44 protein-coding genes and 16 pseudogenes are annotated in these 56,643 nt (G+C 61.5%); 28 read left to right on the top strand and 32 right to left on the bottom strand.

The features are described 5' to 3' along the window. The first annotated feature begins 193 nt into the window (after positions 1 to 193). Together MKK75_RS30780 and MKK75_RS36500 are read left to right on the top strand one after the other, a co-directional pair. Entirely contained in the window at positions 194 to 1,711 is a 1,518-nt protein-coding gene (locus tag MKK75_RS30780) for a site-specific DNA-methyltransferase (protein ID WP_244046272.1), read from the top strand. 330 nt (positions 1,712 to 2,041) lie between these two features. Continuing rightward, positions 2,042 to 2,542, top strand: coding sequence for a DUF5681 domain-containing protein (locus MKK75_RS36500; RefSeq protein WP_409567635.1), 501 nt, complete (start codon positions 2,042 to 2,044; stop codon positions 2,540 to 2,542). Between the two features lie 31 nt (positions 2,543 to 2,573). Here the strand turns inward: MKK75_RS36500 and istB are convergent, their stop codons facing one another. Beyond that, the gene (istB, locus tag MKK75_RS30775) at positions 2,574 to 3,308 is read right to left on the bottom strand and encodes an IS21-like element helper ATPase IstB (RefSeq protein WP_279594240.1); all 735 of its coding nucleotides are present in this window, start codon (positions 3,306 to 3,308) and stop codon (positions 2,574 to 2,576) included. A 2-nt stretch (positions 3,309 to 3,310) separates the two neighbouring features. Next, positions 3,311 to 4,804, bottom strand: a pseudogene (gene istA / locus MKK75_RS30770) (IS21 family transposase); the annotation flags it as partial. 120 nt (positions 4,805 to 4,924) lie between these two features. On the opposite strand from istA, the gene terL reads away from it, so the two are divergent. Beyond that, on the top strand, positions 4,925 to 5,641 hold the full coding sequence (gene terL, locus MKK75_RS30765; RefSeq protein ID WP_244046270.1) for a phage terminase large subunit: 717 nt from the start codon (positions 4,925 to 4,927) through the stop codon (positions 5,639 to 5,641). Between the two features lie 599 nt (positions 5,642 to 6,240). Here the strand turns inward: terL and MKK75_RS30760 are convergent. After that, positions 6,241 to 6,483 (bottom strand): hypothetical protein, encoded by a 243-nt coding sequence (locus MKK75_RS30760; RefSeq protein WP_244046269.1) that lies wholly within the window; start codon positions 6,481 to 6,483, stop codon positions 6,241 to 6,243. A gap of 163 nt (positions 6,484 to 6,646) precedes the next feature. Between MKK75_RS30760 and MKK75_RS30755 the strand changes: the two genes are divergently transcribed. Further along, a complete protein-coding gene (locus MKK75_RS30755) occupies positions 6,647 to 10,105 on the top strand; it encodes a DEAD/DEAH box helicase (protein ID WP_244046268.1) in 3,459 nt (1,152 codons plus the stop codon). A 455-nt stretch (positions 10,106 to 10,560) separates the two neighbouring features. Then, positions 10,561 to 11,406 (top strand): hypothetical protein, encoded by an 846-nt coding sequence (locus tag MKK75_RS30750; protein ID WP_244046267.1) that lies wholly within the window; start codon positions 10,561 to 10,563, stop codon positions 11,404 to 11,406. Positions 11,407 to 11,442: 36 nt separating this feature from the next. Here MKK75_RS30750 and MKK75_RS30745 read toward each other — a convergent pair whose 3' ends face one another. The 3 genes from MKK75_RS30745 to MKK75_RS30735 all read right to left on the bottom strand — a co-directional run bounded on the left by MKK75_RS30745 (position 11,443) and on the right by MKK75_RS30735 (position 13,256). Next, entirely contained in the window at positions 11,443 to 11,778 is a 336-nt protein-coding gene (locus tag MKK75_RS30745; protein WP_244046266.1) for a hypothetical protein, read from the bottom strand. Positions 11,779 to 11,805: 27 nt separating this feature from the next. Next, positions 11,806 to 12,549 (bottom strand): FkbM family methyltransferase, encoded by a 744-nt coding sequence (locus MKK75_RS30740; RefSeq protein WP_244046265.1) that lies wholly within the window; start codon positions 12,547 to 12,549, stop codon positions 11,806 to 11,808. 158 nt (positions 12,550 to 12,707) lie between these two features. Continuing rightward, positions 12,708 to 13,256 carry a hypothetical protein gene (locus tag MKK75_RS30735; RefSeq protein WP_244046264.1) on the bottom strand — a complete coding sequence of 183 codons (549 nt, stop codon included), beginning with the start codon at positions 13,254 to 13,256 and terminating at the stop codon, positions 12,708 to 12,710. A 457-nt stretch (positions 13,257 to 13,713) separates the two neighbouring features. On the opposite strand from MKK75_RS30735, the gene MKK75_RS30730 reads away from it, so the two are divergent. Further along, positions 13,714 to 14,400, top strand: a complete 687-nt coding sequence (locus MKK75_RS30730) for a GDSL-type esterase/lipase family protein (RefSeq protein ID WP_244046263.1) — start codon at positions 13,714 to 13,716, stop codon at positions 14,398 to 14,400. A 528-nt stretch (positions 14,401 to 14,928) separates the two neighbouring features. After that, positions 14,929 to 15,372: an atp-dependent helicase gene (locus tag MKK75_RS30725; RefSeq protein WP_244046262.1), complete on the top strand. Its 444-nt coding sequence runs from the start codon at positions 14,929 to 14,931 to the stop codon at positions 15,370 to 15,372. A 223-nt stretch (positions 15,373 to 15,595) separates the two neighbouring features. Here MKK75_RS30725 and MKK75_RS30720 read toward each other — a convergent pair whose 3' ends face one another. From MKK75_RS30720 to MKK75_RS30690, 7 genes and pseudogenes are all read right to left on the bottom strand, one after another. Next, entirely contained in the window at positions 15,596 to 16,669 is a 1,074-nt protein-coding gene (locus MKK75_RS30720; RefSeq protein WP_244046261.1) for an FkbM family methyltransferase, read from the bottom strand. 486 nt (positions 16,670 to 17,155) lie between these two features. Continuing rightward, positions 17,156 to 18,046 (bottom strand): NAD-dependent epimerase/dehydratase family protein, encoded by an 891-nt coding sequence (locus tag MKK75_RS30715; protein WP_244046260.1) that lies wholly within the window; start codon positions 18,044 to 18,046, stop codon positions 17,156 to 17,158. Between the two features lie 8 nt (positions 18,047 to 18,054). After that, entirely contained in the window at positions 18,055 to 18,600 is a 546-nt protein-coding gene (gene rfbC, locus MKK75_RS30710; RefSeq protein WP_244046289.1) for a dTDP-4-dehydrorhamnose 3,5-epimerase, read from the bottom strand. A 5-nt stretch (positions 18,601 to 18,605) separates the two neighbouring features. After that, positions 18,606 to 19,865 carry a class I SAM-dependent methyltransferase gene (locus MKK75_RS30705; protein ID WP_244046259.1) on the bottom strand — a complete coding sequence of 420 codons (1,260 nt, stop codon included), beginning with the start codon at positions 19,863 to 19,865 and terminating at the stop codon, positions 18,606 to 18,608. Continuing rightward, on the bottom strand, positions 19,862 to 20,977 hold the full coding sequence (gene rfbG, locus MKK75_RS30700; protein ID WP_244046258.1) for a CDP-glucose 4,6-dehydratase: 1,116 nt from the start codon (positions 20,975 to 20,977) through the stop codon (positions 19,862 to 19,864). Before rfbG ends, MKK75_RS30705 begins: the two co-directional genes overlap by 4 nt. An 8-nt stretch (positions 20,978 to 20,985) precedes the next feature. Then, positions 20,986 to 21,756 carry a glucose-1-phosphate cytidylyltransferase gene (gene rfbF, locus MKK75_RS30695; protein ID WP_244046257.1) on the bottom strand — a complete coding sequence of 257 codons (771 nt, stop codon included), beginning with the start codon at positions 21,754 to 21,756 and terminating at the stop codon, positions 20,986 to 20,988. 217 nt (positions 21,757 to 21,973) lie between these two features. Then, positions 21,974 to 22,374, bottom strand: a pseudogene (locus MKK75_RS30690) (IS630 family transposase); the annotation flags it as partial. A 632-nt stretch (positions 22,375 to 23,006) separates the two neighbouring features. On the opposite strand from MKK75_RS30690, the gene MKK75_RS30685 reads away from it, so the two are divergent. Then, a complete protein-coding gene (locus tag MKK75_RS30685) occupies positions 23,007 to 24,605 on the top strand; it encodes a DegT/DnrJ/EryC1/StrS family aminotransferase (RefSeq protein ID WP_244046256.1) in 1,599 nt (532 codons plus the stop codon). Between the two features lie 559 nt (positions 24,606 to 25,164). After that, positions 25,165 to 26,301, top strand: a complete 1,137-nt coding sequence (locus MKK75_RS30680; protein WP_244046255.1) for a glycosyltransferase — start codon at positions 25,165 to 25,167, stop codon at positions 26,299 to 26,301. A gap of 65 nt (positions 26,302 to 26,366) precedes the next feature. Here MKK75_RS30680 and MKK75_RS30675 read toward each other — a convergent pair whose 3' ends face one another. After that, positions 26,367 to 27,176, bottom strand: coding sequence for an IS5 family transposase (locus MKK75_RS30675; protein ID WP_244046254.1), 810 nt, complete (start codon positions 27,174 to 27,176; stop codon positions 26,367 to 26,369). A 139-nt stretch (positions 27,177 to 27,315) separates the two neighbouring features. On the opposite strand from MKK75_RS30675, the gene MKK75_RS30670 reads away from it, so the two are divergent. Further along, a protein-coding gene (locus tag MKK75_RS30670) for an IS630 family transposase (RefSeq protein ID WP_244046253.1) occupies positions 27,316 to 28,259 on the top strand; the annotation gives its coding sequence in 2 pieces (ribosomal slippage) (positions 27,316 to 27,652 and positions 27,652 to 28,259; 945 coding nt in all). Positions 28,260 to 28,296: 37 nt separating this feature from the next. Here MKK75_RS30670 and MKK75_RS30665 read toward each other — a convergent pair. Then, on the bottom strand, positions 28,297 to 29,622 hold the full coding sequence (locus tag MKK75_RS30665) for an IS701 family transposase (protein WP_244046252.1): 1,326 nt from the start codon (positions 29,620 to 29,622) through the stop codon (positions 28,297 to 28,299). Positions 29,623 to 30,369: 747 nt separating this feature from the next. Here MKK75_RS30665 and MKK75_RS30660 point away from each other — a divergent pair. Continuing rightward, complete coding sequence (locus MKK75_RS30660; protein WP_244046251.1) at positions 30,370 to 30,729, top strand: hypothetical protein; 360 nt, start codon at positions 30,370 to 30,372, stop codon at positions 30,727 to 30,729. Positions 30,730 to 30,823: 94 nt separating this feature from the next. Continuing rightward, positions 30,824 to 31,695 (top strand): annotated as a pseudogene (locus MKK75_RS30655) (IS630 family transposase); the annotation flags it as partial. Here MKK75_RS30655 and MKK75_RS30650 read toward each other — a convergent pair. The 3 genes and pseudogenes from MKK75_RS30650 to MKK75_RS30640 form a co-directional block, all read right to left on the bottom strand. Beyond that, positions 31,696 to 32,682 (bottom strand): annotated as a pseudogene (locus MKK75_RS30650) (IS481 family transposase); the annotation flags it as partial. A 306-nt stretch (positions 32,683 to 32,988) separates the two neighbouring features. After that, entirely contained in the window at positions 32,989 to 33,504 is a 516-nt protein-coding gene (locus MKK75_RS30645) for a GNAT family N-acetyltransferase (RefSeq protein ID WP_244046250.1), read from the bottom strand. Positions 33,505 to 33,595: 91 nt separating this feature from the next. Next, positions 33,596 to 34,732 (bottom strand): DegT/DnrJ/EryC1/StrS family aminotransferase, encoded by a 1,137-nt coding sequence (locus MKK75_RS30640; protein WP_244046249.1) that lies wholly within the window; start codon positions 34,730 to 34,732, stop codon positions 33,596 to 33,598. A gap of 746 nt (positions 34,733 to 35,478) precedes the next feature. Between MKK75_RS30640 and MKK75_RS30635 the strand changes: the two are divergent. After that, positions 35,479 to 35,673: pseudogene (locus tag MKK75_RS30635) on the top strand (IS256 family transposase); the annotation flags it as partial. Positions 35,674 to 35,862: 189 nt separating this feature from the next. Here the strand turns inward: MKK75_RS30635 and MKK75_RS30630 are convergent. Then, positions 35,863 to 36,651 (bottom strand): hypothetical protein, encoded by a 789-nt coding sequence (locus MKK75_RS30630; protein ID WP_244046248.1) that lies wholly within the window; start codon positions 36,649 to 36,651, stop codon positions 35,863 to 35,865. 967 nt (positions 36,652 to 37,618) lie between these two features. Here MKK75_RS30630 and MKK75_RS30625 point away from each other — a divergent pair. Beyond that, positions 37,619 to 38,215 (top strand): NUDIX domain-containing protein, encoded by a 597-nt coding sequence (locus MKK75_RS30625; RefSeq protein ID WP_244046247.1) that lies wholly within the window; start codon positions 37,619 to 37,621, stop codon positions 38,213 to 38,215. A gap of 21 nt (positions 38,216 to 38,236) precedes the next feature. Here the strand turns inward: MKK75_RS30625 and MKK75_RS30620 are convergent, their stop codons facing one another. Continuing rightward, complete coding sequence (locus tag MKK75_RS30620; protein ID WP_244046246.1) at positions 38,237 to 38,722, bottom strand: hypothetical protein; 486 nt, start codon at positions 38,720 to 38,722, stop codon at positions 38,237 to 38,239. A gap of 512 nt (positions 38,723 to 39,234) precedes the next feature. Here MKK75_RS30620 and MKK75_RS30615 point away from each other — a divergent pair. From MKK75_RS30615 to MKK75_RS30590, 6 genes and pseudogenes are all read left to right on the top strand, one after another. Beyond that, positions 39,235 to 40,662 carry a hypothetical protein gene (locus MKK75_RS30615; protein WP_244046245.1) on the top strand — a complete coding sequence of 476 codons (1,428 nt, stop codon included), beginning with the start codon at positions 39,235 to 39,237 and terminating at the stop codon, positions 40,660 to 40,662. Positions 40,663 to 40,714: 52 nt separating this feature from the next. After that, a pseudogene (locus MKK75_RS30610) lies at positions 40,715 to 40,816 on the top strand (IS5/IS1182 family transposase); the annotation flags it as partial. A 12-nt stretch (positions 40,817 to 40,828) separates the two neighbouring features. Next, a pseudogene (locus MKK75_RS30605) lies at positions 40,829 to 40,945 on the top strand (transposase); the annotation flags it as partial. After that, positions 40,909 to 41,911, top strand: a pseudogene (tnpC, locus tag MKK75_RS30600) (IS66 family transposase); the annotation flags it as partial. The pseudogenes MKK75_RS30605 and tnpC, both read left to right, overlap by 37 nt. 334 nt (positions 41,912 to 42,245) lie before the next feature. Continuing rightward, entirely contained in the window at positions 42,246 to 43,205 is a 960-nt protein-coding gene (locus MKK75_RS30595; RefSeq protein WP_244046244.1) for an FkbM family methyltransferase, read from the top strand. A gap of 190 nt (positions 43,206 to 43,395) precedes the next feature. Next, a complete protein-coding gene (locus tag MKK75_RS30590) occupies positions 43,396 to 44,124 on the top strand; it encodes an FkbM family methyltransferase (RefSeq protein ID WP_244046243.1) in 729 nt (242 codons plus the stop codon). 119 nt (positions 44,125 to 44,243) lie between these two features. On the opposite strand, the gene MKK75_RS30585 is transcribed toward MKK75_RS30590, so the two are convergent. Then, entirely contained in the window at positions 44,244 to 44,432 is a 189-nt protein-coding gene (locus tag MKK75_RS30585) for a hypothetical protein (protein ID WP_244046242.1), read from the bottom strand. Between the two features lie 79 nt (positions 44,433 to 44,511). On the opposite strand from MKK75_RS30585, the gene MKK75_RS30580 reads away from it, so the two are divergent. Both MKK75_RS30580 and MKK75_RS30575 read left to right on the top strand, forming a co-directional pair. Further along, the gene (locus MKK75_RS30580) at positions 44,512 to 44,709 is read left to right on the top strand and encodes a hypothetical protein (RefSeq protein WP_244046241.1); all 198 of its coding nucleotides are present in this window, start codon (positions 44,512 to 44,514) and stop codon (positions 44,707 to 44,709) included. A 223-nt stretch (positions 44,710 to 44,932) separates the two neighbouring features. Further along, a pseudogene (locus tag MKK75_RS30575) lies at positions 44,933 to 45,433 on the top strand (transposase); the annotation flags it as partial. A gap of 227 nt (positions 45,434 to 45,660) precedes the next feature. On the opposite strand, the gene MKK75_RS30570 reads toward MKK75_RS30575, so the two are convergent. After that, on the bottom strand, positions 45,661 to 46,176 hold the full coding sequence (locus MKK75_RS30570) for a transposase (protein WP_244046240.1): 516 nt from the start codon (positions 46,174 to 46,176) through the stop codon (positions 45,661 to 45,663). Between the two features lie 53 nt (positions 46,177 to 46,229). Then, a pseudogene (locus MKK75_RS30565) lies at positions 46,230 to 46,703 on the bottom strand (IS5 family transposase); the annotation flags it as partial. Between the two features lie 74 nt (positions 46,704 to 46,777). Here MKK75_RS30565 and MKK75_RS30560 point away from each other — a divergent pair. After that, a pseudogene (locus MKK75_RS30560) lies at positions 46,778 to 47,401 on the top strand (IS110 family transposase); the annotation flags it as partial. Positions 47,402 to 47,499: 98 nt separating this feature from the next. On the opposite strand, the pseudogene MKK75_RS30555 reads toward MKK75_RS30560, so the two are convergent. After that, positions 47,500 to 47,841, bottom strand: a pseudogene (locus tag MKK75_RS30555) (transposase); the annotation flags it as partial. Positions 47,842 to 47,957: 116 nt separating this feature from the next. On the opposite strand from MKK75_RS30555, the gene MKK75_RS30550 reads away from it, so the two are divergent. Next, on the top strand, positions 47,958 to 48,272 hold the full coding sequence (locus MKK75_RS30550; RefSeq protein WP_244046239.1) for a hypothetical protein: 315 nt from the start codon (positions 47,958 to 47,960) through the stop codon (positions 48,270 to 48,272). Between the two features lie 218 nt (positions 48,273 to 48,490). Here MKK75_RS30550 and MKK75_RS30545 read toward each other — a convergent pair. The 3 genes and pseudogenes from MKK75_RS30545 to MKK75_RS36495 all read right to left on the bottom strand — a co-directional run. Further along, a pseudogene (locus MKK75_RS30545) lies at positions 48,491 to 49,612 on the bottom strand (ISL3 family transposase); the annotation flags it as partial. Between the two features lie 12 nt (positions 49,613 to 49,624). Beyond that, positions 49,625 to 49,786, bottom strand: a complete 162-nt coding sequence (locus MKK75_RS30540; protein ID WP_244046237.1) for a hypothetical protein — start codon at positions 49,784 to 49,786, stop codon at positions 49,625 to 49,627. 93 nt (positions 49,787 to 49,879) lie between these two features. Next, a pseudogene (locus MKK75_RS36495) lies at positions 49,880 to 49,990 on the bottom strand (transposase family protein); the annotation flags it as partial. A 38-nt stretch (positions 49,991 to 50,028) separates the two neighbouring features. Between MKK75_RS36495 and MKK75_RS36490 the strand changes: the two are divergent. Both MKK75_RS36490 and MKK75_RS30535 read left to right on the top strand, forming a co-directional pair. Next, a complete protein-coding gene (locus tag MKK75_RS36490) occupies positions 50,029 to 50,307 on the top strand; it encodes a transposase (protein ID WP_409567634.1) in 279 nt (92 codons plus the stop codon). An 18-nt stretch (positions 50,308 to 50,325) separates the two neighbouring features. After that, positions 50,326 to 50,724 (top strand): hypothetical protein, encoded by a 399-nt coding sequence (locus tag MKK75_RS30535; protein ID WP_244046236.1) that lies wholly within the window; start codon positions 50,326 to 50,328, stop codon positions 50,722 to 50,724. Positions 50,725 to 51,223: 499 nt separating this feature from the next. Here the strand turns inward: MKK75_RS30535 and MKK75_RS30530 are convergent, their stop codons facing one another. Continuing rightward, positions 51,224 to 51,379, bottom strand: a complete 156-nt coding sequence (locus tag MKK75_RS30530; protein WP_244046235.1) for a hypothetical protein — start codon at positions 51,377 to 51,379, stop codon at positions 51,224 to 51,226. 135 nt (positions 51,380 to 51,514) lie between these two features. After that, the gene (locus MKK75_RS30525; protein ID WP_244046234.1) at positions 51,515 to 51,766 is read right to left on the bottom strand and encodes a hypothetical protein; all 252 of its coding nucleotides are present in this window, start codon (positions 51,764 to 51,766) and stop codon (positions 51,515 to 51,517) included. Between the two features lie 211 nt (positions 51,767 to 51,977). On the opposite strand from MKK75_RS30525, the pseudogene MKK75_RS30520 reads away from it, so the two are divergent. Further along, a pseudogene (locus MKK75_RS30520) lies at positions 51,978 to 53,207 on the top strand (IS3 family transposase). Between the two features lie 81 nt (positions 53,208 to 53,288). On the opposite strand, the pseudogene MKK75_RS30515 reads toward MKK75_RS30520, so the two are convergent. The 3 genes and pseudogenes from MKK75_RS30515 to MKK75_RS30505 form a co-directional block, all read right to left on the bottom strand. Next, positions 53,289 to 54,046: pseudogene (locus MKK75_RS30515) on the bottom strand (IS5 family transposase). 189 nt (positions 54,047 to 54,235) lie between these two features. Continuing rightward, a complete protein-coding gene (locus MKK75_RS30510; RefSeq protein ID WP_244046233.1) occupies positions 54,236 to 55,051 on the bottom strand; it encodes a glucosyl hydrolase in 816 nt (271 codons plus the stop codon). Positions 55,052 to 55,202: 151 nt separating this feature from the next. After that, entirely contained in the window at positions 55,203 to 55,961 is a 759-nt protein-coding gene (locus MKK75_RS30505; protein ID WP_244046232.1) for a TylF/MycF/NovP-related O-methyltransferase, read from the bottom strand. Positions 55,962 to 56,189: 228 nt separating this feature from the next. Between MKK75_RS30505 and MKK75_RS30500 the strand changes: the two genes are divergently transcribed. Continuing rightward, positions 56,190 to 56,643 (top strand): transposase (locus MKK75_RS30500; RefSeq protein WP_244046231.1); only part of this gene is annotated, 454 nt, incomplete at its 3' end.

Genomic DNA, 56,643 nt, shown 5'->3' with positions numbered 1-56,643 from the left:
CACGAGGCCGGTCGACCTAGGAAGGTCGGCAGTCCGCAGGCACTATGAAGCAGCACGGGGCAATCGAGCCCTGAGCAGCATCGGTCAGGTACGCTCGATCTCGCAGGTCGAGCGCCGACTGATGGCTGCGCGCTGCCGTTTTTCCTTTCAGTCAGCCCCGGTCTCCATTGCTGCATGAGCTTTGGAGGCAATCATGACTCGAAGAGAAAACATCCCCATTCCATCCAAGACAGGGCTTCCCCCCTCGCCGGCTAACGCGATCGCGCTCGATGAGGCGCCGCGCGTTGCTGTTGGCCCAGGGTTAGAAGGGCGCTACGGGCTCGCGCCGCTCCGCATGCTCACGGAGAACCCGCACCGCGTGCAGGTTCATTCGACGCGGCAGGTGAGCAAGCTGAGTCGTGGCATCGAGGTCACGGGGCAGCTGGCGCCGGCGATCATCGACGAGCACTACGTCATCCTCGCGGGGCATGCCCGCCTCGCTGCCGCCAAATCGCTCGGGTGCGCGAGCATGCCGGTGGTTCAGGTCTTCAACCTGACCGAGGCGCAGAAGCGCACCTTCCTCCTGAGCGACAACCGCATCGGTCTGGATGCCCGTCTCGACCGCAAAGCCCTGGCCGATCAAGTCCCCGAGCTGACACTGCTCTTCGAGGAGGCTGGGCTGACGCTCAACGACACCGGCTTCGAGATCGCCGAGCTCGATGCGCTCGTGATCGACTTCGAGGACGACGGAGGCGAGGTCGATGACACCCTTGATCCAGCCCTGGCGACGTCGGAAACACAGCTTCGTCGCGGCGACATCTTCGCCCTCGGGGCACATCGCCTCGCCATCGGCGATGCCCGCGATCCTGACCTCCTCGACCGCCTGATGGCGGGCGAGAAGGCAGAGGCTGCCTTCGTAGACCCACCCTATAACTTACCGGTCCGCTCGATCGGAGGGCGGGGTCAAGCCCGTCACGCCGAGTTCGCCTTCGCCTCGGGCGAGATGAGCCGCGCGGAGTTCGTAGCTTTTCTGGAAGCGGCTCTCGGCAACGCCGCTCGGGTTTCGAAGCCCGGAGCGGTGCACTTCGTCTCGATCGACTGGAAACATATTAGAGACCTGATCGAGGCCGGTGAGCGCGTTTACGGCGCATTTCTGAACTTGGTCACGTGGGTGAAGACCAATGCTGGACAAGGAGGCTTGTATCGCAGCCAGCACGAGATGATCGGGGTATTCCGAGTCGGGCAAGAGCCTCATCGTGACAACGTACAGATGGGACGGTTCGGTCGAAATCGTACCAACGTCTGGACATATGCTGGTGCCAACGGGTTCCGGGCCGGTCGCCTCGACGATATCGCGGACCATCCGACGGTCAAGCCTCTTACGCTCGTGGCCGATGCGCTCAAGGACGTCAGCGGACGTGACGCCATCGTGCTCGACACTTTCGTGGGCTCGGGCACCACGATCTTAGCCGGCGAGCGGATCGGGCGTCGGGTCCGGGCGATAGAGTACGAACCGCGCTATGCCCACGTGGCGATCCGACGCTTCGAGGCAGCCTCCGGCCGCGATGCGGTGCATATCGAGACCGGGTTGAGCCTCGCGCAACTGATGGAGCGGCGCTCCCGCGAGGAGCAGCAGAGCGCGAAGGTGGAACGGGCGTCCGCGCGGCCATCGGGAATGACCGGGCGGACCCCTGTGCGGGCGAGGGAGCGCTCGCGCTCGCCGACCTCGTAAGCGTGCGGCCGCCAGCCAGCGGCCGCAGGTCATCATGAAATAAGATAAGCCGCAAACTTGATTCTGAGGCTATTACTCCAGATCAGGTAACGATTGTTATCGTCTTGCCGCCGAGATCGGAAATAAATGTCAGCGGGTTTTCGCGCTTGACATCCCAGATGCGACGTATAAAACCGTAATGGTCACGCAGTCCTGTGATTTGGACTGTACTATAGCTGGGAATTAGGGGCCCGACTCTGTGGGCCACTCGTCATCGCTTCGTGCGGTGCGGCATTCCAGCACAATCCTCCCTTTCCTGATGGGAAAGGCTCGAATGTGCAGGAGTGTATTATGTCCTATGATGATCAGCCGCCAGCCGACTTCGGTCAGGCGAGCCCCTCCCCCCAAGCGACGGACCATGGGGAGCGCGTCGGGTACAAGCGGCCGCCCAAACACAGCCAATTTCGTAAAGGCCAAAGCGGCAATCCGAAGGGGAGGCCGAAAGGGAGCCTTAACATCTCGACGCTCAGCGGGATGGCCGCGGACCAATGGCTCGGAGAGACCGTAAAGATCGTCGAGCACGGACGTGAGTATCACGTCCCGCGCTTTGTCGCACTCCTGAGAGTGCAGGGCGATCTCGCACTCAAAGGTAACCTCAGGGCGATGCGTGACGTCTTCAATCTCCTCATGCGCTTAGCCTCTGACGAGCCTGCGGCTCGGACCAGCGCGGAGACCGCAGTCGAGGACGCGGCGATCCTGGGTCGCCATCTCCACTGTCAAAAAGCGTTGGAACGGGACCCCGGATCGGCGTGCAATTGGGACCCCTTCGCGAGCGGGGTCCCGTGCGGCTGAGCGGATCTGCTGTCCAGGTTGGACGCCGACCTCAGGCGCGGTTCTTGAAGCGCCAGCTTTCGTTGCCGGTCTCGACGATCTCACAGTGATGGGTGAGCCGGTCGAGCAACGCCGTGGTCATCTTGGCGTCGCCTGCGAACACGCTCGGCCACTCGCCGAAGGCGAGGTTGGTGGTCACCACGATCGAGGTGGTCTCGTAGAGCTTGCTGATCAGATGGAACAGCAACTGGCCGCCTGACTGCGCAAACGGCAGGTAGCCGAGTTCGTCCAGCACCACGAAGTCGAGCCGCATAAGATGGTCGGCGATGCGGCCCTGCCGGCCGGCACGCGCCTCGGCTTCGAGCCGGTTGACGAGGTCGACCACGTTGTAGAACCGGCCTCGCTTCCCATCCCGGATACACGCTCGCACGATAGCGATGGCCAAGTGCGTCTTGCCGGTGCCGGTGCCGCCGACCAGCACGACGTTGCGCTGGTGAGCCAGGAACTCGCCGCTGGCGAGGTCGCGCACCAGACCCTCGTTGATTGGGGTGCCGTCGAAGGCGAATTCGGCGATGTCCTTGGCCAGGGGCAGTTTGGCGATCGTCATCTGGTAGCGGATCGAGCGCGCCTGCTTCTCGCTGATCTCGGCCTGGAGCAGGTCGCCGACGACCTGTTGAGGCTCGTGAGTGCGCTTGAGCGCGACCTTGATGATCTCGTCGTAGGCGGCCTTCATCCCGAACAGCTTCAGCTCGCCCATGGTGGCGAGGATGTTCTGACGTTCCATCATGGGGCTCTCCTCAGGCTGTCGTAGCGGGCACAATCGGCGACTGGCTCATGGCGCAGCCGCAGGCTCTCAGGCGTCAGGATGGTGACCGGGACGGTGGGCTCGCGCTGACGGGCGAGGATGTTGAGGACGACGTCGGCCGAGTGCACGCCCTCACGCAACGCCTCGGCGCAGGCGGCCTCGACCGCACTCAGGCCGTCGCGCAGCACGGCGGTGAGGATCTCGACCATCTGCCGGTCACCATCGGCGCTGCCGGCGAGCATGCGTCGGATCCGGTCGAGGGCGGCCGGCAGCACCCAGTCCTTGAACGGCGCGCCGTTCCTGAGCGCACCGGGCTTGCGGGCGAGCACGGGGACGTAGTGCCAGGGATCGAACACCGTCTGGTTGCGACCGAAGCCACGGGCATGCTCGCCGACGATGCGCCCGTCCTGTCGGATCTCCACGCGCTCAGCATAGGCGCGCACCTCGACCGGCCGCCCGAGGGCGGAGGCTGTGACCGAGTACCGATTGTTGTCGAAGCGAACCAAACAGGTCGAGGACACGGCCGCCGGCACAGCGTGAAAGCCGTCGAAGCGGCCGGCATAAGGGACCAAGGCTGCCCGCTCGGCCTCAAAGGCCTGCCACACGGTCCGGTCGGGCTGCTCGGGATGCGGGTGGGCCTTGGCGTAGGCGATCACCCCGTCGAGCAGCAGGGCGTTCAGCTCGTCGTAGCTCCTCACCCGGATGCGCGGCGTGAACAGGCGCTCGCGCAACAATCCGACCTGGTTCTCGACCTGCCCCTTCTCCCAGCCCGAGGCCGGTGTGCAGGCCACCGGCTCGACGAGGTAGTGCGAGCACATCTGCAGGAAGCGGCGATTGTAGGCGCGCTCACGTCCGACGAAGATCGCGTCCACGGCGGTCTTCATGTTGTCGTAGATCCCGCGCTGGCAGACGCCGCGGAAGAAGGCGAACGCCCGGTCGTGGGCGTCGAACACCATCTCCTGGCTCTCGCGTGGGTAGGCCCGCACGAACGGCATGCGCGAGTGGCAGAGCCGGACGTGGGCGACCTTGATCTCCGTGGTCGTGCCGCCGATCAGCACCGTCTCGTGGCTCCAGTCGAACTGGTAGGCCTCGCCCGGCGCGAAGGAGAGCGGCACGAACGCCTGGGCTGTGACCGCGGTACGCTCACGCTTCCAGCCCTTGGCGTAGCGGCGCACCGCGTCGTAGCCGCCCTCGTAGCCGAGCCCGCGCAGGGCCTCGTAGATACGCATCAGCGTCAGTCGCTCACGCCGCGCCGTGCTGGCGTTCGCCAGGAGCATCCGGTCGAGCTCGCCCCGCCACGATCCAAGCTTTGGGGCAGGTTGAACGGCGCGGGTGTATTGGAACGCCGTCGCCTCGGAGCGGATGACCTTGCGCACGACCTTGCGTGAGACCCTCAGCTCCCGGCAGATCTGCTTGATCGGCTTCTGCTGCACGAAGTACGCGCGCCGGATCTTTGCGACCGTCTCCACGACCAACATCCCGCGCAAGCCTCCCGTTCGAGCCGGAAGGCAGTGTGGATGACTTGTCCTGGGGGTCCCGTTTGGACGCCGATCACCCCGAAAACGGGGTCCTTATTCCACGCCTAATCACAGCCGGCGTTGCTCGACCGCATCATCGTCTCTTGGGATACAGCGTCGACGCTGGGCGAGATGAGCGATTGGTCCGTCGGACAAGTGTGGGGCGTGCGCGAGCAGGACTTCTTCTTGCTCGATGTCGTCAGGAAGCGCTTCGAGTTCCATCAGCTGCGGCGCGCCGTGCTGGAGTTGCACGCGCGCTGGGACGCCGACGTGACCTTGATCGAGAAAACGGCGCTCGGACACGCGTTGTTGCAGGATCTTCGCCGCACGAGTCCGCTGCGGCCGATCCTGCTGCCGGCCCGCCTCGACAAGGTGGCGCGTTGTGAGGCGCAGTCGGCGCGCTTTGAGGAAGGGCGGGTGCACCTGCCCGCTGAGGCACCGTGGCTCGGCGCCTATGAGAGCGAGCTGTTGGCGTTCCCGAACGGGCGCCACGACGATCAGGTCGACGCGACGAGCTACGCCCTGCACTACCTCACGGATTGGCTGCGGCGGGTCCGGCCGCCTACCCGGCGAAGCCGCGAAAGCATGCGGGGCGTAAGAGGGCGATACGACGCCGAACCAGCGACTGTCGTCGGGGAGACGATCGCATCGGTCGGTGAGGGACACCGCGTGACGATCGAGGATGGTCGCCGCGTCATCCACGTCCCGGCCTCAACGCCCTTCCCGCCGCCTGACGCTCGAGCGGAGCCGAGCGGCCGGACGACTCGTCGTCCGTCACGCCGTCGCGATCGAGCGTGAGTGTCGGTCTCAGACGCGGACCGCCGGCAGCTCGCCTGCCGGCGCGTGATCACTGCGGCGTTGAAGAGAGGAATGCCGCTTTGGTGACGGCGGGGGGCGCCTATCACACCCGCCGCGATCGGCGGGGCGACGTTCAGCGTGTCGCGATCGCAATGGGCGGCTGAGGGGGCCCCGCTGACAGGTGGGTTAATAACTGGGTTTGCCGGATGCCAGCGACGCCTCGGCCGAGAGAACCTTCGGTTCCGCGCCGATCGCGCTGTAGATTCGCGACCACGACGGCCAGCCCGTGCCTGCGTGTCAGGAAGGATGCGCGAAGCCGTATCGAGGCGATCGGCGTAGAACCACCGCTGACGCCACCTCAATGCCGACCAGCAGCGCTCCGGCGAGCTCAGGGGCCTCCGACGGCAATCGCGGGACCGAGCGCAGAACCTGTCGGACCTCCTCAGCCGCATGCGCCGAGGTCACGACGCTGCGGGCCCCGATCACCTCTGCGACTACTGGCTGCGAGCGGCGGCCGAGGACGACACGCAAGATGATGTTCGCGTCGACGACGAGGATCGAGGACGGCGTTCGCGGTCCGGTCCTCGCCTCCTGTGGCATCACTCAATGCCCCGCTCCGCCAGCAATTGCTCGACTGCCGCCTCCTGTTCGGACGAGCGCCGCGCCGCTGCGGCTTCGATGTCCGCCAACACCTTGCTCATGTACTCACGCGAGAGCGTGTGGATCGGGGACAAAACCCCCACTGTCGCGGTGCCGTTCTTGATCGGGACCGCATGGGGCAAAGCCTGGATCGCACCGACTGACAGTCTCTTCAGGTCGCGCATACTGATGGCCGATGGCATGAGAAGCTCTACGGATCCTAACTGTAGGTGAGGCTGTGGGCATCAACGGAGAGATGGCCGTGGTGGGATTCCGCACTTGGTGCGTCCCTGATTGACAACGGTCCTCTCGCTCCCGTCGAATGAATTCGAGGTCGGCGCTTCGAGGAGGCCCCGCGGTAATCCTATGGAGCGTTTCGGCGAGAAGCATATCCTCAGCGAGGTCGGGCGGAACGCCCTCGAGGCTGGGCGGCAGTATCTGCGAGATGGCCGGGTCCTCGCCTACGAGCGGGACGATGAGGTCGTGTTCGGGCGGGTTCTCGGCACGGACCCCCGGCCCTACGAGCAGACGATCGACATCGGGGACGGGCGCGGCGGTGTCAGCATCGCGGGGGAATGCACGTGCCCAGTCGGCTTCAACTGCAAGCATGTCGCGGCCGTGCTCCTCTACGGCCTCCACGCGATGCCGCGCGTTCCTGGCCTCACGTCTGAGGAGCGCGTCGCTCGGCTCCTCACCGGGCCGTCGCCGCGCGCCGTCACCCCGGCCAACCAAAGTGCGATCGCAATACCGGGCTTGGCCGCGTGGCTGGATGATCTCGCCCGCGCTCAAGCCACAGCCGAGGAGAGCTACCCCGGCAGCATCGCGCAGCGCCTCATCTACCTTCTCAGCCCGATCCCGAGGGGCCAGGGTGTTGCGCGGCTCGGCGTCCGCCTCATCTCGGCGCGGTTGTTCAAGGACGGCCGATTTTCGCAGAGCAGCCGCCCATACGACGTGAGCGCGGTGTCTGGCACTCCTGCCAAGTTCCTGCGGCCTTCAGATCTGAGGATCGTTCGTGCGGCGACGTTGATCCGACGCGACTCCGGGAGCTACGGGGCGGGAGGCGCCATCAGCCTCGCCTGCGACGCGGGGGCGGCGATCCTCGCTGAGATCCTCGCAACCGGCCGAGCCCGCTGGTCGGATCTGGCCGGACCGGTTCTCGCGTCGGGACCGCCGCGATCGGGGCGGATCGTCTGGCAACCAGCGGGCGAGGCCGCCCTGGTGCCTCGGATCGAACTCGAGGGCCGAGGCCACGCGCTCGCCGCCACGCCGCCGGTCTATGTCGACTCCGAGGAGGGTGTAATCGGGGTCGTCGAGACGGGCTATCCGCCGCGGATCGCCGCGACGCTGCTGGCCGCGCCGGAGGTGCCCGGAACCGCAGTCGCGGCGTTCAACGCCGCCTTGACCCAGCGCGCGCCCAGCCTCACCGCTGCGGCGGCACCGGAACCCCAGCGGGAGCGTGTGACCGGCATTACGCCGATCCCGGTCCTGCGCCTGTTCGCCGCCGATCTGCCGCCAGAGAGGGCGTCACCCTACAGCTACTTCGGCTATGGCACACCGCCCGCGCCCGAGCGGATCGGGCTGGGCCGCCTCTCCTTCCGCTACGGTCCCGTGATCATTCCCCTTGGCGAAGCCCATCCCGTGGTCACGCGGCTCACGGCCGGACGCTTGGTCGAGATCCACCGCGACGCGGACGCGGAGCGTCGGGCCGTCGCCGACCTCTTGGCGAACGAGTTCGTCCCGCTGCCCGAGCGGCGCGCCCGGGTTCCCGACGCGCACGCGCGCGACTTCGTCCCGGACGGCGACGATCTCGCCTGGCTCGACGCGCAGTTCCACGTCCTGCCCCGGCTTCGGGCGGAGGGGTGGGAGATCGCGGTCGCCGACGACTTTCCAGGCCGGTTGCTGCGGGCGGGCGCCGGTTTCGAGGCTGAGATCCGCGAGGGGGCGGGCATCGACTGGCTCGAACTCCATCTTGGCACCTTGGTCGACGGCGAGCGGATCGACCTGATCGGTCCGATCGTCGCGATGATCACCGCGCCCGGCTTCGATCTCGCGATGATGGACACCTTGGCGGAGGATGACGAGGCCGCCTACCTGCCTCTGCGTGACGGACGCATCCTCGCCCTCCCGGCAACGCGGCTCAAACCGATCGTCGCGGCGATCCGCGATCTCGCGCTCGGCCGTGGGGCGGGAGATGGTTGCCTGCGCCTCGGCCGTGCGGCCGCCGTGGGGCTCGCGGAGTTCGAGGCAGCGCTGCCCGATACGATCTGGCGGGGCGGCGAGCGCGTGCGCGAGATGGGGCGCAGGCTCGGTGCGGCCGGCGGGATCCCGCCGGCTGTGCTGCCGCTCGACTTCCGCGCGACCCTGCGCCCCTATCAGCACGAGGGCGTCTCGTGGCTCACCTTCCTCGGCGAGCTCGGTTTCGGCGGCGTGCTCGCGGACGACATGGGTCTCGGCAAGACGGTGCAAGCCCTGGCACTGATCGCGGTCGAGAAGGCACAGGTTCGGCTCGCCGGCCCGGCCCTGGTGGTCGCGCCCACCAGCTTGATGGCGAACTGGCGCCGGGAGGCGGAGCGCTTCGCGCCGAGCTTGCGCGTCCTGACCCTCCACGGCCACGATCGCGCCGATCGATTCGGCGCGATCCCTGACAGCGACGTGGTGTTGACGACCTACCCGCTGATCGCCCGCGATCACGCCGTGCTGGCAGCGCGCACTTGGCCGCTGCTGCTGCTCGATGAGGCGCAGACGATCAAGAACCCGGATGCCGCGACGACGAAGCTGCTGCTCGGGATCGAGGCGGCCCACCGCGTGTGCATGACCGGTACCCCGCTGGAGAACAATCTCGACGAGCTGTGGTCCCTGTTCGCCTTCGCCTGCCCCGGTCTGCTGGGTGACCGCAAGAGCTTCGCTCGAGTCTGGCGCAACCCGATCGAGAAGCACGGCGACCGCGAGCGCAGCCAGGTGCTGGCCCGCCGCGTCAAGCCGTTCCTGCTGCGTCGGACCAAGGAAGCGGTCGCCCGCGAACTGCCGCCGAAGACCGAGATCGTCGAACGCATCGACCTGCACGGCGCGCAGCGCGACGTCTACGAGGCGATCCGGCTGTCCATGCATGCGCGCGTCCGCGCCGCGATCGCCGAGCGCGGCTGGGCACGCAGTCGGATCGTCATCCTCGATGCTCTGCTGAAGCTGCGCCAAGCGTGCTGCGATCCACGCCTTCTGAAGCCGGGCAGCGCGAATAGCTCGGACAGCGAGATCCCGCCGCCGAAGCGAAACACGGCGCGTAAGCCGGCGGCGCGGTTGGCCGGTGCCGGGTCGGCCAAGCTCGACCGCCTGGAGGAGATGCTGACAGAGCTGCTCGCGGAGGGGCGGCGCATCCTTGTCTTCTCGCAATTCACCTCGATGCTACGCCTGATCGAGGAACGGCTCACCGAGCGGGCAATCCGCTACGCGCTCCTGACAGGAGCAACCCGGGATCGAGAGGCGGCCATCCGGCTGTTCGAGGGAGGCTCTGTCAGCGTCTTCCTCGTCAGCCTGAAGGCCGGGGGGACCGGTCTCAACCTGACCGCGGCCGACACCGTGATCCTCTACGACCCCTGGTGGAACCCAGCCGTGGAAGATCAGGCGGTCGATCGGGCCCACCGGATCGGACAGACCAAGCCGGTCTTCGTGCACAAGCTCTTGGCGAGCGGAACCATCGAGGAGAAAATGGAGATCCTCAAGGAGCGCAAGAGCGCGCTGGCGCAGTCGCTCTTCGACCAGGACGGCGCGTCGATCCTCGCGATGACGCAGGCCGATCTCGAGCTTTTGCTGTCGCCTGAGTTCGCATGACGCTGCCTCTGGGGCGCACTTGCACAGGTGAGAACAGCGGGCTCAGCGAAAGGCCGTAACGATGGGCGACGAACGACACGGGCGAGCCGGGCTGCTGGCTCTCCCAGACGACAGAAATCGTCTTGATAGTGAACCCGCGATGTCGGTGGCGGACGCCGCGAAAGATCCCACCCCGCCCCTGTGCGGCGGTCAGGATCGGTTAAGATAGCCTTACCGATAGGCTTGCACCGATGACTTCGTGACCTGTGCCCCCTGCTCGGTCCAAAGGGGGGAGCAGTACGACAGGCGCGGAGGTTATAACCGCGCAAGTATCTGGGCTCTCTTCGCCGCAAGAGTATTCTGGGGGAGGCAATTCGCCACCGACCCTCGCGCTGGGCAGTTCAAGCCCAGTCGGTGATGACGAACTCGCCGAGGTCAAATCCGCGTATCAGCCGGTCAGATCCCCTCCACTCGCCATGAAGGATGCGCAGGACCAGTTCTTCATCACTGCAGTCTTACATATTCGGCGCGGTGTTGTGTTTCCATCACATATTCAGCGCGCAAAATCTTTTACGAGATACCTGCCTTGTGGGTGTGGAAGCATGCGCGCGCATATCTTTGGCGATAGTCACGGCAATTATCTTTTTGCCAGGACTGAGAACGCCGATCTCCATTGCATTCCTGGACGTACTATGCATCGCGTCGGTCGCGATGGCGCCGCGGATATGCTCCGGCAGACCCAGTTCGAACCGGATGATGTTATTATTTTCGTCTTCGGCGAAGTTGATGTTCGATGCCATATGCTGCGGATCGCCGCTTCGAAAGGTTTGTCCCTTCAGACTGAAGCCGATGATCTAGCGACGCGGTACGTCACGGCTCTCACCGATGCAACAAACCAATTCCGACATCGACCGAAGATCTGTGTGATGGGAATTGTTCCGCCTATCGATCCGTTGGTGCCGAATCCTATACTGCCCAACGTCGGCACGCTGGCCGAACGACTCGTTGCCTGGTTCCTGCTCGACAAGGCCCTAGAGGCACGGACGCATCAGGCCGGCTACACTTTCGTCCCGATTCCGCGGGTCTACCATTCGCGCGACGGATCGCTCAAGCGACGCTACAGCGACGGCCATGCTCATATTGCTAAGGACTGCACCGAAGCAGCTGCGCGTGCCGTTGAGAAGTCCCTCGGCATCTCTCTAGGATTCCGCCCGCTCCCAGTCTGGCGCAACATGCTGCGCGCGGCGACGCGCCAGCTCGCGATCCTCAACCGGGACTATGCTGTTCTGTGGACGCTCGGCGAAGCTAACGTGGACGGATAGTATTTTTTTAATTTCGTCATGCTTGATCTTAATTCGTCACGGTGAATAATGATTTTGAGCGCTCTCTTGACGGAGGACATGGGCTCGGAATTCAATAAAAGCCGCTCGCAGTTTATCGAGATGAGCCTCATTATGCGCGCGGAACGCTTCGCACCCACCATCGGGGATGTATTTCATCGCGTACATCGACGACATTGCCCGCATTTTGCTAGCGGCTAAAGCAAGATCTGCGGTCCACTCAATCTCGTGTTGGACAAGATAGATGCGTCTCGCGATTTCCTTAACCTGTAATCCAAGAGCGTTGCCTGCGCCCATGAGCGCAAACAGATCGATCATCGTGTCGAGGATAGGGATCGCCTTTTTGGCAGACATGCATCACTCCTCCCGGCTATCGATCGTTCACACTGCCTCGCCATATTTAACATACCAATCGTCGAACATGGAGAAGGCTGAAAATTTCCTCCGGTATCCCCATCGGCTGAGGACATCGTAGATGTCTTGCCGCCTGTCTGAATAATTATGCTCCACATTAAGGAGTTTAATATCGTATTCTGAAAAATCAAAGCTGTTCAAGACGTCGAATTCGCCCCCTTCTATGTCGACGCTCAGATAATCTATATTCTTGGGCGCTTTGGCTGATGCTAGAAAATCACTGAGTGATATGGTTTCGACGTCATAACGTGCGCCGCCTGTCCGATGTGAAGACTGAAAATCGGCATCTGCGAAGCTATCGAGGGTCGAGAGCTCTGTGACATCTGTTTCATGAAAGCTCAACGTTAAGCCGCTCTCTTTATAAACGCACTTATTTGATATGAAGCAAGAGCGGTTGGAGTAGAGTTTCTTGTGCCAAATTCGACCCGGCTCGGCGACTGCTCCTTGCCAACCATACATCTTCTCCAAGAGAAGCGTATTGCTCAATGTTTTGCCGTCGCAGATGCCAAATTCCACAAAATAACCATCACGCTTTTCTCTAGTTTCATATAAGACCCACAGATCCTGAAGAACTTGCGAGTTCGAGTAGGGTGCATATTTCGCAGCAAAAGAGAGAAAATTTAGTTCGTCCGAGTATAGATGAGGCCTGGTTTCCAGCTTTTCTCTGATACCAAGAAGCGACATAAAAGTGGTTAGGATTTCAGTTTCCATCTCTAGCTTGATCTCCCGCGAAAAAAACTAGCTACAATGAGCAGTTATGAAGATGTCCTCTGCTTAATCGCACAGAGAATACTTCAGATGAATTGTAGCAAGCATGAGTTATGTGTTGCAGAGGGCAATATGAGATCCGTTAATTAGATGAAGATATGCTATAACTCCCGCGACAAGACTTTCCTGGCTGCGTTGAGCAGTGCAAAATGTTGCGACGCTTGAGGTCCGCCGTTTGGTATTTGGCGGCCGATATCGGCTATCGCTCGGCGAAATTTTTTCTTGTCGAGTCCGAGTGGCCGTAAGCTTTTGATGACAGCATCCAAAACTATGTCGGCTGTTTTCGCGCGTTCATCCGCTGCCTGAGCGTCAGATTGAACCTGTTCGGAAAACAGGACTGCTTGCTTGAGGCGTGTGTTGTCCGCCTTTATATTTTGCTCCCGCGTCCGCAGCTCAAAAACCTCGCCTTCCAGTTTCCGGAGGGCCGCATCCTTTAACTCACACTCTTTGACCAGGAGCTGAAGGCTGATTTGATATCTGTATGCTTTCGCGAAAAGATCTTCGGAAAATTCTTGCGCTGTCGTGCCCCCCATTGTTTGTCCCTTTTCGTTTATGTGTTTCGGCGTCGTAGAAGCACCCCCGGTATGGTCCAGGGCCTGCGCACGGTCTTGGGCTGCGACAGCTTGGTTGGCGAAGGCGGTGGGCGTCAAGCCGCTTTAGGGTCCGACGAGGCGCGATCGTACAACTCTCGCAGAAACTGCTCTGCGTCGCCGATCGGTTCGGTGCCAGATTGTCGCCGTACTGGTGCAGCATCCGACGTAGCGTCTTTTAGAAAGCTTCGCAGCAGGCTTACGACAGGTTGCCGCGGAATGGACGTCCGCCGCGAAGGCGAACGGCCGCTCGTCGAGGCTGCGCCGCCACTTCCGCGCGCCAGCCAAATTCGCGCGTTTGAGCGGGACGATGAACTCGTGTTGAGGCAGGTTCTTAGCGCCGCTCCTGGTGTTACGAGCAGATGACTGAACGCGGAGACTTGCGCGTTCGTCGCGGCGGCCCTTTGAAGCCGGTGTCGACTCGTGGATCCGGGGGAAGGTCGACGCCGTGGCGCGTTCAGACCCATCGGCGTACAATCCCGCATTCCACGAAGTCCGAGCGCCGAACACCATCCGCATGAACCTGCTCCGCCTGATCCGAGCTTCATTAAAGCGCGGATCACTCCGCGCCCAGCGCAATCTCCCGGTCATGGGCGCTGCAGAGCCGCGAGGGCCGATCCTGTTCATGGGGGACTCGATTACCGGCCTCTGGGGCATGCATCGTACGGCACAGTTCATCGAGCATGCGTTCATAAATCGTGGCATCGGCGGTGAGATGTCGGGGCAGGTGCGGGCGCGGCTCGCGCCGGCGATCGCGGAGACGCAGCCTACAGGCGTGCACATCCTGTGTGGGATCAACGACATCGCCCATCGTGCAGCGTACGGCGAGGATATGGATCCCCGGGGCAACATCGCCGCCATGCTAGCCGAGGCACGGGCACGCGGCGTGCGGACCTGGGTAGGATCACTCACCCCTGCCGACTGGCTCATCTGGGGAGGCATCGATCCTCGGGATGAGATCACAGCTATGAACGCGTGGCTTTGCGATCACGCGGAGAGCATGGGCGCGATCTATGTCGACTATCACGCGGTGCTGGCGACGCCTTCGGGTAGCCTACTTCCGGAATATAGTGAGGACGGACTCCATCTCACCCCAGCGGGTTACGCGGTCATGGAGCCGGTGTTACTGGCAGCACTTCAAAAGCAACCTCATCCGCCCCCCTGGGGTACCCGTCCACCTCGGCGATCGTCTGGCTTTGGCTGAGTGCCTTGTCTCCGATCAGGTCTTGAGCGCAGATTGGGTCCTTGAAGGCGTCGCCAACTCTGAGCGTGTCCTTCTCCCTGATTATGGGGCCCCGTGCTCAGCTTGGGCACTCCCGGTGGGCGGGAACTGCAGCAGAAACGTTCGACGAGTGTTACGCCCATCCCGATCCTGCGCTTGTGGGCTGCCGATCTGCCGCGGAGTCGGCATCGCCCTCAACGATGGCGACGAACGCGAGGTGCGAAGTCAGCTATATCCCCCTGGGGCCTTCGCGGGTGATGAGATTTGGGACAGAGGGACCTCACCGCGACGCGAGTGCGTCCGAGTAACCAAAGCTTGCCAGATCTGTGTGCAGATGAGTCCACCCGTTTATGATGAAGTGAACTTATTGTTGTTTGAGGGGACCTGGAGCAGCGGGTCCCTATGAGGTAGCTGTCTCAGGTCAGCCTCGAACGAAAACGGTAAAGACGCCAGAAAATGATCTTGATCGGAAGGGAGGCCGCGCACGCACAGGAGTTGCGCTTGCTCGCTATGATCGTGGAGCTGCAGGCGCGGTATAAGGGCACGTTCGCGCGCGAGGATGGTCTCATCGCGGAGCGCGAGGCCGCCCGAGCGGTGGCGCGCTCCATGACCCGCGCTCGGGATGAGCTCCTTCAAAATTGCCGGGCGGCGCGGGCGCAGGAGTCCGCACACAGCGAGGAGATCGCAGGCTTACGCGCGGAGCTAGCTGAGACCAAGGCCGCCCTGCTCAATGCGCGCGATGGGGCGCTAGCTGAAGCCAACGCTCGCGCGGAAGCCACCCAGATTACGCTGACGGCCCTACTGGCGAGTATCAGCTGGTGCGGGTTGCGGCGGCGCAAGTTCCGGGCGCTGATCGCCGAAGCTGCCCGAACCATCCCGGATGAGGGCCCAGCGGCCGTCCAGCACCACATCCTGCTGAGCGAAGTGCGGAAGGTGCTGACCCTGAACGAGTAAGTAAGGCCGTGAGAATCCGTTCTGGGGCTTTGTTTGCTCATCGTGTCCATGCGGTCGGCTGTGCGCTAGTGCATAGACGCCGACGAACGCAACACGCGCTTGTCCGCTAACTTGCTGCGTTTACATTGAAAACTAACCTGCCTTATGTACGTTTTGTCGGTGTCAGAGCACTAGTTGTTGGCAAGACGGCCCGCCGGGCCATCGTAGTTGCCGACGAGCACGCTTAGAACACCTGCACTTGGTCGAGATGGAAGGCCGTGTGCTCCGTAAGTTGGAGACGTACATAGCGCGCGGGAACGCCATTGAGCATCACCCGCAGCGGTTTCGTGGTCGCGCCGCCGAAAGTCTGCCCGACTTGGTCGTGCACGAGGTCCCAGGTCTCGCCGTCTCGGGAGAGCAGCACCTGTAGCGTACGCGAGCGCTCACGTCCGGAATCCATGCGGTTAAAGATCCGCACCTCGTTCAGGGGTTGGGCGGCTTCCAGGTCGACCTGCCACCACGGCTTGTCCTCGAAGTCGGTGTGGAACCCGAACTGTCCCGTGAGCGCGCCGTTGACGGCCCCCCCGGGACCCTGGGCGGTATGGAAATACGACCACTCGCCGAAACTGCTCTGCGTCGCCGGCTTATTCAATGCCAGGTTGTCACTGTACGCCGGCAAAGGCGCCACCTCCCGTCGCGGCCGGGAGTAGAATGCTTCTCCATGACCCCAGCGATCCATCGACAGCCATCGGGGGGACAGATCGAAGGTCGCCAGGAAGTCGGTGATCTCCTGGTACGTACAGCCTCCCTCGTAGAGAGGCTGTTCGCTCACCTCGATGTAGACGCCGTCCACGGCCGGCAAGCTCTGGCGCGCACCCTGCAGAACCCGAAGATCCGCCCCTTGCGCGTCGATCACCAGAAGGTTCGGCACCCGCCCCCGGTTGTGCTCGGCGATGATCTGGTCGACCGTGGTCGTAACCATGCGCTGCGCACCCGTGTAGACGATGTCCGGGTGGTGCTCGGCATGCGCGCCCAAGGCGAACAGGCTCGAGGACTGTCCGCCGTTGCTGGCGACGTTGAACAGCACCGCCTCGCCCGCCCGCTCCGCGCAGACCGCCCGGATGGCCTTGTGGAACGGCATGTCGGCGAGGTTGGCTTGCAGGATCGCGAAGGCGCTGTCGACCGGCTCGACGTACAGGACCGGGCTGGCGCCGCTCGCCGCGTAGTCGTTGCGCTCCTGCCCCTCGTTCGCCCCGACGTGGAGGACGCTCTCGACCGGATGGCCAGCATGGCCCATCTGCACCAAAGCTTCCAGCATCTCGAAATCCAATCCTCGCTCGCGCGCAAGCCTGACAAATCCGGCTCGATCAGCAATTCTCGTGCGGGCGTAGGCGAGAACCGACTAATGCTTGCAATCACCGATTGTGCTCGGTGAGTGCTATTTGTTCCGAATAGGCCAAATTGGGCGAATCTGTCCAGGTTCCCCCTGGGTAGGTGCTCAGTAATCAACCGGTGAGGGGCCGAACGGTCAGGCGGCTTGTGCCGGAATTAACCCGTATGGTGGATACCGAGATCGCTCTCGTGTGAAGTCTTAACCCAATACCGAAAAGCCGCCCCCCATACCCTGCCGAGTTCTATAGGGAGGCGATCGATCGGGTCTGTGCGCCGAGACCTGATTGATCTGACCCGCCGTCTAAGGTCTCCGCGCAGGCGAAGCGTAAATGGGTAGCCGAGGCTGACTGCAGCGAAGGTCTGCAGGCAATTTTGTTTGGCGCCGCCGGGTCTGCAGGCTGCCTTCATCGAGTTACTGCGTTGACGTGAGGGCGGCATGGGTGTGTGTAAGACCGCTGTCAAGATCATAGCTGGGGTGAAAGCCGACCTCATCGCGCAGGCGAGCGACATCCGCTTCAATGCATGTCGGTTCGCTCTCCGAGAGTTGGCGAGCACCAAAATCGATTGAACCAGGTCGGCCGGTCAGCTGGCCGATTCGTTCCAGGATCGAACGAACCGGCACAGCTTTGCCCGAGCCGATATTGACCGAACCTGTGACCTTCGTGTCGATCAAAGCTGCGAAGGCCGCGGCTACGTCCATGACGTGGCTGAAGTCACGACGCTGGTGGCCTTGGCTGGTAGCAAAACGCTCGCCCGATGCGAGAAGACGAAATGCATCGCTTACCAGCCGTCCCGATTTCTCCCCTGGTCCGTACAGGAAGAACAGCCTTCCCCACGCGAAGGACAATCCGGTCTCTCTCGCGTAGGCCGCCAGAATGCGCTGGGTTCCATCCTTTGCGGCGCCGTACAGGGTGGCCGGGGCGCAACGGCCATCCTCGTGCAACCGCTCGGGACCCCAGGCATATTCAGCGCAGGTCCCCGCGACCACCGCGCGTGTACCGCCGGCCTCCCGAAAGGCGCGGATCAGCGCGAGCGTGCCGGCCACCCAGTCGAGGTTGGCCGGGGCGCGCCAGTACTGGCCTGGCTCGGCGTACCAAGCCAGGTGCAGCAGGTGGCTCGCCCCGATCGCCCTCATGGCGCTTCGCACCGCCTTCGCATCGAGCAGGTCGACCTGGTGGAAGGCTATGGCTCTGGACGGCGCTTGGCGACCGAGCGCATGCACCTCGTAGCCGCGCGCCTGGAGCGCCGGGATCGCGTGGGTGCCGACGAAGCCGGTCGCACCTGTGAGAACGATACGCCGCATGTTCGAACTCACGCGAGCGTGTCCCTGCCGGTCCAAGCTGGGTATGCGAGGTCGCGCTCGGTGATCACCGTCACCGGCTCTGGCCAGACCACGTCGAGAGCTGGGTCGTTCCACCGAATGCCGCGGGCCGCTTCGGCAACGTAGAGCCGGTCGATCATGTAGAGCACTTCCGTCTCGTCCTGGAGCGTCTGGAAGCCGTGCGCGAAGCCCGCCGGGATGTAGAGCGCCATCCGATTGTCGGCGGACAGCTCAACTCCGACGGATCGCAGATAGGTCGGCGAGCTCCAGCGCAGGTCGACGACCACGTCGTGTATCGCCCCCATCGTGCAGCGCACAAGCTTGGTCTCGGCGTGCGGCGCGATCGCGTAGTGCATACCCCGAACCGTGCCGCGCCTCAGGTTGAACGACACGCTTGACTGCTTGAAGCGACTCACCAACCCCTGCTCGGCTAGCGTGTCTTCGCACACCGTCCGGGCGAAGAAGCCGCGCTCGTCCGTGTGCGGGCGGAGGCCGATCCGGTAGGCCCCCGCGAGCAGCAACTCCTCGAAGATCACGTGATTCACTCTAGCGTGAGGCTTGGGATGGCGGTGACGAACCGCCCGCCCCAGGCGCGGATCCCGGCCATCTCCTGCGTGATCTCAGTCTTTAGGTTCCAGGGCAGGATCAGTACGAAGTCCGGTCGCAACTCCAACAGCGCCTCCGGCGAGATCACCGGGATCCGGCTGCCGGGCAGGAGCGTGCCCTGCTTGTGCGGCGAGCGGTCGGCCACTGCCTGGACGAGTTCCGGGCCGATTCCGCAATAGTTCAGGAAGGTATTGCCCTTAGCCGCCGCTCCATAGCCGCAGACCCGCTTGCCCGCCCGGCGCTGCCCGATCAAGAACTCCAGGCTTGCGCACTTGATCTCAATTACATCCTCGGCGAACCGCCCGTAGCCTCCGGCCGAGAATAGACCGCCGTCCCGCTCGTCAGCGAGCACCCGCGCCACCTCCGGTGTCTGCGCGTGCGGCCCCTCGGCGTGGCAGAAGAACACGCGCAGAGACCCGCCATGCGTCGGCAACTCCTCGACGTCGAACACACGCAATCCTGACCGCTCCAGGATGCCGGAGACCACACCCAGGGATAGGTAGGAGAAGTGCTCGTGGTAGATCGTGTCGAACTGCTTGTGCTCGATCATTCGCAGGAGGTGCGGGAACTCGAAGGTGCCAGCGCCGTCACGCTTCAGAAGCACCCGGAAACCGGCCACGAAATCAAGAATGTCGGGCACGTGTGCGAGCACGTTGTTGGCCGCCATCAAGTCGGCGCCGTGCCCCTCGGCGAGTAGCCGTTCGGCTGTGGTCTTGCCGAAGAATGCGACCTCGCTCGGTACACCTTTCTCCCGCGCCACGGCCGCGACGTTGGCCGCCGGCTCGACCCCCAGCACCGGCACGCCCCGGGCGGCAAAGTACTGCAACAGGTAGCCGTCGTTGCTGGCGACCTCCACCACCTTGCTGTGCGGCCCCAGGCCGAAGCGCTCGGTCATGGCGGCGACGTAGTGTTCCGCGTGGCGCAGCCAGCCAGCCGAGAAGCCCGAGAAGTAGGCATAATCAGAGAAGATGTGCTCCGGGCTTTCAAACGCCTCGAGCTGCACCAGCCAGCAACGCTCACAGACGTAGGCGTGGAGCGGGTAGACCATTTCTCCCTGCCCTGCCCTGTCGGGAGGCACGTAGGAATTGGCTAACGGCGACAGGCCGAGATCTGCCACGGTGCGCGCGAGGGGGGCGCTGCAGGCTCGGCAGCAGCGCCGGTTCACGGAGACCGGAGGGGTGCCCGTTTCGCTCATGCCAGATGGCCTCCCTGCGCCAGCGCCTCGTAGCGCGCGATCTGTTCGAGCGTCAGCGTGGCCGCGTCCGCTCCCTTCGCCTGCGCGCGGTACCACGCTCCAGTCCAGTCCAGCGCCTCCGCGAGCCGCAGCCGCCGATCCCAGCCGAGATGCGCGCGCGCCTTCGAGGCGTCGACCTTGAGGAAGGTCGCCTCGTGCGGGTGCGTGCCGCCGGCGAGCTGCCAAGTCGCCCCCTCACCCCAGCCCCCGGCAAGGCCCGCGACCACCTCGGAGACGGGCCAGCAATCCGCATCAGCTGGCCCGAAGTTCCATCCTTCCGCGTAGCGCGAGCCGGCTTCGCCACACAATGCCTCGGCCAAGCGCAGGTACCCCGAAAGCGGCTCCAAGACGTGCTGCCAGGGCCGTACGGCACTGGGCGCGCGGATCTCGACCGGCTCGCCTCGGTCGAAGGCGCGCACCACGTCAGGAACCAGGCGATCCAGCGACCAGTCACCGCCGCCGATGACGTTACCGGCCCGGGCACTCGCGATCTTCGCGGGGTGACCATTCTCGCCGAAGAACGAAGCGCGGTAGGCGCTGGTGACGAGCTCGGCGCAGCCCTTCGAGTTGGAATAGGGGTCGCGCCCGCCCATCGGCTCGTCCTCGCGATAGGCCCAGACCCACTCGCGGTTCTCGTAGGCCTTGTCGCTGGTGACGATTACCACTGCCCGCACCGAGGGGCAGCCGCGTACCGCCTCCAGCAAGTGGACCGTGCCCATGACGTTGCTGGCGTAGGTGCCCACCGGATCGATATACGAAGGTCGCACTAGCGCCTGGGCAGCGAGATGCAGGACGATTTCGGGCTGCGCCGCTGCCACGCACGCGGAAAGCCCGGCGAAATCCCGCACGTCGCCGATCTGGCTATCGATCCGGCCCGGCAAATCGGCCAGCGTGTACAGGCTCGGCTGGGTTTCGGGCGCCAGCGCGAAGCCGGTGACCCGGGCGCCGAGGCGAGCGAGCCACAGGCTCAACCAGGTGCCTTTGAAGCCGGTATGGCCGGTGATCAGCACCGCCCGACCGGCCCAGAAGCCAGGATCGGGATTCAGTGCGCGCGATGCGGTTGCGCCGGGCATGGGAGCCTTCACGCCCAGATTTTCCAGGGAGCAGCCTTGGCCGCCCAAAGCGCCTCGAGCTGGTTTTTGTCGCGGAGCGTATCCATCGCCTGCCAAAAGCCGTCATGCCGGTAAGCCTGGAGCTGGTCCTCGCGGGCCAGTCGCTCCAGAGGCTCGTTCTCCCATACTGTGGCATCGCCAGTGATGGTGTCGAGCACCCGTGGATCGAGAACGAAGAAGCCGCCGTTTATCACAGCGCCATCGCCAGCCGGCTTCTCGCGGAAGCTGCGGATCGCATCCCCTGAGAGCTCTAAGGCCCCAAACCGGCCGGGGGGGGCCACCGCAGTCAAAGTAGCCAACCGGCCATGGCCCTTGTGGAAGGCAGCGAGCGCGGTCAAGTCGACGTCGGAGACGCCGTCGCCATAAGTCATGAAGAATGGCTCGGTGCCAAGATACGGTCGAACGCGCTTGAGCCGGCCGCCGGTCATAGTCTCGGCTCCAGTCTCGATCAGCGAGACACTCCAGTCCTCGGCACCGCTGCGGTGGAACTCTACCGCGCCGGTGCCAGTCTCGACGGTGACATCGGAAAGATGCAGACGGTAATTGAGGAAGAATTCCTTGATCATGTAGCCGCGGTAGCCGAGGCAGATCACGAACTCGCGCACCCCATGGGCGGCGAACCCTTTCATGATGTGCCACAAAATCGGTTGACCGCCGATCTCAACCATCGGCTTCGGTCGCGCACCCGTCTCCTCAGACAGGCGCGTCCCAAGCCCGCCCGCCAAGATCACTGCCTTCATAAGCAACCTCACTTCGAACGACGAGCGCAGTGTTCACCCCACGCTACCGAACATCGGCACTGTCGCTCCTCGTCGATGAGCCCTATCCCCGATCCTGCTAGAGGCAAAGTCGTGGCTGCGATACCGGCTTCCAGGGCGGCTCGCCATTGCTATATCAATGATGGCAGGGGCTCCAAGAATTTGCTAATGGAACAGGCCTCACGGAGGAGTCCGGCTAGGATAGCCGGGCCGCCTTCAGGCCCTCGCGCTCCTGCTCTACGGCGTGGCCGATGTTCCTTTGCGCGTAATGCCGTGGCGTTTGAAGTGGCGAGACAGATTGCTCACCCTTACCTGCAGACCACGCTTGGCCGACCGGGCGCGCAACTCTCTCAGGAACAGCCCAGGCTGCGTCTTGTAGGTGTGGCGGACGAGATCGGCCTGTGCCTCGGTGGCGTGCGAGCGCTGGTCGCCGCGCCTCGGCTTGGCCTGCGTGCGCCCCTCCTGCAAAAGAGTTTCATGCCAGCTCACCGTGCTAGCCAGGCTGACCGCGAAGCACCGCGCTGCCTCCCGGCGTGAGGCTTCATCGTCGATCGTGGCCACCATACGTTCACGCAGGACGGCAGACAGAGCAGACGGCATCGGCTCTCCTCCTCGGAAAGCCACGCATCAATTCACATCCAGGTCGCCCCAAAATCCCAGCCGCCTCAGCGCGATCGGACAGCGCTCTAGCAACAGCTTCCACGAGCGCCTAATGAAATTCGCACGACATGAGTCCGACAGCGTTGCGTCCATATGGCCCATCTACCTCTGACACATGGCCTTTCGAACAGGAGCGAATTTGCCCACGCCGAAATGGGAGGTCTCACGCCCAATCGAATTCCAATTGCTGCATTAAGGCGAAGCTGGTGTGCCATCTCGTCGTCCGCGCGCTACTTACTTTCCCCCATGAGCGCCGATGACGGGCAGATACCGCGGCGCTGACCTTGCGTAGACGTCAGGCCGAGCAGCCGCGTCGCTGGCCCGCCAGATTGTACGCCGCGAAGGTACATCTATCTGAGGTTCAGCGCAAACCGCGCCGGGCACGCAGACCCGTAGCCCGGGTTGCGCGGCTTCCTGTTCGAGGTAATCAGCAGTTCAGCAGACGCTGGTGGATGGTAAAGCGACACGAGCTGTATTCAATCGCATCACCTGATCGTCAGCTGAATAGCACAGAAATCTACTCGGTTACACCAGTCGATTGATGCGAGATATCCACCAAGAACGAGGCAAAAATGACGACGACGCTGACGCAGGCCAATAATACGCCGGAAAGCAATGAGCAATCGAGGCCCGGTGAATGCACTGACAAGGAGAGCTTTGACATTATCAAGATTGTAGACGCCCAAATGATAGTCAGTACACAGGGGAACCTCGGCGTTCTTGAGGCATCGAAGCAAATCGGCTTCGCTGTGAAGCGGATTTATTTTTTAACCGATCTTCCGAAAGACGCGCAGAGAGGCGGGCACGCTCATAAAAGCCTCGTCCAATGCTTTGTTTGCCTTAAAGGAGAGGTCACATTAGAAATCTCGAAGAGTTCGAAAAAAGACTCGATCAAGCTTAAGGATTACAGAAAAGCTGTTATCGTACCCCCAGGATGCTGGCGTGATTTAAAGGACTTTACAGACGACTGTGTATTGCTCGTTTTGGCCAGCGAAGAATATGACGAGCACGATTACATTAGAAATTATGATCAATTTATTTTATGGCAAGCCAATAATGAGGGAAACAAGCCAATCGAATTTATCTCTCTGGACGGGAGCCGTGAAACTAACTATAAGACCAAAGAAGCTATTTCACGGGTAATTGAATCGGGTTTGTACGTCGGCGGACCAATCCTTGCGGATTTTGAGGCTCAGTTCGCAAGCTACTGCGAGTCTCCGTTCGCTGTTGGGGTAGCCAACGGTTTCGACGCATTGTCGCTCACACTGCGGGCGTGGGGGATCGGAAAGGGGGATGAAGTGATTGTGCCTGCGCATAGCTTCATCGCTTCCGCTTTTGCCGTCGAGTCAGTTGGCGCCACTCCGGTCCTCGTCGATGTAGACCCCGAAACTGCCTTGCTTGATACGAAGCTTGTGCATAAAGCAATAACCCCTAATACAAAGGCAGTGATGCCGGTTCATCTATATGGTCATCCGGTTGATATGGACGCAATTCAAGAAATCGCTGAGGAGTTCGGAGTATTTATTCTTGAAGATGCCGCCCAGGCCCATGGCGCATCGTACAAGAATAAGAAATGCGGATCGCTTGGTCATGCGGCAGCTTTCAGTTTCTATCCTACAAAAAATTTGGGATGTGTCGGCGATGGTGGTGCTGTCGTACTGCGAGACGAAAGCGTCGCCAACAGAATTAGATCCCTCGGAAACTATGGCGCATTCCGCAAGTACGATCATAGGTTGATCGGCCAGAACAGCAGACTTGATACGGTTCAAGCAGCTGTATTGTCAATGAAGCTGCGCAAGCTTGATGAAGAAAATAAAAAGCGGAGCCAGCTCGCTCAAATGTATCAAGAAGGTCTCTGCCGGCTAAGTCAGATCGTTCTTCCCACTCCGAAACCGTATGCTGAGCCCGTATGGCATGTATATGGAATCCGTATTGTGGAAGGCGACAGAGATGACTTGAGGGATTTTTTGGCCGCAAAAGGTATTGGTACAAATCAACATTATCCGGTGCCAATCCATTTGCAGCCAGCTTACGCGGGACGGTGGGTAAGGGGGGCGTTTCCAGTCGCAGAAGAAATATGCGCCCAAACTCTTAGCCTGCCTTTATCGATTAATCATTCGCATCATGAGATACAGCGCGTCATATCGTGCATCGTCGGCTATTTCGAATAACTGCTAACTAAGGAACAGTGCGAGATGTTCTGTAAAAGGCCGCGGAGACGCGCCTCAAATCCTAGAATTGATCAACGTAGCATTTTGCTGCTTCGAACGAGAGGCGGCCGGATCGACTGCCCATTCAACGTTGTTAGGAGAGATCCATTGCCCAGCAGATGGCGCCACCCCCGGGCGAGCTGTGCCTGCTCCGCACCGTTTCTGTCCAAGCGCGGCTTGCCGAGCGGGGCAATCCAGAGCCGCAGGTTGAACGATCAGGGAGCACTCCAGTGAACAGCCGTACTTGCACGCAAATGGGGCCGGCAGGTCGATCGACGATTTTAGCCGCTTGTGCAATCCCAAAGGGGAGCCTCGCTTGATATTACCAATTCGATCCCGAATCTCGGCGTGGTTAAGCAGAGAGCTTACCCTAATATTCGGGGCGGATGGACGCCAGACACTAGCGATACATTTGCGGTAATTGCATCTAGGACCTCCTCAGGGATTTGCTTTTTCAATTTGAGCCCGTCATGAATGGGGATCTTAGGTGTCTATAAAAGCATGTTAGAAGGTGCGGTCAATGTTTCCGACATTTAAGAAATATGTACCTATTAGGGTGCTCGCGATCTCTGATGGAGAAAACACGCCTTCTGCCGAGATTTGTTTAGAATTGCCGCTCAACTATCTTTCTTCGCAAGGCAAGATAAGTTACGAGATACGCGGTGAATTCAATCTCCCAGAAGGTGATTTTTGGCGCTGGTCCGATGTTGTGATGATACTCAGAGGCGCTACAGACCGAGTGGCCGATTTAGCTTTGCAGGCCTCCAATGCCGGGAAAACCGTCATCTATATTACCGACGATGATATACAAGGATTATTAGACGATTTGCCGGCTAATGACGAAATTAGACGGCATTATGAGTCAATCAATGCTCTTGAAAACATACGAAAGATGGTCGCGATATCGTCCAGGGTTCTAGTATATTCGGATCTTGTCAAAGATAGATTTTCTAAAATATCACGAAATGTCGAGATTGTATCGGCGGCCGCCGATTTCGAGCGCATTAAGTCGTTAAAATATTCTGCAGTGATCGATAAGAGCGACGACGAATTGCGCATAGGATATGCGGCAAGTGGTGCTCGTCAAGATGACCTCGATTTACTTGGCGACGCGCTTCCTTCCCTTTTAGAAAAATTTCCTAATCTGTATCTCGAGACGATCGATCATAGGATCGACCACATCGCCCATCATCCGCGCTATCGGACATTCGAAAAAGTCGACGGTCTCGAAAATTTCTACAAATTGCTACTTTCCAGGGACTGGGATGTTGGGATAGCGCCGCTCGCGGAGTCGAGATTCAGGAGGTCAAAGACTAATAATAAATACCGTACTTATGCTTCCGCCGGCATACCTGGTATTTATTCGAATCGTGTTCCGTATAGCAATACTGTCGTAAATGGCAAGTGTGGCCTGCTTGCTGGAGATGGTCGAGAAGAGTGGCAACAATGCCTCGAGCGTTTGCTATTGGATAGACACTTGAGCCGCAGGATAGCTCAAAATGCCGCGATGGACGTTGAGTCTCGCTACGGATTAAAAAATGTTGCAAGCTACTACTTTGACGTTTTTAAAGGCAGGCCACGACACTTCTTGTCACTTTATATCCATCGTGTCTCTAACGTATTTTTGCATCGGAGTCGGGCAAAGCTGACAAATTAATTCTTAAGTTTTGTGGTCTGACCGACGTCGCGAGTTAGCTTCTTGGGAGTAACTCTTAGAGGCTGTTATGGACCTGTTGCGAGTTGAGCGGCCTGTTTGATCATGAGGCAGACGAAGGCGACGAGGTGGAGGTCTGCCAGGGTGCTGGCATAGCGCTCGTAATCTTTGACGAGCCTGCGGAAGCGCGTGGCCCAGGCAAAGGAGCGCTCGACGACCCAGCGGCGTGGGAGCAGCACGAAGCCGCGCTTAGCCTCGGGCAGCTTCACCACCTCCAGTTCGATGCCGTGCGCGCGGGCTGCCGCGGCTGGCTTCTCGCCCGTGTAGCCCTGATCGACGAAGGCGACTTCGACGTTCTCGCCGGTGGCCGCCTGCACGGCCTTGGCCAGCCGACCGACCTGAGCCCGATCATCGGCATCGGCGGGCGTAACGTGCAGCGCCAGGAGGTGACCGAGCGTATCCACCGCGATGTGCAGCTTCGAGCCCTTCTTGCGCTTGGCCCCATCGTAGCCGGCTCGTTCGCCGCTCTCGGGCGAGGAGCGCAAGGTCCGGCTGTCGAACACGGCCGCGCTCGGCTCCGGCGCCCGACCCGCGGCCATGCGCAGCACCGCCCGCAGATCCTCGGCCAGTTGCTCTAAACAGCCGGCAGCCAGCCAACGCTGGGCCTGCTGATACACGGCAAACCAGGGCGGCAGGTCGTGGGGCATCAGCCGCCACGGGCAGCCGCTCCTGACGACGTAGCGCAGCCCGTTGAACACCGCGCGCAACGCGTGCTCGCGCTGACCGGCATCCTCACGCAGCAGCGTCAGGTAGGGCGCGACCAGCGCCCACTCCTCATCGGAAACATCGGACGGATACGGCTTGCGGGTCGGGCTCATCCATGCTCATCTGAGCATCAGCCCGACCCAGGTCCATAACAGCCTCTAGAGCGTTTTCGGTTTGGGCTGAGTCGGCGTGGCGGGGTTCACGCGGCAGGCGGTGGGTGATTCACTGCCCGCTTTGGACGCGGAGCGAAGCATGGGCCGCCCCTACAGCCTGGATCTGCGCGAGCGGGTCGTGACCTCGGCTGCGGCGACCTCGCGCCGTCAGGCGGCCGCCCGCTTCGGGGTCGGCAAGGCGACCGCGATCCGCTGGATGGCGGCGCTCGCGACGACGGGCAGCGTGGCCGCCCGCCCCCAGGGGCGTGCCCGCCGTTCCAAGCTCGACCCGCACGAGGCCTTCCTGCGCGCCCTGATCGACGAGCAGGACGACATCACTCTGGCGGAGATGCGTGCCCGATTGCGAGACGAGCACGGCCTCAGGGTTGGGGTGGGCACGCTGTGGGCCTTCCTCGACGCGCGCGACCTCACATACAAAAAAAGACGGCCCACGCCAGCGAGCAGGACCGCCCGGACGTGAAGGCTGCCCGGGAAGCGTGGTTCGAGAGCCAGCCCGACCTCGACCCCGCCCGGCTGGTGTTCCTCGACGAGACGTGGACGGCCACCAACATGGCCCGCACGCGCGGGCGCTGTGCCAGGGGCGAGCGTCTACGTTCGCCGATCCCGCACGGGCATTGGAAGACCACGACCCTGGTGGCGGGCCTGCGCCTGTCGGGCATCGCCGCGCCCTTCGTGCTCGACGGGCCGATCAACCGCGACGCCTTCCAGGCCTACGTCGATCGGGTCTTGGTGCCCGAGCTTACCCCCGGCGACGTCGTGGTCATGGACAACCTCGGCAGCCACAAGGGCCCGGCGGTGCGCGCAGCCATCGAGGCCGCGGGCGCGCGGCTGCTGTTCCTGCCGCCCTACAGCCCGGACTTCAACCCGATCGAGATGGCGTTCTCCAAGCTCAAAGCGGGGCTGCGCAAGGCCGCCGAGCGCACGCGCGAAGGGCTCTGGACTGCGATCGGGCGGCTCGTCGAAGCCGTCACGCCCGACGAGTGCGCTAACTTCTTCGCCGCCGCAGGGTACGACCCCGATTAAACCGAAAATGCTCTAGCACTACCTGGGCACTTTGAGGTCAGATGGCAGCCGGAAGTGGCGCCGGCAGTGCGGGCATCGTACGGGCGGGATGAGCACCACGAACAGTCGGCCGATGATGGCCTGACGCACGGCCCGCAAGCTCGGAGACGGCGGCGGTCCTCGGAAGCCAGCCACCTTTTTCCCCCCGACCCGCTCGTTCGGGCCGAGCAAGGCGCAGATGCTGCAGGTAGGCGCAGGCGATGCACGTCATCAGCGCGTGCCGGTGCAGGCCGGTCCAGGAGCGGCCCTCGAAGTGGTCGAGGCCGAGTTCCTCCTTGAGCTGCTGGTGGGCCTGCTCGCAGACCCAGCGCGCCTTGATCGTGCCGGCCAGGGCGCGCCGGGTCGTGCGGGGCGGCAGGTTGGATAGGTAGAACTTGCGCTCGCCCGAGGCGCGCCACTCGCCCACCAGCCAGACCTCGTCGCCTGGCAGATGGCGGTTGTTGGCCCAGACCAGGCCCTCGCCCACCCGCACGCGGACCATGGCGAACCGGGCCGAGAGCGCGCCCTTCGTGCCTTGCCCCCACGTCACGCGCCGCCAGGGCAGCGCGGCCAGAACCGCCTCGGCCTCCCGCGGCTCCTGATCCGGCACGAGTTTGCGCGCCCGCCCGCCCGGCTCCACCAGCCGCACGCCGGGATCGTAGACTTTCTGATTCTTGGCGATCCCTACCGCCCAGGCCAGTCCGCGCGCGTTGAGGCCATGCCGGAACACGGCGCTACAGCCATAGCCGGCATCGGCCAGCACCACACCGAAGCGGACGCCCTCGGCGCGCAGGCGGTCGAGTTCGCTCAGCGCGATCTCGCCTTTGCTCTGCGGCACGAGCGCCGCTTCGGGTACGCCCGACCTCTCACACCGCGTCGGGTCAGCGAGCCACTCCTCCGGCAGGAACAGGCGCAGGGCGACCGGCACGGGCACCTCGCCCCGCGCCACGGTGAGCGAGACGAGCGACTGGCAATTGGCCTTCTTGCCGAGCGCGCCACAGTACTGGCGCGCCACGCCCACCGAGTGCGTGCCCTTCTTCGGCAGGGCCGTGTCGTCGATCACCAGGCAGGCATCGGATCCGCCGACCAGCCGGTCCGCGGAGCGGGCCAGTTCTGTCCAAAGCGGGCTGTCGTCCCAGGCCGGGCTGGCGATGAAGTGTTGCAGTTGGTCGTGGCCCGGCAATCCGAGGCGAGCCGCCATCGGCTGCAGGCTCTTGCGATCACCGGGACCGAGCAGGCCGCGCAGGTACAGCGGCGCCCAGGTGCGCCGCGTCTTGCGCCCCATCGTAGCCAGAAACGGGGCCAGCCATACATCGAGGTCCGGCCCCGACGATCTCTCACCCATATCCGTCTCCCGCAGTGCTACCGCAGGATCAAAACGCCCACCGCCCCTCAAAGTGCCCAGGTAGTGCTAGGCTAAAGACGACGCCGGTCTGAGCTCAGCGCTCCGACTCCGACGGCCCAACATGAAATTCCCGGCGCTACCGGACGCCACAGTCTAGCGCTGCCCTTACGGCACGAATGAACAGCTCCGCGCGTACCTACCTTCGTTCGTGAAAACCTCAGCCTTACCCGTTGTCTAAAGACCTTTCGCAGCCTCACGGCCCTATGAACGTGTCTTCCAAGCCTAGACGAGTGAGTCGAAATGCCCCAGGCTCTACCCGTCACACTATATACCGCGACCATAAACCTAGAGCTGTGGGCGATCTCGGTGCGCTCAGCCGGGATGGTGCCGGCATCTGAGCGGGGTGCGAGCATCATAGCGCTTTCCCGAGCTGAGAACAATTGCTTTGGCTCGGCCTTCAATCTTGGTCCTCAATCGATCAAGGCACCCAGTGTCAGCAAAGTATAGATACCTTACCTTGACGAGCTTGCCATCTTTGTTCTCGATGCGTCTGTTTCACCCTGAAGACCTGCAGAGCCCGATCAATTTGCCTCGCTTGTGTGGTTCTCCGAGCCGGCATATCGCAAGTTGGCTTGGACGTCGAACGACTCTGATCTAAGAGTTGTGCCTTCTTCGATCGGTCCGATCAAAGGTAAGCACAGAGATCTGTTGCTATTAGAACTATACCGCCAAAAAGGGAGCCGTCGCATGGGAATGGCTGAAGGATATAAGATTGACCTGTGGATGTTTCATACCTACAAACGGCAACTATGTGGATTTGCGGAACAACTTGAGGAAATATCTGGTTTATTGCAGGGCAGTACCGACCGCCTGGTTATAATAAATGAAGATATAACGTCACAAATTTTAAGAAGCAAGATCAGCAAGCCCGAGTATTATGCAGCGTCGTCGATTCCTACCGCCTCCGAGATCGAGCGGGTGCTGGTGGCATACAAGACACATTACAAGGCGCTCGTGGATACTTGGAACGCACTCGATTCAGACGTAAGGACAGGACTGGAGTCCCCACCGGCTAACCTACCCAATCTCAAGTTTCCTAAAAAATGAGGCTCATCGCTGGGTTGAATTGTGCTTAGAGCGGTGCCCGTTCGGTTTGCAACGGGGATGAGGCTGAGCGGTTGGTTGGCTGAGGAGCTCGCCGATGCCATCAGCCCTGTCGATCGATCTGCGGGAGCGCGTTGTCGCGGCTTTGGCTGACGGCGCCTCCTGCCATGGAGCGGCGGCCCGTTTCGGGGTGAGCGTATCGAGCGCCAGCCGCTGGGCGGCGCGGGTCCGGCAGGAGGGGCAGATCGCCCCGCGTGCCCGGGGTGGCGATCAGCGCTCGCAGGCGATCGAGGCGCAGGCCGATCTGATCCTGTCGATCTACGAGGAAGGGCCGCAGCTCTTCCTTCACGAGTTGCGCGACGTCTTGGCTGCGTGGGGCGTGACCACCAGCACGAGCGGGCTGTCGCGGTTCTTCGCCCGCCACGGCATCACCCGGAAAAAGGGGCTCTCTACGCGGCTGAGCAGGAGCGGGCGGACGTGAAGGCGGCCCGCCAAGCCTGGTTCGACGCCATGCCCGACCTCGACCCCGACACGCTCGTCTTCCTCGACGAGACCGCGGCTGCCACCAACATGGCCCGCCGCTACGGCCGGGCGCCCCGCGGTGAGCGCTGCCGGCTCCTCGTGCCCCAGGGCCACTACAAGACCACCACCGTCACCGCCGCCCTGCGCACAACCGGACCGTGCGCGCTCAGCCTCATCGACGGCGCCACCAACGGCGCCCGCTTCCGCAGCTACGTCGCCGACCACCTCGTCCCGGTGCTGCGGCCCGGCGACACCGTGATCCTAGACAACCTGCAAGCCCACAAGGTCGCCGGCGTGCGCGAGGCCATCGAGGCGGTGGGCGCGCGGGTCCTGTACCTTCCGGCCTACAGCCCGGACCTCAACCCCATCGAGCAGATCTTTTCCAAGCTGAAGCACCTGCTGCAGAGCGCAGCCGCCCGCACCGTGTCCGACCTCTGGGCCACCATTGTTTGGTCCCGGCATTTCGTGGAGCGGGTTTGACCTGAAGCGGCTGGGCTCGGCGGACCATGCTTTGCAGATGGCCTCGTAGGGCGTGAGACCACGCAGGGTCTTCAGACGGCGGCCAAAGTTGTAGGCCTTGACGAAGTCGGCCAGGTGAGCGCGAAGTTGCTCGTGGCTGTCGTAGTGGTAGCGTTTGACCGTCGCGTCCTTAATCGTGCGGTTCATCCGCTCGACCTGACCGTTGGTCCAGGGGTGACGCGGCTTGGTCAGACGATGGTCGATATCGTTGCGGGCGCAGGCGGCCTCGAAGCTGTGGGCTCGAAAGGTCTCGCCGGCTGCAATCGCTTCCTTGATGATGGAGGCGGCTGAGGCGACGTTGCCGGGCGTGGTGAAGTGGGTGCCGTTGTCGGTGAGCACGGTGTGCACCTTGTATGGCACGGCCTCGATAAGATGGCGAAGGAAGTCGCCTGCAACCCGTCGCGTGGCTTTCTCATGGAGCTCAACGAAGGCGAACTTGGTCGTGCGGTCGATGGCCACGAGCAGGTAGAGCCGTCCTTCGGCCGTGTGGACTTCAGCCAGATCGATGTGGAAGTAGCCGAGCGGATAGGCCTTGAAGCGGGACCGCCTGGGCTTGTCGCCATCGACCTCCGGCAATCGGCTTATGCCGTGGCGCTGCAGGCAACGATGCAGCGATGAGCGGGTCAGGTGCGGGATCGTGGCCTGGAGCGCGTAGAGGCAGTCATCGAGCGGCAGGAGCGTGTGACGGCGAAAAGCAACCACGACCGCCTCGTCCTCGGGTGACAGCACCGTCGAACGCGGATCCTTCGGCCCCGTGCGCCGATCGGCGACAGAGTTCCGCTGCCGCCACTTGGCGACCGTCTTCGGGTTGATGCCGTAGCGCTTTGAGAGCGCCCTCAGGCTCGCTTGACTATGCTGGATCGCTCGACGGACTGCCTCCGTCGTTGTGGCGCTGCCGTGAAGAACCTGGCCCATAGCGCGTCCCTCCACTCCGGCGTGAAGAGTGCACCATCAAACCCTGGGATCAAACATCTAGACAGCGCTGAGCTAGGTGGCGCAGCTAAGTGTGAAGTGCAACACCCAGCGCGACTGGTGCGAAAACCAACGCCCGCCCCTCTAGATAGGTGAATATCGGTTCATGCGGGACGCCGGAGGCGAGCCGCCATCTGCACCGCCGTCCACACCGGGCCCTGCCGGCGCCTCTGAGTTGAGCACAACCTCTAAGGCCGTCGACGCCTAAACTCAGTCAATAAATGCCTGAGGAATTGCCGCAAAAAGCTTTTAAGCAGACGGCGTCATCTTAACCATCGTTATAATTTCCTCGTCAGTATCTGCTACTATAAAGCCCAGTCTCTTATACAACCTTATAGCTGAGCAATTCGACGGCTTAACTACTAAGTCGATCCTAGTTATTCCCGCGGACGCGGCACGATCAATCACCAATCTGGAGGCAGAAAATGCTACTCCTCGCCCTCGCCACGGCTCGGCAATTAAGAGACGCCCCAGTTCAGCCGCTCCAGCGCTCCAATCGATGTTATACAGACTAATCGTGCCCACGGGCTCGCCATCCGAGAGCTCTATTATCCAATTGAAGTCGTTCCCTTTGGCTCGTGCATTTGCCAGCCACGCAAGATGGGTTGCCTGACTTAAAATACTTTGATTTATGAACCAGCGTCGGTTTTCGGGCTTGTTCCTCAAAGCCACCACGAATTCGGCTTGAGATTCGTCGGAAGGTATTAATCTGCATCCAAATCCGGTAATCGTATCGTCAAAGATCTTAAAATCTCCGCTTTCCATAATAGATTCCTCAATTTTCATCGGATTTGGAATGAGAGACCCAAGTTCTCTGTAGGCACGTGACTATCTGCCTCAATTTCAACAGCCACGCTTAACCGCATATAGTCTTGATATGGTGGCATATATACTCCACATCATCTCTTGACATGCGAAGATGCAACGGTAGTGAAATTACTTGATTTGAGTATTCGGATGCATTGGGGCAATGCGCGACGGACTGGTCATACATTGAAAATTCTCGGTTGTCCCTATAATGGACGCCCGGAAAAATATTAGCGTTGTTCAGCGCCAATAAAACTTCATCCCGTCGTTCAACTCTCACTTGATACAAATGCCTGGAAGATTCGCATCCTGCTGTGATGGGGACTCGGCGAATGTTCGAGTAACTGCCGAGCAACTCATCGTACCATTGAGCTATTTGGCGTCTATACGCGTTATCATGGTCTAGGTACCTTAATTGAACTAAACCTATAGCTGCCATAATTGAATTTCCATGATCTTTATATCCCAGATCTGGAACGTCATAGTACCACTTATACGCTCCGGCTGAATTCGTTCGGGTGAAGGTGTCTTTATCAATGCCGAGCCATGACATTTGCCTCGCCGCCTTGTCATGCTCGGCGTCGTTAAAGCAGATCATGCCGGAGTCAGCCGTCGGCAGATTCTTAACTGCCTGAAAAGAATAAACTACAGCATCAGCATCTCTGCCAGGAACTACACCGCGAAAACGTGTCCCGGCCATGTGTGCGGCATCTAATATGAGGCGCAGCCGATGCTCAGCACAAATTTCCCGTATTTGTTCAAGCTCTCCGACATTCCCGCCCAAACCAACAAATACTATCGCTCGTGTTCTACAATTGATCGCCTTTCGAACAGACAGCGGGCAGAGACAGCCGTACTCGTCAACGTCAGCGAAACTTACCTTCAACCCTTCGTATAAGATCGCATGATTTGTGGATACGAAAGTGATTGGTGTGCTGATTATTTCGTCGCCTTCTTCCCAACCATAATGCTTTTTTAAAATTCTAACGGCGAGATGAAGTCCTGCTGTTGCGGAGTTTACGAAGTGAGCATGCGGTAATCCGGTATATTGCTTCCATGCCTCTTCAAATTTTACAGTCTTATACCCGAGTCCTGTCCAACCGACTTCGAGGCACTCGCGGATTTCGTTAAGGCATTCGTCGATGCGATAGGTCGGCACAAAAAGTTGAATCGCATTTCGTTCCATGTCGTCACGGCCTTTTTGTTTATCGGCTCTACATTCTTGCAGAACCGCTTCTGCTTAGGTGTGTTCACCGCATAAAAACTTCAGATACTGCCCGGCTTATGCTGGTTAACACCTCAAGTCGAGACAATTACCAGTCATTGACAAGCCAAGGCGGGCGTACCTCCTATGCGATACGGAACTTAAGATTCTTCAGGACCTTCTAGCACCGGGGACACAGCGTTTCAACGGACGTATACGTCAGCTGATTTTCGCCGAGAACGCGCGCTTTTCTTGCCGTGCAAAAAATCTTTCAGGGTGATCCTAAATTTCCTGTGTCATAATTTACGCTGCTATTTCGCCAATTTTCGGCGCATTTGCGCGACTCGATGTTGCAATCTTGAGCAGTGCCTACGTAAGAAAGTTATTCCTGGTTAGGCTCGGCAGTCATCGTGAGGTTACACATTCGCACCGACGTTCGATGAAAATTTCGGGGGTGCTATCAGTTTTATGTCAAGGTTGCGTCGAAACAGAAACCCTGAAGTGCAAGGGACTCTAATTTGTCTGAAGATGCTCAATTCCGCCTTCGCCGGGAAAATGGAGAACGGGCACATCGAACCCGTTCGATGGAACCTTCGCATGGTCGAGCCGCACACGCCCTCTCCGATCTGGGGGCGTCGTGGTCCACAACTTGAGGAACGGGTGTCGGCCGCCGATGTGGATCTCCGACCGCTACATGGCCCGACAGAGTCGGTCCGCGGAGCGCCAGAATGGCTCGACGCAAAATGTCCCGCATACCTGACGCGATCCTGGACCAGCTGCTGGCCGGTGCTGATCCGAAATCGGCGTTCGAGGCCGATGGCCTGCTGGACGATCCGAAAAAGACTCTGGACGAGTGGGCGCTCAACGCTGAAATGGACCATCTTCTGGCGGGCGAGGACGCCGACAACAGCCGCAACGGCTACAGAAATGGTCTGGCGGTTCAACGGGCGGGTACAGCGTGAGGCGCTGGGCATCACGCTCTACAATCACGAAGACCTTGGACGCTGCTCTGCGGCTTCGATGTCGCCTACAACGGTCGCCGTCAGCGTGTCCCGACGGGCCGCTCACCTGAGTAGGTCCAGCGCGAGCGGCTGAAGGCGAAACACGAGCACCTACACCTCAACCACTCTCGGCGCGTATGCCGCCCCCCAGGTCCGAACGGCCATAAACATCCGCTCAACTGGTCCCGCCTCCATGTAGGCGCGGGTCTGATTGTCACGAATGAGCAAGTTGGCCTGGTCGCCTTGCCGAAACGAATCACTCTCCGTCCATTGCTGGGGTGTGTAGCCTCGGCCATCGGCTCCCACGATTAAGCAGGTCAGGCCCATCTGCAGCATCCGCCGTGTTAGCCCATTCGGACCACTTTCGGCGAAGAAGGCGTCAAGTTTGTCTTTGAAATTGTACGATCCAAGAATCTCAGAGGCATGAATGCGGCGAAGTGCGAACGCATTTGAGCGCAGATGCGGGTTGGGAAATGCAGGGAACAACCTGTTGATGTGACTCAGACTCTCATATGATCCCGTGGCTCCAACCATGCCGACTCCAGGCTGACAGAGATTGCTGACAAGTTTGCGCACCCAGTTCGGTGAGGCAATCTCGGTGTTAGTGTTAAGAAAGCATACAACTTCCTCAGTAATAGTATGTAGCGCATCCGCATAGGCGCCTAGATCGAAGCTCGTATCGTCGGTATCGATCGCCTTAAAACTCAAACCGTCGAAGGTCATTTCAGCGGAAGTCCGGGTGGACTCATCGGAAAAGCCTTTAAAAATAACATAGAGCGTATGTTCCATGCCCGCTGAGTGAGCGCGGTAGGACTGAGCGAACTGCTGGAATCGCTCGATGTAATCACTATTGACGCCGCGAGCTAGGTAGGCAACGGCAACACTGCAAGTATTCGTCATCGTCGCACCCTAAGCTTTAATTTGGTTCATCATCTAGGTGGATTCTCTTTTTTTGTAAAAATCTACTCGGCTTTTTAGTTATTTTCTGATCCTTACAGCTTGGCACGGCTCTTTGGCTTTACGGAGCGACCAACAACTCGGAGAAACGGAAAATATCAGGCGGAAAGGCGGCCACCTCGCTCCTAGCAGCGAGGTGGCCGCCATCGGCGGTGCAGCTGTCGGTAGGTGCTGAAGGTACGTGATTGCCAGACCAAAATAACAACTACGACAGAGGCACAGCCGCCGCAACTCGCTTGGTAGCCTGACCTCCTGTACATCGACGTCGGCACCGGCGCCTCGCCCGCCCCCGCCTTCGGATCGGGCACGCTCGCGCCGAAATACCAGTTTGACGGCGCGGTCGACGCGGCGAACGGCCAGTACACCTTCGACGCGCAGGGGATGGTCGGCTGTCTGAGCAACGGCTCGGCGGCCGTGCGCTGCAACTGCGTCTATGTCGGCTAGGCGGTATCCCTTCGATGAAAACCGCCTTGCGGAGGTGATGCACGGCCGTTGAGAACAGTGCGTATGGACAGCCATACGTACAGTGCACGGCGGTTTCAGCGCCTCGAAGTCGTCGAGACCGATCGGCGTCGGCGTTGGTCGGCGCCGACGCCGACCAGTCACCGCGGGCAGCCTTCGGCACGCTGATGGTCAGCGCGTTGGTCAGACCAGTGACCGGATCCGCGGTCCAGGTGATCGAACCGTCTGCGCTGTCGATCTCGGCGGCGGGCGCCCCGCCGAACTGGTCCGTCATCGTCACGGAGCCGGGAGCCGGTCAGGTTCAGTGCGGGCTTGAGCGGGACGACAAGCGACCAGTCTGCCGTGTCGATGAGGGTGACGGCCATGGATCAGACCTCGTGAAGCGCGAGCGTGCGGACGGGGGAGCGCGACGGCGCCCGGTGAGCTACTGACGAGTTCGGAGGTGCCGATGACCGACGAGACGAACCCTTGGACGACGCTGGGAACGCGCCGCCTCGTGGAGGACCGCTACTTCGCCTACGACACTGATACAGTCCGCCACCGCTCGGGACACGAGCACACGCACGTGGCGCTCCGCTCGCAGGTGGCCGGGATCGCGGTGCTGCCCATCGACGCCGAAGGCCGGACCCGCCTCGTGGGGCAGTACCGGTACGTGCTCAACCGCTTCACCTGGGAGCTGGTGCGCGGCTCGGGACCGCGAGGCTCGGACATGCTCGAGGCGGCGCAGCGTGAACTGTCCGAGGAGACTGGCCTTGGGGCTGAGCGCTGGCTCGAACTCTTCAGGCTGGACGCCTCGCCGGGCATCAGCAACGAAGTCGCAGCGTGCTTCGTCGCCTGGGGACTGACGAGCGTCGCATCGACCCCTGACCCGCAGGAGAGCCTGTCCTGCCGCTCAGTCCCCTTCGCTGAGGCGGTCGCGGCCGCACTGTCGGGCGCAATCACGGACTCACCGAGCGTGGCGCTCATACTGGCGCTGGCCGCCCGCGCGAGCGCGGGCACGGTGCCGGACGATCTCGCCCAGTTGCTTCGCGGTCCGGGCGGCTGAGATCAGGAAGCGGTGCCCTCCTCAGCGGTGCTGCCGCTCGACCACGGCGCGCCAGCGCCAGTTGGCGTTGGTCAACTTGTTGTTCGCCGCCGACTGCAGCGCGGCAATCAGGATGAGACCACGTATTGCCTCACTCAGGAATGCTCCCGGGCTGATCGGTCGTTGCCTCACACCGATGCTCCCGATGGCCGGGTCGTGGACGCCGGCATCCCTGGAGGGCCGAGCACCAAGCTGGTGGCGAGCTCGGTCCGCCAGAACTGCGGCGCCGCCCGCATTGCCCCGCACGCGACGGGGTCGAGCATCCAAAGGGATCTCCTGCAGGCGTGCGGGTGACACGTCCACGGGCGTGCAGCGCACGGCCGTACCTGCTGCGCGCCCGATCACCTCGTGAAGGCGAACCGCACGCCCGGCCCACGGATGCCACCCGTAGACGACGACACCGTCGTCGCCAGACCCGGTACTATGGGTCTTGTGCTTGAGAGGTTGTACGATCGGCAACGCATTCATTCGGCACTCGGCTATCTCACGCCCGAGCAAGCCGAGGGGACCACGAACTGATCTCCCTGTGTCCGCGAAATCAGGGGAGGATCACTTTGACGGCTGCCGTCGTCGTGGCTGTCGCCGGAGGGCCGCTGATGCTAGCCATCCACCTTATCGCCGCTCAAAGACACGCCTATGGCGGCCGGAGTGACCGGGAAAGTCGCAAAGCCGACGGTCGGGTCTCGGCCGACAGTCCCATGGCGGCTCACCACTTTGAGCCGAAGTTGCCACACGGCCGACGAACGGCCGCCTCGGAGAGGTACCGACCGCGATTCAGGCGCCCGGGTTGGCTGGTAGGCGGCCGGTCAGCTTTCCGGGTCGGCCGTCTTCAAATCAGATAAGCCGCTTCCGGCCAGGATCGGTTTTAAGCCTAGCGTTGGGCGCTTCAACATGGCAGGTCCCGCAGGGACGCCCCGAAAGGGTGTAGATACGGAACACCGATTGGGAGCCTCGAGGGCTCGACTCAGCGTCAAATCTTGTTGGACACCACACCGACTTATCCATCAGAAAACGGCTTAGTGATGCGCAAAATACAAGTTTTCACTGGAGGTCCTAATAATAGTTTCTTTTTGACTCCTGCGGCTTTCCAGGGGTTGAAGAGAGACTTGATAGATTACGTTTATTCTATTGACAAGGTGGACCCTTCTCGTACCTGCCTATTACCTATACCTGCCATCCATCCCAGCCGCTTGCGACCCGAGGGAAACGAAGCCGGCCTGGTTTTCAGGCTTATTGAGGAGGGTGCGCTGACTTACATGGCTGCACCAAACATGAAGCTCTGCCTGGATGCCGCAGGCGAAGGTTTCCCACTCGATCCAGTCGCCTTAAATCACAGCGCTGAGCGCATCGCATCGTATGGGCTAACAGCTGATCGCGTTTTATACCTGACGAGCGATCTTACAGCGGCGCAACGATACGCAACTTGGTGCAATAGCAACAAACAGAAACCCGCGTTTACACCTATTTCATTCGACGTCCAATTATATTATTACGCGGCCGAATTGTCCAAAGACCAGACTGCAATTCAAAGATTGTATTACCGCAGCCTTTTGCTTGCAAACAGTAAGGCGACCAGGCCCAAAAAATATTTATCGCTTAACCGTTTGTCCAGGCACACCCGGCTGGCGATCCCCCTGGCATTACTTTCGATGGGCGCCCTGAAGGACGGGCATCTCTCGTTTCATGGTAGAGTTGCCAAGGAAACCGAGCACAACACAACGGATTGGTCTGACGACGACGTGATCAAGGATTGGTTTCGATATCTCCGCTTCGACGACGCAACGATATCCCGCTTCCAGGAACTTGAGAGTTTGGCTCCAATCGTGCTCGATGGAGAAACGGATCAGCCGAAGATGGCGTACGGCGGATTCGATACTAGATATTACACCGAGTCATATTTCAGTATTGTTACAGAATCAACATTTGACAACGCTATGTCAGAACTAAGGATGACAGAGAAATCCTGGAAGCCAATTGCGCACTGTCACCCTTTTTTGATGGTCGCGAATGCTGGGACACTGCAGCAAATTCGCGCCAAGGGATTTATGACATTCCACCCATTTATTGATGAGAGTTACGACCTGATAGATGACCCAAGTGAAAGATTTCAACTCATTCGCAGCGAATTATCAAAATTATGCTCGCTCAGCCACGAACGACTAGCCGAGCTATATGCAGAATTATGGCCCCGGATATTACATAATTTTAGCCTGTTCCATTTTGGGGCCGGTGAATTGCTCTGCAATGAGAAGCTATTCGACATTGATGCGGCCCTGACTGCGATGAGATCTTTGAACCAGACGCCGAAAGTCGGCACACCCTCGCTGCGGCGGGGGGCGGACCAAGAACATTCGCTAATCGGGCTGGTCGAGCACGTCTGGCGAAGCGCGCGTCGCATTTTGGGCTGAAGCGAGATGTCATCGTACCTTAGCGTGTATTATAAATTTCTGCGCGAGCGCGTTCGGCCGTCTCAAGAACTCGCAGTCCGTCGCGACCCGCTTTGATCGCTTGTCCTGCAACCATCTCGCAGCCGTCGCACTCGCCGCATGTGTCCTTGCATAGACCTGAATGAGCATCGTCGCGTTCAATGCGACCGCGCTGGTCGCGGCCGTCGGCGACGTGAGGACCTTCGTCCGCGGGCGCGATCTGATGGCCTGGCTCGGCCTCGTGTGCAGATCGAGAAGCTGCGGCGCGAGCTGTACGGCACGCGCTCGGAGCGCACGGTGCGGCTCATCGACCAGATGAAACTCGAACTGGAAAAGCTGGAGGCGACCGCCACGGAACAGGCGGCCGCCGCCGAGGCTGCCCTGGCGCGCATGCTGGGAGCGGCCTACCGCCCCCAGCATGCGCGCGCAAACCGTTCCCGGCCCATCTCCCGCGCGGGCGGATCCTCATCTCAGTGCCGGAGCTCTGCCCCGGCTGCGGATCGGCGAAGCTGTCGAAGCTCGGTGAGGATATCACCGAGACGCTGGAGGTGATCTCGCCGACCTGGAAGGTGATCCAGACCGTGCGCGAGCGCTTCTCGTGCCGGGCCTGCGAGACGATCACGCAGCCGCCCGCACCCTTCCATGTCACGCCGAGCGGCTTTGCCTGGCCTCACCTCCTGGCGACGATCCTGTTCGAGAAGTTCGGCCAGCATCAACCGCTGAACCGCCAGAGCGAGCGCTTCGCTCGCGAAGGGATCGCGCTGTCGGTCTCGACGCTGGCCGATTAGGTCAGTGCCTGCGCGGCGGCGCTCGCGCCCCTGCATGCGCTGATCGCGGCGCATGTTCTGGCGGCCGGGCGGCTCCACGACGACGATACCACGGTGCCGATCCTGGCCAGGGGCCGGACGGTCACCGGCCGGATCCGGACCTATGTCCATGACGACCACTCCTTCGGCGGCCGGACCCGCCGGCAGCGCTGTTCTACGCCTCACGCGACCGGGCCGGAGAGCACCCTGAGGCTCATCTGCGCGGTTGCAGCGGGATCCTGCAGGCGGATGCCTACAGCAGCTACAACCGCCTCTACGATCCCACGCGCCCGCAAGGAATGATCCGCCCGGCATTCTGCTGGGCGCATGCCTGCCGCGGGTTCTTCGTGCCCGCTGACGTCGCGGCCAAGGCACGGCGGGGCAAGACAGCTGCGGCGATCTCACCGATCGCGCTGGAGGCGATCCTGCCGAGCGAAGAAAACCTGCTCTTCCAGCTGATTAACGGTTAGCCTGAGAGTGGGCCCGATGATCCTGACCAACAGCGCGCGAAGCCCTGTTGCGCCTGCGCACCAGATCGGATGTATGAGCACTTGTCAGATTGCTCCGGCGGCGAGCCGGCGCAGTTACCGAAGGCTCTTTCGTTGCCCGCGCTACGCCTGCCCAACGTACTAGAACCCTGTCGTTCAGGCACACACAACTGCCTGCTAATCGCTTACTCGTGCTGGTATCAGAAGCAAAGTACGTAGGCCAATCTTATGGAAAATTTTCCGCAAAGCTATTGTTCGTAAGGAGAAAAAGATGCTTTTTTGGAAATCGAAACGACCGTCAAGCAATAAAGAACACGGAGTTGGCAGGCCTTCAATCCTGACAAAGGCCGACGACAATTTAGCATCGAAGAATAGCGATGCCGATATGGAGCTGCCGCTGAAGGCGGCCGATTCGGATTTCGATGGGAGGTTTCGTGAGATTATCTCCGATCCAATAAATATTCTCATAGATCGAGTGCCAAAAGCCGGCTGTGTTTCCGGTGAATTGGTAATGTTACACAATGGCTTGCAAGTTCCAATAGGCAATTCGCATGCTTACGCCGGGGATTTCAGTCGTATCTTAATTTATAACAGGGGTGTGCATGAGCCGCTGGAGGAGTTTGTTTTTCAGGAAGTTCTAAAGCTTATGCCAAACGCACCAATTATGCTGGAATTAGGATCTTACTGGGCGCATTACTCAATGTGGCTAAAAATACGGAGGCAAAGCGCATGTTTGATCATGGTAGAGCCCGAAACAATTTACCTAGAGGTTGGACGTAGTAACTTTGCGCGGAATGACCTAGCTGGCGAATTTATCCAAGACTTCGTTGATGTTGGCCGATTCGAGGTCGACAAGTTTTTCCGCTCAAGGGCTTTCAAGTACCTAGATATACTGCACGTCGACATCCAGGGATTTGAAGAAGAAATGCTTGTGGGCGCAGAAGATACCTTAAAGAGACATTTGGTAGACCATATATTTATATCGACACACAGTCAGAAAAAACATCTGCATGTAGCCGATCAACTAAAGCGCTTAGGCTACAGATTGGAGATTTCCAGTGATTTTGACTCTCATTCAACATCGAATGACGGCTTTATATATGCGAGCAATCCCGCAAATCGGCCAACTTTTCCGAATTTCAGGCCACTTGGCCGCACCGAAATAGTGGCGAGCAGCTCAAAGGAAATCTTGAGGAACATGATCGCTGTCAATCAATATACTAATTCGTGAGCAATGGAAGCCGCATGAGGAATATAACAGGTTGCCTCGGACGCTCCGTATCCTACGCTCAACCAGTGGGCCGAAAGGTGCCGCTCAGGCAACTCTCACGTTCTGGACATAACCAGACCGTATGAATATGGATTGGGCGAACTCCGAGCGCTCACCCGTCAACGAAGCTACAGGTCGACTAAGGCACCTCATGTCGCTGCAACCCATCCTAGAAGCCGCCAGACTGATCAGAGAAGAAGCTGGACGATTGTCGGTTTTCGATCAGGATGAGCAGGAATTCATGGCCTGTGTAATGCGGAACCTTAATCGGTCCAATGCGCAGCTGTTCCAAGACGTTTGGGTACTCTTTGAGACGGGGTTCAAATCAGGCGGATATTTTGTAGAGTTCGGGGCATGCGATGGCGTCAGTCATAGCAATACACTCATGCTAGAAAAACTCTACGGATGGTCAGGGATACTTGCAGAGCCAGCACATGTTTGGATAAATGACTTGGTTTTTAATAGATCATGCCACATAGATAGGAGATGTGTGTTTAAGGAATCCGGCAAAAAGTTGATTTTCAATCAGGTTCCCGGTACTTATGCCACGCTTTCGACAATTGATGAATTCTCGGACCGTGATACTTGGGCCGAGGACCGGAAGTTGGGTAAGAGGTATGAGGTTGAGACGATATCTCTAGCAGATCTACTTCGTGCACATAACGCCCCTTATGACATCGATTATCTTAGCGTTGATACCGAAGGCAGCGAACTTGACATACTAAGCGTTTTTGATTTTACGATGTATAATATTAAATGCATTAGTGTAGAGCACAACAGGACTATTTATAGAGATGAAATATTCAAGTTTCTCGGCTCGAAGGGTTATAGACGCAAGTTCACCCGTTTGAGCAATTGGGACGACTGGTATATCAAATAGCGGTTTTCGTGATACGGGACTGATCTAAAGTCAAAATGTATCGGCTTCCGGTCCGGCCTCTCAAGATGACAGTAAGGTGCCCGTGGTGATCCAGTGTGCTTATTGCTGACCCGGTTCCCCTAATTGCGGATGGGCACCCCGCCGAGGCTGTAATCGCCGTCCGGCATACCGGCAGCCGCCACCGCATCCGGGACGCAGAAGAGGCCGGGAAGCGTCCGCGAGGCAGTGCGCAGCGCGCCCGGGTGCACGTGGATGAAATCGGCGATGATCTGCGCGCTCGGCGCATGCGCCAGAGCGACCCCGACCATCCCGGCTCCAGGCCCTGCAGCGGGCTCATCGCGTTGTAGACTAACCGATCGGCTGGCACCGCGGCCGGTCTGCACCCGGATGCCGGCCTCCCTCGCCAGAGTGGTCAGGAGAACTGCGCCTGGAAGCTATCAGGGCCAGTTCGACGCCAGTTGGACTGCGACCCTGCCGGGTATCGGCACGACCATGGTGACCCACAACCTCGATGTGCAGCCGGCCCGGCGCGTAGTCATCGCCGAGTGCACGACGGCGGATGCCGGCTACGCGGTCGGCGACTAGATCAGCAACGAGGGTGGCCTCGCCTCAACCTCTTCCAGCGCACCAATCCGGACGGGGCTCGCAACAACGTGCAACACTCTATCGATCGTGACCAACACCGGCGCGGCGTGCGCTGTAGCGCGGCGATCTGGATGAGATGTCGCGTTGCATCGCCTGAAATGCTCCCCGAAGTTGGGGGTTGCCTCATCGCTGCCTCCACCGCAGCTTGGCGGTGGAGGCAGCGATGAGGCGAGTGAGCATGGCAACGCGCGATGAACTGCTGGCTGCCGTGGCGCAGCGCTACCGCAGCAGCGCACGCACGGACAGGGCGCACATCCTCGACGAGTTTGCTGCGGTGACCGGCTATCATCGCAAGCACGCCATGCGGCTTCTGCGGACTTCCCCATCCCAGCCCGTGGCGGCGCGTCAGCGCCGCCGGCTGTACGACGAGGCGGTTCGTGCGGCGCTGATCCTGTTGTGGGAGGCCTCTGACCGGATCTGCGGCAAAAGACTGAAGGCTTTCATCCCGACGCTGGTGCCCGCGATGGAGCGGCACGGCCACCTCATCCTCGCACCTGAGATCTTGGCTGCCCTGCTGTCGATCAGTGCCGCGACGATCGGCCGGGCCCTGCGGCTGCAGCGTGAGGACACGTCATCGGGAGGCCGCCGGCGTGGGGCCGCCTCCGCCATCCGGCGCGCGATCCCGGTGCGGACCTTCGCCGACTGGGGTGACCCGCCACCCGGCTTAGCATTACAGTTGCGTTTTAGAGCGCTTTCGCTTGCTGTTTGTTGCGCTGGGCTTACGCCGTCGACGTCCCCTGTCGGCTGATGCGCGGCGTTTGATATGGAAATTTCGGGCAGCCGCCTGATGCGCCCGTCGCCAGAGCGACCATGCGATGACGTGAGCGGGCTGGATGCGCCGCTGCGCCAGCCGCACTACGATGCGGCGGATCTCCTGCACCGACCAGCGGATCAGCGCGCGGGCAGTCTCGGTCGCGCCCGTCTTTTTGGGGGCGGCGCGTTGGCGTGATGGCGGGTCACAGCCAGCAGGGCGAAGGCCATCATCACCAAGCTGACGTGCCGGTGCCAGCCGTGCCAGGAACGGGTCTCGTTGTGAGCGAGCCCAAGTTCGGTCTTGGCCGTTTCGAACGCATCCTCGATCGCCCAACGCTGGCCCTCGACCGCCGCCAGGGTCTCCAGGGCATAGTCTCGCACGACATCGCGCAGGGCGTCGGCATCCCAGCGTCCGCGACCGAGCACCGCTTTCTGACGCCAGGGCCCGGGATCGCCGGCAGCTTCCGCCCGCATCCAACCCGTCTTGCGTCGTTCCGCGCCGAGCAGTCCGTCGAGGAATGCTCCTGCCGAGGCCGCCACCCGCTCTTGCGTGAACAGCGGGCGCATGCGCCCCTTCACCTCCCGCAGCGAAGAGGCCCAGAGTTCCAGCGTCGCCTCGATCGAGGCTCCCGGCGTCCATGATGCGCGAATCATGGTGCCACAGAGAGTCAGAACCTCGCAAAAAAGCAACTGTAATGTTAGGGCCTCTAACAAAACCAGCGTTCGATGAAGCGCCAGACGATGAGGGCTGCGGTCAGGGTGGAGAAGGCGAGGTGGATGTCGGTCCGTCGCTCGTAGCGGATGGCGAGGCGGCGGAACTGGGCGAACCAGGCCAGCGTGCGCTCCACGACCCACCTGTGCCGGCCCAGACGTTGGCTGCTCTCGATGCCGCGACGGGCGATGCGGTGCTGGATGCGACGGCGGGTGAGAGCCTGACGACAGCGGCGGTGATCGTAGGCCTTGTCGGCGTGCAACCGGGACGGGCGTTTGCGCGGTCGTCCCCAGCACTGGCGGATCGGCGGCACAGCATCCACCACCGCCTCGAGCATCCGGCTGTCGTGCACGTTGGCGCCCGTCAGCTTCAGCGCGAGCGGGATACCCTTCCCATCGGTGAGGACGTGGCGTTTCGTGCCCGGCTTGCCCCGGTCGGTCGGGTTCGGGCCTGACGCCAGCCCCCCTTTATGGATGGCCCGCCCCTCACCGGGCTACGCTGCTAGGCTTGCAGGGTAGCCGAGATGAGGAAGGAAGCAGGACGATGACGATCGCGGTTCTTGGGATCGATCTGGGCAAGAACAGCTGCAGCCTCGTCGGGCTGGACGCGGCGGGGCGGGTCGTGCTGCGCCGACGCATGCGGCGCGAGGGGGTGATCGCCTTCGGCGCGAAGCTGCCGGGGTGCGTCGTGGCGATGGAGGCCTGCTGTGGCGCCCATCACATAGGCCGCGCCCTGGCCAAGCAAGGCCACACCATCCGATTGATGTCGCCGGAGTATGTGCGCCCCTACGTCAAGGCGCAGAAGAACGACGACCGCGACGCCGAGGCCATCGCCGAAGCGGCCACACGCCCGACGATGCGCTTCGTGGCACTCAAGTCCGAGGCGCAGCTCGACGTGCAGACTCTGCACCGGGTACGCGACCAGCTCGTAGGCGAGCGCACGGCGCTGACCAACCAGATCCGCTCCGTCCTGCTGGAGCGTGGCCACGTCGTGGCGCAGGGGCGCGCCAAGCTCACCGCTTGCCTGGCCGCGTTGCCGGACACGGACGCGGGCGCATCGCTCACACCGCGCATGCGAACCCTCATGGCCGAGGTGCGTGAACGCTGGCAGGATCTCGACCGGCGCATCGCCGCGCTCGACGCCGACCCCTTTATGAGGCCCAGGACGCGCGGATCTCCATCTTGGCCAACGGCTCGCCGGAAGGCCGGATACGTTTATGCAGACTGCACAGACCAGCGGATCCGAGCCACTTGCGGACGGGGCGGGCCATACGTTTTTGCAGCGATGGAGGGGCTGTCGAGGGAGGCGCGGCTGAAGTCGATGCCGTTCCGGCGTCCGAGCCGGTCGAGCAGCGTCTGTTGCAGGCGTTCCCAAACCCCGGCCTTCTGCCAATCGCGCAGGCGCCGCCAGCAGGTCATGCCGGAGCCACAGCCCATCTCGCGCGGAAGCAACTCCCACGGCGTGCCCGAGCGGAGCACGAACAGGATGCCCGTCAGCGCCGCGCGGTCAGATCTTCGCGGGCGACCGCCCTTCGGCTTGGCTGGCTCAGGCAGCAGCAGCGGTGCGATCTCAGCCCACAGGCCATCGGGAAGGAGGGGTCTCGCCATCTCATCTCAACGCGCCGCCATCGGTTTTGTTAGACGCTCTTAGTCGAGGCCGATCTGGTCGCGCATTCCGGCTCGAGCGCGAGCGGCGCCTTCGTGGAGACGCTGGTGCTGACCGGATGGTGGGCTACCGGCGCTTGGAAGGCGTGGCAGCGGCAAAGGAACTGGCCCGTCTCTACGCCACGGTGCGGCTATTCGTGAATGTGTTCCAGCCGTCCTTCAAGTTGGCGGATAAGGAACGCGATGGCACGCGGGTGCGCAAGCGTTACCATGCGCCGCGCGCACCCCGCGATCAGTTGATGGCCGACCCGCGCGCCTCAGCCGAAGTTCGGGCGAAGGTCGAGGCCGTGCGCAACGAGCTTGATCCGGTTCGCCTGCTGGCGGAGATCCGGGGTAAGCGCTGTCTGGGCGGCACCTTCCGGCAGGCGGTGTGAAGGCGACATACGGAGCGGAATGGGAGCTCCGTCATATGTCGATGTCAAGGCGTATGGCTATGTCGGAGCCGATCCGGCGCCTGGAGCTGTTCACCGGGGCGGCCCGACGGCGGACGTGGTCGGATGAGGAAAACGCCGCCATCGTCGCCGAGAGTGATGGGTGTCAACGGGCGCCGAAGTCTGGTTCTTCCGCATTTCGTGTGGCGCGGAATGCCAAGTCAGGTCGCGGTGAGGGCGCGCTGGCGTAACAGCGCGAAGCCCGCGCGGCCGAACATCGTGCGCTTGAGCATCTTCAGCCTGCCGATCTGCCCCTCCACCGGACTCGTCGACCAAGGCGTCGTGATCGCGCCGCGTAACGCGTCCCTGTCGCGCTCGAGGCCGGCGGCGAACTTTGCCAGCGGTGTCGCGGCGGCCGCCGCGAACCAAGCCTCCAGGCTCTCGCCCAAGCGCCGTCGCACGAGGTCGGTAAAGCGCGTCGCGACGGCCACGCTCTTCGCCAGATCGGGCGCCTCCAGCCGCAGGCGATCGAGGAAGCGGCGATCGTCCGCAACGAGTGTGTTCGGGTCCGCCTGCAGAAGCCACGCCCTCCAGTTGATCGACGGAGGCCGCCATCGCGGCGCGCTTGTCGAGGCCGGCGTGGCGTCCATCACGTCCGTGCTCGCGCGACGCCGCTTCATCGCCCAATCCCGCACCAACCGCGGACAGATGTCGGCCCCCGCGTGGATCAGCCCGCGAGCGAGCTCGGCGGCGTTGCGGCAGCCGGCCTGCCAGCGCGCCTCAAGATGATCGCGGTAAGGGTCGAGGATCGTCGGCACGGTGCGGCGTCGCCGCCAGGAAGGCGGCGCGTCGTGGCGCAGCCAGACCCGCACCGTCTTGCGATCGAGATCCAGAGCGCGAGCCATGCCGGCCACCGAGGCGCCGGCCTCGGACAGCCGTTTGAGCTCGGCGTACCAAGCCCGACGCTGCGCGTGCGTCGCCCGCTTCCGAACCTCGATCGCCGTCGGCGGCCGGGCGGCTTCCTTCGCAGCATGCGCTGCTTCGACTTCCTGATCGATGCGCGCACGAGCGACGGCGCGGATCACGCTATGATGATGGGCGACGATCGCGCGCAAGGCGACGCTGAGGTTACGCAGCAGGTGAAAACGATCGAGGGCGTGCTGGGCTTGCGGCGCGCCCACGCGGGCGCCCTCGGCGAAGACGTCAGCGCGGTCGCGAGCGATGACCTCGATGCCCGGATGGTCGCGCAGCCACGCGGCGACGCTCCCGGCGTCACGGTCGGGCAGGAGATCGAGGACGGTATGACGTTCGAGGTCGACGACCATAGTGCCGTAGCTGCGCCCGCGCCGCCAGGCCTACTCGTCGATGCCGACGATGCGGGGCTCGGGCTGCGTCGGCAGAGGCGCCGCACGCACGAGGCGCAGGAGGGTATCGCCACTTACCGGCATCGCGAGACGATGCGCCATACGGGCGGCGGGTGCACCACCGAGGGCGAGACCAAGTTGACGCTGGAGCACGCGCAGCCGCTCGGATCGGCGGGCGTGAGCGACGGCGACGTCACCGACGCTCTCGCTGAATGTCCGCCGCGGACAGGCTGGGTTCGCACAGCGGAAGCGTCGCAGCCGGAGGCGCAGGCGGACGGACCGGCCCTGCCAAGGCAAATCGGCGAGGGTGCGCTCGCAGTGACCGTGCTGGCGACCCGCGGACGATCGACAGCTGGGACAGCACGTCGGCCCCGGACGGGGTACGACGCGCTACAATGAGCGAGTCGGTCGCCGGCTCGATGCCGATGACACTGAGGCCATTGGGCACGAGGGGCAGGATACGGCGGGGCATGGCGTCCTCCGGAAAGCCGATCACCGGAGATGGGGCACGTCACGCTGGCCGGCACACTTCGCCAGACGAAATGCGGAAGAACCAGTATTCAACGCCCGCTGACAATGGGCCGGGCACCTCGATCAGCGCGGTGGCACGCCGGCATGGATTGAGCGCCTCGCAGCTGTTCACGTGGCGCCGCCTGGTGCGTCACGCTGGGTAGCACGACGGCGAGCGCCCATTGCAGTTCGTGCCGGCCGTTCTGAGTGTGGGCCCGCAGGAGCCGACGTCTGCCGAGCTGAGCCCGGAGATGGGAGAGCGATGCGGCGGCCACAGCATCGAAGTCGAGATCGCAGGCGCCACGGTCCGCATCACTCAGGGCACGAGCGCGGCTCAGACCGCGGCGGTGATCCAGGCGCTGAAGGCTTGCCCATATACATACTGGATCGGTAACTTCGACCCAGCTGTCAAAGCTGATGTCCATCTAATCAAGGTTCACGACAGTGCAGAAGTCGAGAAATTTTCATCAGGCAGAATTTTTACATCATTTAGGGACATCCGCGCGGTCGTTGCTTCACAATCCCGCATGGGCTGGCTGGACATCAATGATGTTGATAAATTGTCGAATAGATTAGACTAATACATTTCGCATCTTAGCGCTATCGAGAAAATAGCTAATCATTCGATGAAATATGAGGATATAGTGATAGATCTTGCAGCAATAATCTCACGGAACGCCAAGCATCTGGAAATCAATTTAACTGCTGATCAGGTGCATGACGTCAAAAGATTGGTTGATGGCTTAAGAAACCCCAACTCGGAAGGCGGCAAAATATTATATGACCCCATCACGTTGCTTCACCTATAACATATAGGCCCGACAGGTCGATCGATCGACGATCAGCCTCCTAAGCATACAATAGATTTCATCAACAAAAAGTGCGGTCAGTGGCTCCGTTAAAGGGATTACTTGTAAATTGCACGAAAAGGCTTGCATCGGCGGACCGTGCGGGCTTCTCAGACTCAGCGTTCTGGGGGGAAGTGTGCTAAACCTGTAGCTGTAAGTACCGCGAGCTCGGGCAAAGAAAAACCCGACACCGCGGACCGAGCGGGTTTGCTGAACAATCAGGCGAGGAGCGTCAGAATAGCGCGATCAACGCACGAATTCCGCTAGCTTGATCCTCGTAGCAGTGCCCGTTGCCGATCATCACGCCGTTCGCGTCCGTGATGTACCAACCGCTGTGAACGGGGCTGTCCGGCTTCTCGTGGAAGTCGATGTACGTGACCTTCAGCATGCGGCGGACCCTCGGTTTGCGTGTGAGGGGACAATCGGTCTGGGTGATCGGTCGTTCCGACAGCTGAGCTTGTGCGCGCGAAAAAGCCCGCCGCGGCGTACCGGGCGGGTTATTGTTCAGAAGCTCAAGCGAGCGCTACGGATTGTTCTTCTTCGAGTCCGCAAGGGCCTCGTTGAACGCGTCCTGCGCCATCCGCTCGAATTCCGCCCCGCTGACCTGATCCCAAGGCACGTCGCGCTTGCTGATAGAGCCGCCCTTTTTCGCCGACGCAGCCAAGCGGATTCCCGTTTTGGTCACGATGACCTGACCTTCGACGCCCTGTTGGGTCGCGGTGTCGTGCACCCGCTCTGCAACGTTACACAGCGCATCAGTATCCACGTTGGCCATAGGGTTCCTCCAAATTCGGGAGGCTCTAGGTAGTAAGCTTCAATTGGTATGCAACCCCAGCGAGTGTCGGAAAAAGCCTCGCGCGGCGGTGCCGGTGGGGCTGTGGATCGCGAACCGACTCAGGGGAAGGAGGCCGCTGAACCGCACCCCGTTTTGACCGGACAGGCGGCATAGCTCACGAAGGCATAGGCGTTGGCCTATGGGTAAGGCTATGTCATCCGATCCAACCATCCCGCCGGTGCATGGCGAGATCCTGACCGGCGTTCAGCGTCGACGGCGCTGGTCCACACCACCGAGAAGATCCGCCTCGTCGAGGAGAGCCAGCGGCCCGGCTCGTCCGTGTCGTTCGTCGCCCGTCGCTACGGCCTCTCGCCCAGCCTGCTGTTCTCGTGGAAGCGGCGCATGCTGGAGGGCGGCCATCAGGCCGTGCACGCCGACGAGGAGGTCGTTGGAACCAGCCGGGTTCGCGAACTGGAGCGGCGCGTGCGCGACCTCGAACGCCTGCTCGGGCGCAAGACTATGGAGGTCGAGATCCTGAAGGAGGCGCTCGACCTCGCGCGCACAAAAAAACCGACCTCGCCGCTCAGCTCCTGGGGCGACCGAGACGGGCGGTTCGCGGTGAAAGCAGTCGCCGACACGCTCGGTGTAGCCCGCTCCCACCTGGCCGAGCGCCTGAGTCAACCTGTTCGGCCGCGCGGCCTCTACCACAAGCCCGAGGATGCGCGTCTGCTGCCGACGATCCGCGCGATCGTCGATGCCCGCCCGAGCTACGGCTACCGCCGCGTCACCGCACTGGTGAACCGGGCCCTGCGCTCGCGCGGCGAAGCGAGCGTCAATGCCAAGCGGGTGCTGCGCATCCTGCAGGCGAACGGGCTCACCCTCGCGCCGCACACCGCCCGTCGTCCCGGCCGCACCCACGACGGCACCGTGGTGGCGTTGCGTTCGAACGTGCGCTGGTGCTCGGATCACCTCGAACTGCGCTGCCGGGACGACGCGGTCGTCCGCGTGCTGTTTGCTATCGACGCTTGCGACCGCGAGATCATGGCGTGGTCGGCGACCACGACAGGCGGTCTCGGCCGAGATGGTCTGCGACCTGATGATCGCTTGCTGTGAGCGCCGGTTCGGCGCGACGAAGACCCCGCACCCGGTCGAATGGCTGTCCGACAACGGCTCCGCTTACATCGCCAAGGAGACTACTCAGACGGCCGCAGCGCTCGGCCTACGGTTGCTGTTCACCCCGGTGCGTTCGCCGCAGAGCAACGGCATCGCAGAGGCGTTCGTGAAGACGCTCAAGCGCGACTATGCCCGCCTCGCCATCTTGGCCGACGCCGAGACCGTGATGCGGCTTCTGCCGGCTTGGTTCGAAGACTACAACACCTTCCACCCGCACTCCGGCCTGCGCATGCTCTCGCCCCGAGAGTACCTCAGCCGGACTGCCTAAACCCGCCCCGCTGCCTGTCCGGTCAAACAGGGTGCACTCCAGCCGCCGATCGCGAACTTCGGTGCTGCCTAGGTCGCGGACTCATAAGGCACGCAGCCAGACACGCAGGGCTGCGAGTTTGACGCTTGTCAGGAAGTTGTCGGGATCCTTGTCGTAGCGCGTGGCGACGGCTCGGAAGTGCTTGATCTTGCTGAAGAAGCGCTCAACCAGGTTGCGGTACTTGTACAGGAACGGGCTGAAGGCCAGCACCTGCTTGCGGTTGGGCATCGGCCTCACGTTTGCCCACGCCCCCTGCTCGGCCATCTGTGCTCGCAGCGCGTCACTGTCGTAGGCCCGGTCACCCAGCAGGATCTGACCTGCACCCAACCCGCCCAGCATGTCGGCCGCCGAACGCCCGTCATGCGCTTGGCCTTCCGTGATCTTGAGGGCCACGGGACGGCCCTCGGCATCCACCAGCGCGTGGATCTTGCTCGTCAGGCCGCCGCGCGAGCGACCCATGCCACCGGATCGGCCGTCTTTTTTTGGGCGCAGGCGGCGTGCTGGTGCACCCGCACGCTGGTGGCGTCGATCATCTGCAGGTCGCCCTCGTAAGCCTTTGACACGGCGTCCAGAAGCCGATCCCAGATGCCGCGCTTGCGCCAGCGTCGAAAGCGGTTGCCGCAGGTCGTATGCGGGCCGTAGCGCGCCGGGATGTCGGCCCAGGGTGCGCCCGTGCGCAGCCGCCAGAAGATGCCGTTGAGCACCCGCCGGTCATCCACGCGCTCCTTGCCGCGCACGTCCGTCGGCAACAGCGGCTCGATCACCGCCCACTCCGCATCCGTCAGGTCAAACCGCGCCATCCAAGTCCCTCCTGCTCAGAGGGCTAACAGCGCCGCACCTCAACCGTGCCAGCCGTTATGGGTTCGCGACCTAGAGCCGACAGCGGAAGCCGGTCAGGATGCCCTGGCCTGGATAGCAGTCGATAAAGAACCGCTGAAGACGGAGCCGTGCGGACAGTACCGACTAAAGCCTCGCGACGATGTTGAGCATTAATTCTGCTCCAAAGTTGCGATGCCGATGCCTGATGCGCCCATCCCGTTGCCGCCATAAACGCAATAGGTTCGCTTTGGCGTCTCACAAACGACGGGGTAGCACACGCTTTCGCCGTCCCAAGCCTCTGGTCCCGGCACCAGGCCCAAGCGCTCATCACAGCGCTCCCAGTGCACGCCATCTGCTGACCAGGCGAATCCCGAGCCATATCGCTTGTCGAGTGTATCGAAGGAGAAACGCATTTCGTAGGAACCGTCAAAGCGACGCGTCACGCGAGGTCTTCCAATCCGATACTCCCCATCGCCAGGCATCAGGCATACAGGGCCATCATCGCGCGACAGCGTAACGCCGTCGTGGCTGGTCGTAGTCCTGATATGGTAGCGAGGATACGATTTCCCATCGATAATTTGCCATCCGTGACCCACGGCATACCAGATGCGGAACGTCTCATCTTCCTGCAGAACCGTATGGATAGCGCAGATATGCGGCCTGTTCTCGCCGCGATCCATGATCGGCGTCACTCGCTTGCGCTGGAACGTGTTCCCGCCGTCCCGAGAAACTGCAAGTCCGGCAAACGCCAAGAATTTAATCTTTGACGCGTGCTGAAAACCAACGTAATACATCCAATACTCAGAATTTACCTCGATTATATCGCCCAATATGACCCCGTTGTCATCGAACATTCCAGGATCGCCGATATCTAAGACAGGTTCGCGACTCGCAGCGATAACATTGCACGGATCACTTTCATCGACGTCGACGTAACCAATGCGGCTGACACCCTGCGCGTCGCGGAATCCACCGTAGATCCTCATGCGCCCGTCTTGGCGAGCTACGGGTTGTGGCGTGAGGACGCCAGCGCTCTCCAAAGCCCAGGTCGCACGCATGCGCGGCCAGACTTGAATGCTTCCTCGCTTATGCCAATGCCCATTCACCGCGATTGCATCCCTCGAATCATTTCATCGCTCAATCGATGGTCATGTACGTCCGGTCAGGAAGAAAGCGCGACTTACGGATGCGACCAGCGCGGAGACCCAACGTTTCAATGAGCGCGATCGTCTCTCCAGGATAATCCGCATCGTTCAACTCATCGAAGGCAATGACACTGCCGCGGATAAGGCGATTCTTGATGTTTTGTAGGCATAGCTTCGTGGGCTCGTAGATCGCGAAGTCGAAGTATGCCAGCGCGACGATGGTCTGCGGATTTTCTTGGAAGTATTTCGGCACAGTTTCGGCAACGTCTCCCGGCCGGATGGAGCACTTCTTAACCTGGCTCGCCGCCCTGTTCTCGTGCTCATGGAAGTCCAAGACGGCTTCGAGATGCGACGTGTATGCGTCGCTGACCGAGTAGTTGCCTTGCCGGATGACGTCCGACGGCTTGTCGCGCTCGTTGAGGGTCTGATAGCCCTGGAACGTGTCGAACCCGACGATCCGCCGGCTGTGATTGTAGGGCTCGTGAATGGCGCGCAAGTTCTCGAACACTGCGAGTGCTTGCCCCCACCAGCAGCCGAACTCAATGATGGCGCCGGGGATATCGACAATCTCCCGGTAGAGTTCGTCCAGCAGTAGAATTTTAGCGAGGGGGCCGCTCCGCAGATACAGACCCAAATTGGTCAGCACCTGCTCAGGCGGCAGCGGTGAGTTGCCATACAGATCAAGGAGGCGTTGCCGGTTCTCTGCCACTGAACTCGGGGTCCGCGAGTGCGGCGAGAATGTTGCCGTCATGAAAGGCTCCAGCGGGCGACCTGCCTGCGCCCGCTGCACCCCGCACCGGACTTGCCGGCTCGCTATCGCATGGCAGCGCTCACCCGACAATTGGACGACAGGACAGAGCGCTGCGCACATGACGAGAGGCGCCTTGGCCGAGATAGGTGCAGGCACCAAAAAGCCGCCTCGGCCTGCGGCGGTCGCCTGCGCCGGATCGGCGAGGACGTAACGGAGAGCCTCGACTACGTGCAGGGCCTCTTCAAGGTGGTGCGGCACCTGCGCGAGGCCTTCTCCTGCCGGTCCTGCGAGACCGTGATGCAGGCTCCCGCGCCCTACCACGCCATCGCGCGCGGCCGTGCCGGCTCCGGGCTGCTCGCGCATATCGCCGTGGCGAAGTTCGACGATCACCTGCCCCTGTATCGACAGGCCGAGATCTATGCGCGGGACGGCGTCACGTTGCAGACCTCGACGCTGTCCGCCTGGATGGGCGCCACGGCCGCCCCGCTGTGTCCGCGGGTCGACCCCCTGCGCTCGGAGTGTAGCGCCGGGTCGTACGTCCTGCCCGGTGATGATACGACGGTTCCACTCCTTGCGCACGGGGCGGGGAAGACGAGAAGTTGCCGGCTCTGGGCGCATTTGCGCGTCGAGCGCCCCCTGCGCGGGGTGCTTCCGCCGGCTGCGTCGTTCTGCGCCTCTCCGG

Source organism: Methylobacterium sp. J-030 (assembly GCF_022829545.1).
Classification (GTDB): Bacteria; Pseudomonadota; Alphaproteobacteria; order Rhizobiales; family Beijerinckiaceae; genus Methylobacterium.
Note: the sequence above shows the minus strand (reverse complement) of the source record. Positions and strands in the feature narration are given on the sequence as shown.

What these genes read in the sequence shown, in the direction of transcription:
- MKK75_RS30780 (WP_244046272.1), top strand. Translation starts at nt 194, where the DNA reads ATGACTCGAAGAGAAAACATCCCCATTCCATCCAAGACAGGGCTTCCC.
- MKK75_RS36500 (WP_409567635.1), top strand. Translation starts at nt 2,042, where the DNA reads ATGTCCTATGATGATCAGCCGCCAGCCGACTTCGGTCAGGCGAGCCCC.
- istB (WP_279594240.1), bottom strand. Translation starts at nt 3,308, where the DNA reads ATGATGGAACGTCAGAACATCCTCGCCACCATGGGCGAGCTGAAGCTG.
- MKK75_RS30760 (WP_244046269.1), bottom strand. Translation starts at nt 6,483, where the DNA reads ATGCCATCGGCCATCAGTATGCGCGACCTGAAGAGACTGTCAGTCGGT.
- MKK75_RS30755 (WP_244046268.1), top strand. Translation starts at nt 6,647, where the DNA reads ATGGAGCGTTTCGGCGAGAAGCATATCCTCAGCGAGGTCGGGCGGAAC.
- MKK75_RS30750 (WP_244046267.1), top strand. Translation starts at nt 10,561, where the DNA reads ATGAAGGATGCGCAGGACCAGTTCTTCATCACTGCAGTCTTACATATT.
- MKK75_RS30745 (WP_244046266.1), bottom strand. Translation starts at nt 11,778, where the DNA reads ATGTCTGCCAAAAAGGCGATCCCTATCCTCGACACGATGATCGATCTG.
- MKK75_RS30740 (WP_244046265.1), bottom strand. Translation starts at nt 12,549, where the DNA reads ATGGAAACTGAAATCCTAACCACTTTTATGTCGCTTCTTGGTATCAGA.
- MKK75_RS30730 (WP_244046263.1), top strand. Translation starts at nt 13,714, where the DNA reads ATGAACCTGCTCCGCCTGATCCGAGCTTCATTAAAGCGCGGATCACTC.
- MKK75_RS30725 (WP_244046262.1), top strand. Translation starts at nt 14,929, where the DNA reads ATGATCGTGGAGCTGCAGGCGCGGTATAAGGGCACGTTCGCGCGCGAG.
- MKK75_RS30720 (WP_244046261.1), bottom strand. Translation starts at nt 16,669, where the DNA reads ATGCTGGAAGCTTTGGTGCAGATGGGCCATGCTGGCCATCCGGTCGAG.
- MKK75_RS30715 (WP_244046260.1), bottom strand. Translation starts at nt 18,046, where the DNA reads ATGCGGCGTATCGTTCTCACAGGTGCGACCGGCTTCGTCGGCACCCAC.
- MKK75_RS30705 (WP_244046259.1), bottom strand. Translation starts at nt 19,865, where the DNA reads ATGAGCGAAACGGGCACCCCTCCGGTCTCCGTGAACCGGCGCTGCTGC.
- rfbG (WP_244046258.1), bottom strand. Translation starts at nt 20,977, where the DNA reads ATGCCCGGCGCAACCGCATCGCGCGCACTGAATCCCGATCCTGGCTTC.
- rfbF (WP_244046257.1), bottom strand. Translation starts at nt 21,756, where the DNA reads ATGAAGGCAGTGATCTTGGCGGGCGGGCTTGGGACGCGCCTGTCTGAG.
- MKK75_RS30685 (WP_244046256.1), top strand. Translation starts at nt 23,007, where the DNA reads ATGACGACGACGCTGACGCAGGCCAATAATACGCCGGAAAGCAATGAG.
- MKK75_RS30680 (WP_244046255.1), top strand. Translation starts at nt 25,165, where the DNA reads ATGTTTCCGACATTTAAGAAATATGTACCTATTAGGGTGCTCGCGATC.
- MKK75_RS30675 (WP_244046254.1), bottom strand. Translation starts at nt 27,176, where the DNA reads ATGAGCCCGACCCGCAAGCCGTATCCGTCCGATGTTTCCGATGAGGAG.
- MKK75_RS30665 (WP_244046252.1), bottom strand. Translation starts at nt 29,622, where the DNA reads ATGGGTGAGAGATCGTCGGGGCCGGACCTCGATGTATGGCTGGCCCCG.
- MKK75_RS30660 (WP_244046251.1), top strand. Translation starts at nt 30,370, where the DNA reads ATGGGAATGGCTGAAGGATATAAGATTGACCTGTGGATGTTTCATACC.
- MKK75_RS30645 (WP_244046250.1), bottom strand. Translation starts at nt 33,504, where the DNA reads ATGGAAAGCGGAGATTTTAAGATCTTTGACGATACGATTACCGGATTT.
- MKK75_RS30640 (WP_244046249.1), bottom strand. Translation starts at nt 34,732, where the DNA reads ATGGAACGAAATGCGATTCAACTTTTTGTGCCGACCTATCGCATCGAC.
- MKK75_RS30630 (WP_244046248.1), bottom strand. Translation starts at nt 36,651, where the DNA reads ATGACGAATACTTGCAGTGTTGCCGTTGCCTACCTAGCTCGCGGCGTC.
- MKK75_RS30625 (WP_244046247.1), top strand. Translation starts at nt 37,619, where the DNA reads ATGACCGACGAGACGAACCCTTGGACGACGCTGGGAACGCGCCGCCTC.
- MKK75_RS30620 (WP_244046246.1), bottom strand. Translation starts at nt 38,722, where the DNA reads ATGAATGCGTTGCCGATCGTACAACCTCTCAAGCACAAGACCCATAGT.
- MKK75_RS30595 (WP_244046244.1), top strand. Translation starts at nt 42,246, where the DNA reads ATGCTTTTTTGGAAATCGAAACGACCGTCAAGCAATAAAGAACACGGA.
- MKK75_RS30590 (WP_244046243.1), top strand. Translation starts at nt 43,396, where the DNA reads ATGTCGCTGCAACCCATCCTAGAAGCCGCCAGACTGATCAGAGAAGAA.
- MKK75_RS30585 (WP_244046242.1), bottom strand. Translation starts at nt 44,432, where the DNA reads ATGGTCGGGGTCGCTCTGGCGCATGCGCCGAGCGCGCAGATCATCGCC.
- MKK75_RS30580 (WP_244046241.1), top strand. Translation starts at nt 44,512, where the DNA reads ATGCCGGCCTCCCTCGCCAGAGTGGTCAGGAGAACTGCGCCTGGAAGC.
- MKK75_RS30570 (WP_244046240.1), bottom strand. Translation starts at nt 46,176, where the DNA reads ATGATTCGCGCATCATGGACGCCGGGAGCCTCGATCGAGGCGACGCTG.
- MKK75_RS30550 (WP_244046239.1), top strand. Translation starts at nt 47,958, where the DNA reads ATGGTGGGCTACCGGCGCTTGGAAGGCGTGGCAGCGGCAAAGGAACTG.
- MKK75_RS36490 (WP_409567634.1), top strand. Translation starts at nt 50,029, where the DNA reads ATGAGCGAGTCGGTCGCCGGCTCGATGCCGATGACACTGAGGCCATTG.
- MKK75_RS30530 (WP_244046235.1), bottom strand. Translation starts at nt 51,379, where the DNA reads ATGCTGAAGGTCACGTACATCGACTTCCACGAGAAGCCGGACAGCCCC.
- MKK75_RS30525 (WP_244046234.1), bottom strand. Translation starts at nt 51,766, where the DNA reads ATGGCCAACGTGGATACTGATGCGCTGTGTAACGTTGCAGAGCGGGTG.
- MKK75_RS30510 (WP_244046233.1), bottom strand. Translation starts at nt 55,051, where the DNA reads ATGAGGATCTACGGTGGATTCCGCGACGCGCAGGGTGTCAGCCGCATT.
- MKK75_RS30505 (WP_244046232.1), bottom strand. Translation starts at nt 55,961, where the DNA reads ATGACGGCAACATTCTCGCCGCACTCGCGGACCCCGAGTTCAGTGGCA.